Origin of the sequence: Thalassospira sp., from assembly GCF_002709775.1 — a bacterium.
In the GTDB taxonomy this organism is placed as follows: domain Bacteria; phylum Pseudomonadota; class Alphaproteobacteria; order Rhodospirillales; family Thalassospiraceae; genus Thalassospira.
The window spans coordinates 1-45,856 of record NZ_PAQR01000017.1 but is presented as its reverse complement, the minus strand read 5'-3'; the positions used below and the strand labels follow the sequence as shown (position 1 = coordinate 45,856).

Annotated in this window: 35 protein-coding genes; 18 read left to right on the top strand and 17 right to left on the bottom strand. The window is 54.7% G+C overall.

Going from position 1 to position 45,856, the window contains the following annotated elements:
* Nucleotides 1-210 precede the first annotated feature (210 nt).
* Nucleotides 211-894: a hypothetical protein gene (locus CMO10_RS08485; protein WP_297020705.1), complete on the top strand. Its 684-nt coding sequence runs from the start codon at nucleotides 211-213 to the stop codon at nucleotides 892-894.
* A gap of 213 nt (nucleotides 895-1,107) precedes the next feature.
* Nucleotides 1,108-1,560: a GNAT family acetyltransferase gene (locus CMO10_RS08480; RefSeq protein ID WP_297020702.1), complete on the top strand. Its 453-nt coding sequence runs from the start codon at nucleotides 1,108-1,110 to the stop codon at nucleotides 1,558-1,560.
* A 12-nt stretch (nucleotides 1,561-1,572) separates the two neighbouring features.
* Here the strand turns inward: CMO10_RS08480 and CMO10_RS08475 are convergent, their stop codons facing one another.
* Entirely contained in the window at nucleotides 1,573-3,360 is a 1,788-nt protein-coding gene (locus CMO10_RS08475; protein WP_297020700.1) for a Na/Pi cotransporter family protein, read from the bottom strand.
* Between the two features lie 123 nt (nucleotides 3,361-3,483).
* On the opposite strand from CMO10_RS08475, the gene CMO10_RS08470 reads away from it, so the two are divergent.
* Nucleotides 3,484-3,753, top strand: a complete 270-nt coding sequence (locus CMO10_RS08470) for a TfoX/Sxy family DNA transformation protein (protein ID WP_297020698.1) — start codon at nucleotides 3,484-3,486, stop codon at nucleotides 3,751-3,753.
* A gap of 22 nt (nucleotides 3,754-3,775) precedes the next feature.
* On the opposite strand, the gene glpD is transcribed toward CMO10_RS08470, so the two are convergent.
* From glpD to CMO10_RS08455, 3 genes are all read right to left on the bottom strand, one after another.
* On the bottom strand, nucleotides 3,776-5,320 hold the full coding sequence (gene glpD, locus CMO10_RS08465) for a glycerol-3-phosphate dehydrogenase (RefSeq protein WP_297020695.1): 1,545 nt from the start codon (nucleotides 5,318-5,320) through the stop codon (nucleotides 3,776-3,778).
* 263 nt (nucleotides 5,321-5,583) lie between these two features.
* Nucleotides 5,584-7,518: an asparagine synthase (glutamine-hydrolyzing) gene (asnB, locus tag CMO10_RS08460; protein ID WP_297020694.1), complete on the bottom strand. Its 1,935-nt coding sequence runs from the start codon at nucleotides 7,516-7,518 to the stop codon at nucleotides 5,584-5,586.
* A 93-nt stretch (nucleotides 7,519-7,611) separates the two neighbouring features.
* A complete protein-coding gene (locus CMO10_RS08455) occupies nucleotides 7,612-9,516 on the bottom strand; it encodes a sigma-54-dependent Fis family transcriptional regulator (protein ID WP_297020692.1) in 1,905 nt (634 codons plus the stop codon).
* Nucleotides 9,517-9,880: 364 nt separating this feature from the next.
* Between CMO10_RS08455 and adh the strand changes: the two genes are divergently transcribed.
* Both adh and CMO10_RS08445 read left to right on the top strand, forming a co-directional pair.
* Entirely contained in the window at nucleotides 9,881-11,401 is a 1,521-nt protein-coding gene (adh, locus tag CMO10_RS08450) for an aldehyde dehydrogenase (protein WP_297020690.1), read from the top strand.
* A gap of 73 nt (nucleotides 11,402-11,474) precedes the next feature.
* Entirely contained in the window at nucleotides 11,475-11,876 is a 402-nt protein-coding gene (locus tag CMO10_RS08445; RefSeq protein ID WP_297020689.1) for a DUF779 domain-containing protein, read from the top strand.
* A gap of 192 nt (nucleotides 11,877-12,068) precedes the next feature.
* On the opposite strand, the gene CMO10_RS08440 is transcribed toward CMO10_RS08445, so the two are convergent.
* Nucleotides 12,069-13,073: a YeiH family protein gene (locus tag CMO10_RS08440; RefSeq protein ID WP_297020687.1), complete on the bottom strand. Its 1,005-nt coding sequence runs from the start codon at nucleotides 13,071-13,073 to the stop codon at nucleotides 12,069-12,071.
* A gap of 235 nt (nucleotides 13,074-13,308) precedes the next feature.
* Between CMO10_RS08440 and CMO10_RS08435 the strand changes: the two genes are divergently transcribed.
* The 4 genes from CMO10_RS08435 (at nucleotide 13,309) to CMO10_RS08420 (ending at nucleotide 16,929) form a co-directional block, all read left to right on the top strand.
* Complete coding sequence (locus CMO10_RS08435; protein WP_363928336.1) at nucleotides 13,309-14,205, top strand: LysR family transcriptional regulator; 897 nt, start codon at nucleotides 13,309-13,311, stop codon at nucleotides 14,203-14,205.
* A gap of 206 nt (nucleotides 14,206-14,411) precedes the next feature.
* Nucleotides 14,412-15,800 carry a cytochrome ubiquinol oxidase subunit I gene (locus tag CMO10_RS08430; protein WP_297020685.1) on the top strand — a complete coding sequence of 463 codons (1,389 nt, stop codon included), beginning with the start codon at nucleotides 14,412-14,414 and terminating at the stop codon, nucleotides 15,798-15,800.
* A gap of 2 nt (nucleotides 15,801-15,802) precedes the next feature.
* Nucleotides 15,803-16,795, top strand: coding sequence for a cytochrome d ubiquinol oxidase subunit II (gene cydB / locus CMO10_RS08425; RefSeq protein ID WP_472910357.1), 993 nt, complete (start codon nucleotides 15,803-15,805; stop codon nucleotides 16,793-16,795).
* Nucleotides 16,795-16,929, top strand: a complete 135-nt coding sequence (locus tag CMO10_RS08420) for a hypothetical protein (protein WP_297020680.1) — start codon at nucleotides 16,795-16,797, stop codon at nucleotides 16,927-16,929. The genes cydB and CMO10_RS08420 overlap by 1 nt, the downstream gene beginning before the upstream one ends.
* 113 nt (nucleotides 16,930-17,042) lie before the next feature.
* Here the strand turns inward: CMO10_RS08420 and CMO10_RS08415 are convergent, their stop codons facing one another.
* The gene (locus CMO10_RS08415; RefSeq protein ID WP_297020679.1) at nucleotides 17,043-18,263 is read right to left on the bottom strand and encodes an aminotransferase-like domain-containing protein; all 1,221 of its coding nucleotides are present in this window, start codon (nucleotides 18,261-18,263) and stop codon (nucleotides 17,043-17,045) included.
* Nucleotides 18,264-18,516: 253 nt separating this feature from the next.
* Nucleotides 18,517-19,713, bottom strand: a complete 1,197-nt coding sequence (locus CMO10_RS08410; RefSeq protein ID WP_297020677.1) for an MFS transporter — start codon at nucleotides 19,711-19,713, stop codon at nucleotides 18,517-18,519.
* Between the two features lie 354 nt (nucleotides 19,714-20,067).
* Between CMO10_RS08410 and cysD the strand changes: the two genes are divergently transcribed.
* Together cysD and cysN are read left to right on the top strand one after the other, a co-directional pair.
* The gene (cysD, locus tag CMO10_RS08405) at nucleotides 20,068-20,961 is read left to right on the top strand and encodes a sulfate adenylyltransferase subunit CysD (protein WP_297020708.1); all 894 of its coding nucleotides are present in this window, start codon (nucleotides 20,068-20,070) and stop codon (nucleotides 20,959-20,961) included.
* Complete coding sequence (gene cysN, locus CMO10_RS08400; RefSeq protein WP_297020674.1) at nucleotides 20,961-22,880, top strand: sulfate adenylyltransferase subunit CysN; 1,920 nt, start codon at nucleotides 20,961-20,963, stop codon at nucleotides 22,878-22,880. Before cysD ends, cysN begins: the two co-directional genes overlap by 1 nt.
* Nucleotides 22,881-23,040: 160 nt before the next feature.
* On the opposite strand, the gene CMO10_RS08395 is transcribed toward cysN, so the two are convergent.
* From CMO10_RS08395 to CMO10_RS08380, 4 genes are all read right to left on the bottom strand, one after another.
* Entirely contained in the window at nucleotides 23,041-25,563 is a 2,523-nt protein-coding gene (locus tag CMO10_RS08395) for a tectonin domain-containing protein (RefSeq protein ID WP_297020671.1), read from the bottom strand.
* Nucleotides 25,564-25,592: 29 nt separating this feature from the next.
* A complete protein-coding gene (locus CMO10_RS08390; protein WP_297020669.1) occupies nucleotides 25,593-27,527 on the bottom strand; it encodes a hypothetical protein in 1,935 nt (644 codons plus the stop codon).
* Nucleotides 27,528-27,675: 148 nt separating this feature from the next.
* Entirely contained in the window at nucleotides 27,676-30,126 is a 2,451-nt protein-coding gene (locus tag CMO10_RS08385) for a tectonin domain-containing protein (protein ID WP_297020667.1), read from the bottom strand.
* Between the two features lie 196 nt (nucleotides 30,127-30,322).
* The gene (locus CMO10_RS08380) at nucleotides 30,323-31,300 is read right to left on the bottom strand and encodes an AraC family transcriptional regulator (RefSeq protein WP_297020665.1); all 978 of its coding nucleotides are present in this window, start codon (nucleotides 31,298-31,300) and stop codon (nucleotides 30,323-30,325) included.
* Between the two features lie 343 nt (nucleotides 31,301-31,643).
* Here CMO10_RS08380 and CMO10_RS08375 point away from each other — a divergent pair, with 343 nt between their 5' ends.
* The 3 genes from CMO10_RS08375 to CMO10_RS08365 all read left to right on the top strand — a co-directional run bounded on the left by CMO10_RS08375 (nucleotide 31,644) and on the right by CMO10_RS08365 (nucleotide 34,368).
* Nucleotides 31,644-32,354, top strand: a complete 711-nt coding sequence (locus CMO10_RS08375; protein WP_297020663.1) for a GNAT family N-acetyltransferase — start codon at nucleotides 31,644-31,646, stop codon at nucleotides 32,352-32,354.
* Between the two features lie 116 nt (nucleotides 32,355-32,470).
* The gene (locus CMO10_RS08370; RefSeq protein WP_297020661.1) at nucleotides 32,471-33,109 is read left to right on the top strand and encodes a CDP-alcohol phosphatidyltransferase family protein; all 639 of its coding nucleotides are present in this window, start codon (nucleotides 32,471-32,473) and stop codon (nucleotides 33,107-33,109) included.
* 155 nt (nucleotides 33,110-33,264) lie between these two features.
* A complete protein-coding gene (locus tag CMO10_RS08365; RefSeq protein WP_297020658.1) occupies nucleotides 33,265-34,368 on the top strand; it encodes an ABC transporter substrate-binding protein in 1,104 nt (367 codons plus the stop codon).
* Between the two features lie 98 nt (nucleotides 34,369-34,466).
* On the opposite strand, the gene CMO10_RS08360 is transcribed toward CMO10_RS08365, so the two are convergent.
* The 6 genes from CMO10_RS08360 to CMO10_RS08335 all read right to left on the bottom strand — a co-directional run bounded on the left by CMO10_RS08360 (nucleotide 34,467) and on the right by CMO10_RS08335 (nucleotide 38,973).
* On the bottom strand, nucleotides 34,467-34,814 hold the full coding sequence (locus tag CMO10_RS08360) for a hypothetical protein (protein WP_297020656.1): 348 nt from the start codon (nucleotides 34,812-34,814) through the stop codon (nucleotides 34,467-34,469).
* Nucleotides 34,815-34,911: 97 nt separating this feature from the next.
* Nucleotides 34,912-35,184, bottom strand: coding sequence for a GIY-YIG nuclease family protein (locus CMO10_RS08355; protein WP_297020655.1), 273 nt, complete (start codon nucleotides 35,182-35,184; stop codon nucleotides 34,912-34,914).
* Between the two features lie 151 nt (nucleotides 35,185-35,335).
* A complete protein-coding gene (locus CMO10_RS08350) occupies nucleotides 35,336-36,115 on the bottom strand; it encodes an SDR family oxidoreductase (protein ID WP_044827349.1) in 780 nt (259 codons plus the stop codon).
* Between the two features lie 122 nt (nucleotides 36,116-36,237).
* On the bottom strand, nucleotides 36,238-36,891 hold the full coding sequence (locus CMO10_RS08345) for a 2-dehydro-3-deoxy-6-phosphogalactonate aldolase (RefSeq protein ID WP_297020651.1): 654 nt from the start codon (nucleotides 36,889-36,891) through the stop codon (nucleotides 36,238-36,240).
* Between the two features lie 3 nt (nucleotides 36,892-36,894).
* Entirely contained in the window at nucleotides 36,895-37,857 is a 963-nt protein-coding gene (locus CMO10_RS08340) for a 2-dehydro-3-deoxygalactonokinase (RefSeq protein ID WP_297020648.1), read from the bottom strand.
* 93 nt (nucleotides 37,858-37,950) lie between these two features.
* Nucleotides 37,951-38,973 carry a cation diffusion facilitator family transporter gene (locus CMO10_RS08335; RefSeq protein ID WP_297020645.1) on the bottom strand — a complete coding sequence of 341 codons (1,023 nt, stop codon included), beginning with the start codon at nucleotides 38,971-38,973 and terminating at the stop codon, nucleotides 37,951-37,953.
* A gap of 510 nt (nucleotides 38,974-39,483) precedes the next feature.
* On the opposite strand from CMO10_RS08335, the gene katG reads away from it, so the two are divergent.
* The 4 genes from katG to CMO10_RS08315 all read left to right on the top strand — a co-directional run.
* Nucleotides 39,484-41,667: a catalase/peroxidase HPI gene (katG, locus tag CMO10_RS08330; protein WP_297020643.1), complete on the top strand. Its 2,184-nt coding sequence runs from the start codon at nucleotides 39,484-39,486 to the stop codon at nucleotides 41,665-41,667.
* Nucleotides 41,668-41,847: 180 nt separating this feature from the next.
* Complete coding sequence (locus tag CMO10_RS08325) at nucleotides 41,848-43,839, top strand: AAA family ATPase (RefSeq protein WP_297020642.1); 1,992 nt, start codon at nucleotides 41,848-41,850, stop codon at nucleotides 43,837-43,839.
* Complete coding sequence (locus CMO10_RS08320) at nucleotides 43,836-44,885, top strand: hypothetical protein (protein ID WP_297020639.1); 1,050 nt, start codon at nucleotides 43,836-43,838, stop codon at nucleotides 44,883-44,885. Before CMO10_RS08325 ends, CMO10_RS08320 begins: the two co-directional genes overlap by 4 nt.
* 155 nt (nucleotides 44,886-45,040) lie before the next feature.
* Nucleotides 45,041-45,856, top strand: an 816-nt coding sequence (locus tag CMO10_RS08315) for a COG3904 family protein (RefSeq protein ID WP_297020637.1), incomplete at its 3' end; no start/stop codon positions are given.

Below are 45,856 nucleotides of genomic sequence, written 5' to 3'. Positions count from 1 at the left end.
ATGCGGTCCTGAAATCAAAAGTCTTGGTTCAACGTAACTTAACGCGTTGGCCATCCCGGCTGAAATGGCAATTTGTATCAGATTGTCGCAAAGGGCCGGTTTGGCAAATCTTGCGACCAATTTGGCAGTTTGTCGGGATCATTTCGCGACAATCATAGGTGATAACGGACCTCAACGCATTGATCCCCCACAAACCTGATGAGGTTCACCATGAAACGCAAAAACACCCTGAAACTTGCTGCGGCCCTGATCGCAACCACCATCATCGCAACCCCGTTTGCAGCTTCCTATGCCTCGCCGGGCGAACGTGATCACGGCGGCGAATGGTCGATGTTTGGCGGCCATGGCGACGGCGAACATATGCGCGGTGAACGCGGTGAATATGGCGAACACGGCAAGCATGGCAAAGATGGCATGTTCCGTGGCGAAGGCCGCCCGCGCGCCGTTCCGTTGACCGTTGATGAGGCCCGCACGCTGGTTGATGCCATGCTTCTGAAAATGAACAAGTCAGACCTTAAAACCGGTGACGCCATGATGGCTGAAGAACCCGGCATGATTGATGTTCTTCTGACCAATGCCAATGGCGATGTGGTCGAGGTTTTGAAATTTGATGAAAAGACCGGCCGCATGGACCGTGGCGCCCGCCATGACCTGCGCAAGCTGATGGGTAAACCGAACAAGGGCCAGAATGCCCGCTTTGATCGCAAATTTACTGCCGATCAGATGACGCTTCTGGCCAATGCGATGGTGATCCGGTTTGGCAATGGCGAGCTCAAACTGGGTGAACTCACCGAAACCCCGCGCGGTACCTATAGCGCCACCATCACCAACCAGGCGGGCGATATTGTCCGCGAAATGGAACTGAGCAGCGTGACCGGCCGCCCGATCAGCTGATCATCTTGCACTTTTAACATCCCCACCCCGGTCCGGGGCTTCCCCATCCCAACCGATACCCCGGACCCGCACCGCGCCCCCAAGGCTCCCCTTGGGGGCGTTTTGCGTTTTGGCGTTTAACTTCATCAGTTTGTCACGCAATTGGGTTTGACGGCCCGATGCAATCGACGCATTGTTACGCGCTTCTGAATATTGCCCCATGAAAGAAGCACCATGACAACACCCGCCCCGAAATCCGCCCCCAGAACCGCCAGACTTTCTGATATCCCCGCCGTGACAACGCTTTGGCAGGAAACCGGGCTTTATCGCCCGTACAATCCGCCGGAATGGGATGTGCGCTTTGCGCTTGAAAGCGACGAGGCCACCCTTTTCGTCTGGGAAGATAACAGCGATAACATTGTTGGTTCGATCATGGCCGGCCATGACGGACATCGCGGCTGGATCTATTACATGGCTGTTGCACCTAACCTTCAGAAATCAGGACTTGGTCGCCGTTTGATGGAAGTCGGGGAAAACTGGCTGCGTGATCAGGGTGTCTGGCGCATGCAATTGATGGTGCGTGCCGATAACCACGCGACACAGGACTTCTATCGCCATCTGGGCTATCGCGCCTGCGATGTCACGGTCATGCAAAAGGACATCGCAACACCACCCGCCGAACGTTAATCCGCCGGAACGTTACATGGCATCGGCGATGGTCGATGCCGCGTTCTGCTCGTCAGGGGCGGGTTCTTCCTGATTTTTAATTGCGATGGTCGCATGAGCGATCCGGCGCGCGCGCTCATACAGGCGATTGACGCGTTCGACCATTGCGACCTCGATCCGATAGCGGCGAATATCGATATCACGCGGACCAATTTCGTCGCTGACCTTACGCAGTGTCGCTTCAAGCTTGGTGGCAAATTCCGCCTTGCGACCCAGCACATGGTTGGCGGCCTCGATATCCTCGGCCGTGAAGGCGGTCATGGACTGTTTCAGGCAATCCTCGGCGATCTCGTAAAGTTCCGCCATTTTCTGGCGGCTTTCGGCTGATGGCATGTGGCGAATATCAAGCCATTCGCCCACCAGTTTGACCATTTCCTCGCTGATCAGATCGCCGACCGCCTCAAGATGGTTACTCACCGCCAGCTCATTCTGCATGCGGTTCACGTCACTTGGCAGCAGTTCCGCACGCGGCAGCTTTGCGGCAAACAGCGCAATCGCGTCCTGCAGGCTATCGACCCCGTCATCGAGTTCGCCAAGTTTTTCAAGCTTGGCCCGCGTCGGATTGCGCAGGTTTTCACGCCCGCGACGAACAACATCAATCACCACATCGCCCATATGCACCACTTCATTACGCAGCAAGCTAAGGGCTGCTGCCGGGGCGACGGTCAGTTCGTGCATAACGTATTTCGGCTCCGGACTAAGGCGCGGTTCGGGTTCGACCTCGGCCGGAACAAGCTTTTCAATCAGGCGCGCGATCCACGGGATAAACCCGATCATCAGGATGACATTGGCAACGTTGAAAATGGTATGCGCATTGGCGATTTCGCGCGCGACATCTGTGCTTTCCGGCGTGCGGCCAGTCGTGATCACCTCAACCAAGCGTACCAGTTGATCAATAAACGGCAACCAGATCACAACCCCGACCACGTTAAACAGGATATGACCAAGGGCGGTGCGAAGCGCATCGCGGTTCTTGCCAATCGTCACCAGAAGGGCTGTGACACAGGTGCCGATATTGGCCCCGAAAATAAGCGCGATCCCGCTTTCAAGCGGAACCAGCCCCTGCCCGGCCAGAACAATGACAATCCCCATGGTCGCCGCACTTGATTGCACCAACGCGGTAAAGGCGGCTGCGACCAGCAGGGCCAAAAACGGATTGCTCATCTGGCTCATCAGATCGATGAACGGGGCGTAGGTCCGAAGCGGCTCCATCGCGTCGCTCATCATGCCCATGCCAAAGAACAGCATCCCCATACCCAGCACTGCCTTGCCGATCAGCGAAAAGCGTTTGCGATCAGCCAGCATCGTCATCGCAAAACCGACGGCGATGAAAAGCGGTGCGATGGCATCAACCCGAAAGGCAATGATCTGCGCCGTCAGGGTACTGCCCATATTGGCCCCCATGATCACCGCAATCGATTGGGCAAAGGGCATCAACCCGGCAGAGACAAAGCCAACCACCAGCACGGTCGTAACGCTTGAGGATTGTACCAACCCGGTAATGACCGCACCTGAAACCGCCGCCCAGACGCGATTGCGCGTCATGCCCGATAAAACGCGGCGCAACCTTGCCCCGGCAAGGGTTTTAAGCGCGCCGGCAAGATGATCCATCCCGTAAAGAAACAGGGCCAATCCACCGACCAGACCAACCAGCATCGACCAGGTTTCAAGGGGGGCAACGTCCTCTGCTGCCCTTGCGACCGGAATGGTCAGAAGAAGCAGAATGGCACTGGCAAGGATAGGTTTGACGAATGCGGGCATCAATGAACCGGTCGAGGTAATCAGTTGAAAACAGGCCGACCATAGCGCAGTTTATTCAGACTGTCAGTGGATAGAAGCAAGACCGGCACGGCGAATACTTATCGCGCGGAAGGAGGGAACGGCATGCGCAATATCGGCCCGACGTCTTCGCGGGAACTGAGTGAAATCGGGATTGAAAACCGCGACCAATTGCGCGAAATCGGTCTTGAAGAAACCACACGCCGGTTGCTGTTTCGCTTTGGCAGCGAAAAGAAGATTAGCCTGAATTACCTCTATGCGCTTGAAGGCGCGATCCATGATCGTGACTGGCGTGATATCACGCCAGCCCGCAAGCAGGAACTTCGCGCCCTGCTTGATGCGCTGCGCCGCGAACTATCTGGCGATCAAGCCTGACAGTTCGCAGGTATGAAGTCGCCTATTCAGCAGCGACCGATTTGGGATCGTGCTTTTCCTGTGCCAGACGTTCGCCAAGATCGGCAACCTGATCACCAGTCAGACGCAAGCCAAGCTTGGAGCGACGCCAGATCAGGTCATTGATGCCCTGCACCCATTCGTTGTCGATCAGATAGCGGACTTCGGCTTCATAGAGGTCATGGCCATAACATTTGCCAAGATCGCCAACGCCCTTGGCATCGCCAATGATCTGTTCGATCCGCGTGCCATAGGCGCGCAGCAGGCGTTTGAGCATTACCGCATCCATCCAGTCATAGCGCGCGGCATAATCGGCAAAGGCCGCCTCATAGGATGCATTTGGGAAGTCGCCTCCCGGTAGCACGGCGTTGGCTGTCCAGGGCGTGTCCTTGGCACCCAGTTGCTTTGAAATGATCTCAAGCGCGTGTTCGGCAAGCTTGCGATAGGTGGTGATTTTACCGCCAAACACATGCAATGCCGGGGCCTTATGCCCGTTGGCTTCGAGTTTCAGGGTGTAATCACGCGATACCTTCGATGCGTTTGCTTCGCCGCCTTCACCAGCATAAAGCGGCCGCACACCGGAATAGGTCCAGACGACATCATCGGATGCGATCGGCTTTTTGAAATAACCGCTGGCAAGCTTGCAAAGGTAATCGATCTCGTCCTGATCAATCTTGACCTTGGCCGGATCGCCTTTGAAATCAACATCCGTGGTCCCGATCAGGGTAAAGTCGCCCTGATAGGGAATGGCAAAGACAATACGCCCATCACCGTTCTGGAAAATATAGCAGAAATCGTGATCAAACAGCTTGGGCACGACGATGTGGCTACCCTTGACCAGGCGGATATTGGCCTTGGTATCGGATTTGACCACATCGTTTTCCGGATTGATCAGATCAGCACACCACGGCCCCGCCGCGTTAATCAGCATGCGGCCCGAAACCGAGCGATTTTCACCCGTTTCCTGATCGCGCAGCGTCACGTTCCAGACGTCGCCCGCGCGTTTTGCACCAACGCATTCGGTACGCGTCAAAATCTCCGCCCCTTTGGCCTTGGCATCCATGGCGTTCAAAACAACAAGGCGCGCATCATCCACCCAGCAATCGGAATAGACAAAGCCCTTGGTCATGTCATCGCGAAGCGGCGCACCGGCCACATGCTTGGCGAATGAAATGCCCTCCGACCCCGGAAGCTTTTTGCGGCCACCAAGATGGTCATACAGGAACAGGCCAAGGCGGATCATCCAAGCCGGGCGCAGGTCCTGGCGATGCGGCAGCACGAACCGCAGCGGCCAGATGATATGCGGCGCGTTATCAAGCAGCACTTCACGTTCGGTCAGGGCTTCGCGCACCAGGCGGAACTCGTAATGTTCGAGATAGCGCAAGCCACCATGGATCAGCTTGGTGCTGGCCGACGAGGTCGCACTGGCCAGATCATCCTTTTCACACAGCAGAACTTTCAGGCCCCGGCCCGCTGCATCGCGGGCGATCCCGGCACCGTTAATGCCGCCGCCGATAATGATCAGATCGTAATTCGAAGTGCCAGCCATAGGGGCCTCTCATCGCAGAAGGAAAACTCTTTGACGATGAAAATAGTTCATTTTCGAAAATTTTCAAGTTTCGAATTGTGACATTTATTCGACACAGCCATGCGGGAAACGCACCTACACAGCTAATATACCGCCGGAAGTTCCAGAGAAAATTCAGGATTGCAGCGATTCATTCATGAACGAAAATAAAAACCCCGCCTGAACATCAGACGGGGTTATCAAAGATCAAATGTGATGGAAGTCCGGGCGATATCGACGGGCGATCAGGCCAGCCAGCGCTTCTGCCAATCCGAGAGCATCGAAATGGTCCAGAGCTGATGACCCCAGTTGCGCTTGCCCGACATGTGCTCTTTGCGAAGCTTCTCGATCTGGCCGCGATCCAGACCGAAGTCAGTATAAAGTGCTTCATTGGCGAGATGGTCGCCCATCCATTCATTAAGCGGCCCGCGCAGCCATTGTGCGAGCGGCACGCCAAAGCCGGTCTTGGGCCGGTCGATCATTTCGCGCGGGACATATTTATAAAGGATCTGGCGCAGGGCATATTTGCCCACCGATCCATTCATCTTGAGCCGTGCGGGCAGACGCCAGCCAAACTCGATCACGCGGTGATCAATGAAAGGCACGCGGACTTCGAGCGAATTGGCCATGGATGCCCGGTCGACCTTGGTCAGGACGTCATCGACCATATACATCATCGTATCCATGGCCTGCATGGAGGACACATAATCAAGGTGACGGTTACGACAGAACTTCTCGCCCGGCACACGGAATTTCTTGGCCGCTTCGCGATTGTCGCGCAGCTTGTCCGGATCAAACAGCGAAATCAGCGCGTGATAACGGTCGATATCATCACCGATCGCCAGAAGCGGTGCCGCCTTGTGGATTTTATCGCCAATCGCACTGGTCGATTTCTTGCCCGGCACCAGTCTGATGAGCTTGTCCCAGCTCTCGGGCGAGATCATGGTCAGCGCGCGGGAGGCAAGACCACCGCCAAAGGGAATGCTACCCGCCGCACGACTAAGCTGCTTGGCCCACAAATAGCGGTTATAGCCGCCAAATGTCTCATCCCCGCCATCGCCTGACAGGGCGACCGTGACATGCTTGCGCGTGAGTGCAGAGATCAGATAGGTCGGAATGGCGGAGCTATCAAAGAAGGGCTCGTCATAGGTTTCCGAAAGCTTCGGCACCAGATCAAGCGCATCCTTGGGCGTCACATAAAGTTCGGTGTGATCGGTCTTGAGGTGCTTGGCAACTTCGCCGGCAAAGGCGGCCTCGTTAAAGGCCTCGTCCTCAAAGCCCACAGAGAATGTCTTCACCCGCCGGTCGGAAACCGACTGCATCAGGGCGACGACGGTTGAGGAATCAATCCCGCCTGACAGGAACGCGCCGAGCGGCACATCTGCCACCATCCGGCGTTGAACCGCATCGCGCAGCAAGTCTTCAAGCGCGTCAATCGCGCTTTGATCATCGCCGCTCCAGGCATGGGTCTGACCATTCAGAACAGCATCCTCGACCGACCAAAAAGCGGTCTCGGTCGCCTGATCGTGCGATGAAATTTCAAGGATATGACCGGGCTTGAGCATTTTGGCATGGGCATAGATAGAAAGCCCGGACGGCACGTAGCCAAAGCGGAGATAAGCGTCAAGGCCGGTCTGATTGACCTCGCGCGAGATGGCGTCACCGGCAAGCAAACCTTTGACCTCGGACGCGAAACCGATATGGCCGTCATAGCGCGACCAATAAAGCGGCTTGATGCCCAGACGATCACGGACAAGGAAAAGCTTTTTCTTCTGCCGGTCCCAAAGGGCGATGGCAAACATGCCAATCAGGCGTTTGATGGTATCGCGCAAGCCCCAATGGGCGATGCATTCAAGGATGACTTCGGTATCGGAATGGCCGCGCCAGGAAATATTGGCACCTGCCAGCTTTTCACGCAGTTCCGGCGCGTTATAGATCTCGCCGTTATAAACCATGACATAACGGCCATTGGCGGAATGCATCGGCTGCTTGCCGGCATCGGACAGATCAATGATGGCAAGGCGGCGCTGCCCAAGGCCAAGGCCATTTTCATCATCAACCCAGACGTCACCGCCATCCGGCCCGCGATGATACAGCGCATCATTCATGCGCGATACACGATCACCCAAGCCCGAAGCATCAGCCTGTTCAGACAGCCATAAACCGGCAATTCCACACATGAAAATATCCTGTAAAGCCCTGCCGTTACTTAAAACAATAACGGCGTGCCCTACAATGAAAACATTCGCAAAATCAGCGGAATTTGCTGATTTTCAACGCCGCTCGATCCCGAGCCGCGCCATGCGGCGATAAAGCGTGTTACGCCCGATACCAAGCGCCTTGGCGGTGTTGCTGATATGCCATTGCTGATCTTCAAGCAACTGACGCAGGGCATCGGCCTCGGCGCGCGCCATGGTTTGACGCGGTGTTGGCGCCTCTTCATCGGCTTGCATGGCATGAAAATCATCGGGCAGATGATGGCGTTCAATCACGCCGTCTTCGGCAAATACCGCGGCATATTGCAAGACATTGATCAGTTCGCGCACATTGCCCGGCCAGCCATGAGTGGTCAGAAGCGCAAGCACATCGTCTTCGCACTGAACATAGTCATCTGACAAAACCGCCAGAAGCCGCCCAATCAGATCGGCAAGATCGGATCGTTCGCGCAAAGGCGGCACCGCAAGGCGCGCACCCTTGATCCGATAAAGAAGGTCTTCGCGGAATTTCCCCTCGGCCACCGCGCGGTTCAGATCGACATTACTCGCACAGATCAGTCGGAAATCGACCGGTACGGACTTGGTACTGCCAAGCGGTTCGACGGTGCGACTTTCAAGGACACGCAGCAACCGCCCCTGGGCCGCCAGCGGCATGTCGCCAATTTCATCCAAAAACAGCGTGCCGCCATTGGCTTCGCGAATGCGGCCGCCAAAGCCATCGCGCGCCGCCCCGGTAAAGGCGCCACCGGCATGACCAAACAGTTCGTTTTCGATCAAACCTTCCGGCAGGGCGGCACAGTTGATCGCAACAAAGGGTTTTGATTTGCCAAGGGTGGCTACGTGAATGTGGCGTGCGAGATATTCCTTGCCGCTGCCGGTTTCGCCAGACATCAGGACATTGATATCCTTGGCATGCAGGCGCGTGCCAATTTCAAAAATCCGCCGCAAGGCCGCATCCTTGTCCGGGATGTCGGCAACCGGACGCGCGGGCAGTGACGGCGCCTTGCGTGCAGTGGGTGTTGATCGCCCGACATAGCGACGGCGCATGCGTTCGGGGATGGTGACACTGCCAAACAGAACCCCACCGCCCGCGATATTAAGTGGCGTTGCCGATGCCCCTTGCCCATCCGGATTGGCGAGCTTGGCGACAAGGTTTTCGACGTCCATTTCAAACATTTGCGAAATGTCGGTGGAATTATTGGCCGCAGCCAGAATGCGCCGCGCGGTCGAGGTCGCCCCGCTGATCGTGCCATCGGGTGCAATCGAAATCATCGCATCGCGGGTTGATCCGACATGGCGGGCATCGGGATGCAAATGCAAGATCACATCGCCGGCGCGCTCATCAAAGAACAGGATACGTTCAAGCGCATCGGCATAATCGGCCACCATGCCGCGCACGCGCAGGCAATCAGGGCGTTTGATATCTTCACGCACGGCTGACACATCCAAGACCGAGCACACCTTGCCATCGGGATCAAACACCGGCGCGGCAGTACAGGTCAGAACCGAATGCTGGGCGAGGAAATGTTCATCCTTGTGGATGGTGATCGCACGGCCCTCGACGATGCAGGTGCCAATGCCGTTGGTGCCTTCGCGCTCCTCGCTCCAGACCGCACCGGGCAAAAGGCCGTTGGTGCGAAACGACGGCAAAAGGGAATGGGCCGCAACACTATCAAGGATCACACCGCTATTATCGGTCAGAAAGACCGCATAGCCCGATGCATCGATCTTGCGATAAAGGGTGCGCACCAGATCATGGGCGTGGTGATAAAGCCGCCCGTTGCGATCACGCAATTGCCGGGTCTGGCTTTCGGATATGACTTCGGGACGGCGCAAGGTGTCATGAGCCAGGCCAAAGCGTTCTTCACACCGTTGCCAGCTTTCAAGCACCGCACGATTTTGCGCACCACCGCTGAGTTGCAGTGCCGCTTCTATCCGTCCGCCGGGAATGTTTCCTGACATAGACGCTATCTCCCTTGTGTCGGTGTTTTGGCCCGGATTTTTCCGGTGCGTGGCTTTTGCCACAGCCGATCACAGCATTAATCGTAACACACTTAAATGCGTTCATAGCAAACAGTTTCGCGCGCAAAATCGGGCAAAACCATGACTGTTCCATTTTTGGAACAATTTGTGCCACCCGCCCTGTTCCAATGGCACGAATGGCGCAAAACGGCGCTTTGAATTGGAAAGGTTCAACTATCTGGAAAACGGGTTCTTTTTGCGAAACTGGCATGAAAATTCGCAAGTGGCATGACCTTTGCGGGTAAGGCGGCGTCACAAACAAAAACGCGGACGGAAAATCGTCCGTTATCTCGGAGGAACCCAAATGATCTACAAGAATCCAAATGACGCAGGCAGCCCGGTCAGCTTCAAAGGCCGTTATGAGAACTTCATTGGCGGTGAATGGGTCGCCCCTGCCAAGGGTCAGTATTTTGAAAATGTCTCGCCGGTAAACGGCAAGCCGTTCTGCGAAGTTGCACGTTCCAGCAGCGATGATATCGAAAAGGCCCTTGATGCCGCCCATGCCGCTTTCCCGGCCTGGGGCAAAACATCGGTCACCGAGCGGGCCAATATGCTGAATAAGATTGCCGACCGCATGGAAGCCAATCTTGAAATGCTCGCTGTTGCCGAGACCTGGGATAACGGCAAGGCCGTGCGTGAAACGCTTGCCGCTGACATTCCACTCGCCATTGACCATTTCCGTTATTTCGCCGGTGCCATCCGCGCACAGGAAGGATCCCTTGGCGAGATTGATGACAACACTGTTGCCTATCACTTCCACGAGCCGCTTGGCGTGGTCGGCCAGATCATTCCGTGGAACTTCCCGATCCTGATGGCGGTCTGGAAACTGGCCCCGGCTTTGGCCGCAGGCAACTGCGTTGTCCTGAAACCGGCTGAGCAGACCCCGGCATCGATCTGTGTTCTTCTTGAACTAATTTCCGATCTGATCCCGGCCGGTGTGGTCAACGTTGTTCAGGGCTTTGGCGTTGAAGCCGGCAAGCCGCTGGCCCAAAGCAACCGTGTCGCCAAGGTCGCCTTTACCGGTGAAACCACCACCGGCCGTCTGATCATGCAGTATGCATCGGAAAACATCATTCCGGTCACGCTTGAGCTTGGTGGCAAATCGCCAAACATCTTCTTTGAAGACATCATGGCAGCCGATGACGACTTCCGTCAGAAAGCCGCAGAGGGCATGGCGATGTTTGCCCTTAACCAGGGTGAAGTTTGCACCTGCCCGTCGCGCGCTATCATTCAGGAAAGCATCTATGACAAGTTCATGGATGGTGTTCTGTCGCGTGTTGCCAACATCAAACAGGGCAACCCGCTTGATACCGACACCATGATGGGTGCGCAGGCCTCGACCGAGCAGATGGAAAAAATCATGTCCTATCTGGATATCGGCAAACAGGAAGGTGCTGAAGTCCTCTGTGGTGGTGACAAGGCCGATCTGGGTGGTGATCTTTCTGGTGGTTTCTATATCCAGCCGACCATCTTCAAGGGTCACAACCGCATGCGGATCTTCCAGGAAGAAATCTTTGGCCCGGTTGTTTCGGCAACCACGTTCAAGGACGAGGCCGAAGCGCTTCATATCGCCAATGACACGCTTTATGGCCTTGGTGCCGGTGTCTGGACCCGTGATGCGAACCGTTCGTACCGCTTTGGCCGTGACATCAAGGCCGGTCGTGTGTGGACCAACTGCTATCACCTCTATCCGGCGCATGCGGCCTTTGGCGGTTACAAGCAGTCGGGCATCGGCCGTGAAAACCACAAGATGATGCTGAACCACTATCAGCAGACCAAGAACCTTCTGGTTTCCTACGATCCGAAACCGATGGGCTTCTTCTGATCCGACCCACATCACATCCGGACGCGAGGCACAGCCTTGCGTCCGGTCGCCTTTTGCAAAGAAGGAGGTGACATTGACCGGATCAGAAACCGTTCCTGACAGGATAATTGCGACGGATGCCGCAATCGAACTGATCAGGAAGCTCAAGGATATCCACGGGCCGGTGATGTTTCATCAGTCCGGGGGCTGTTGCGATGGCAGCGCGCCGATGTGCTTTCCCGATGGGGAATTCAAAACCGGTGATCAGGATGTGCTGCTCGGTGAGATCGAAGGCAGCCCGTTCTATATCGGGCGCGCGCAGTTCGAATATTGGCGTCACACCCAGTTGATCATTGATGTGGTCGATGGGCGCGGCGGCATGTTTTCGCTTGAAGGGCCGGAGGGCAAACGCTTCCTGACCCGATCACGCATCTTTAGTGACGATGAATGGAAGGCCTTGAAATCGTTCGAGGAGACAAACCCGATAGAGGCCTGAAAGATAACAACAACCAAAGGTCGACAGGAATTTTCCCTTCCTGCGGCGTTTCGTTTACCTGCACCGCCTCCCACGGTGTTTATCCCCCCCAAACGAAACGCCAGAAGAGGCTGACACATCCCAAAAAATGCGAAGCTTCTTCCTCCTGGCCCGCTGTCACCCCCATTCTGGCAGCGGGCTTTTTTTTTATCCTCAAACCAGAACGACAAGCACAACACCCGAAAGCGCACACAGAAAGGTCAGCGACAAAAGGGCCGCAATCACCACCCGTCCGCCGACATGCAGGACATTACGGATATCAACACTCAACCCAAGGGCCGCCATGGCAAGGATGGTCAGGAAAGACGAAGTGGTCTTGATCGGTCCGCGGGCAATATCGGGGATCAGATCAAGCGAACAGGCACCCATCATGGCGATAAAGCCGATGATGAACCATGGCACGACCTGCGCAATCGGAAGCTTGGTTTCACGCGCCCGCCCGCCAATCACCGCCAGCGCAAAGATCACCGGCCCCAGCATCAAAACCCGGATCAGCTTGACCAGTGTGCCAACCTGAACCGCAAGGGTGCCGGCCGGCGCGGTTGCCGCCAGAACCTGCGGCACGGCATAGACGGTAAGGCCCGAAAAGATCCCGTACTGGGTTGCCGATAATCCAAGCCCTGCATGGAGCATCGGCAGGACAAAGACAAACAGCACACCCAGAACGGCGGTGAAGGAGATCGAGGCCGCGACATCATCCGATTGCGCCTCGATCACCGGTGCGGTTGCCGCAATCGCCGAATTGCCACAGATCGAATTACCACACGCGACCAGCATCGAAAGATGGTTCGAAAGGCCAAGTGCACGACCAATATGGTAGCTGACAAACAGGCTGATACAGACGACCACAATGATCGAGGCCACCAACCCGCCGCCAGCCGACCCGATGGCCTGCGCACTGATCGACGCGCCCAGCAACACAATGGCGATTTCAAGCACCGTCTTGGCACAAAACCGCACCCCGGCAAAATAACGCGGGGCCAATCCAAACACGGATCGCACCACCACCCCGATCAGAATGGCAAAGACCAGACTTTCCACCCAGCCACGCCCGAACAGAACACGCTCGGCATGTTCGGCCAGCTTGGCGGCGAGTGCGACCAGAAGGGTTACAGCTAGCCCGGGCAGGATCGGTTTGATGCGGGTGGTAAAAAACATGATTTTCCTGTGTTTCGATCACAATTGGAAAATCTCACGCCAAACCATTTACTTCCATCGAATAAAAATTCATGTTTTATTCGATTTAATTGAATGATTGATGTGTAGCTTATCAGGACACTCCTCCGTCATTCCGGACGGCGCATTGCGCCGAGCCGGAATCTGGAACCGCACATTCAAGAGTTTCCCGCCTGCGCGGGAAAGACGTCAAAGCAGATTGGAATATGCCGTCACCATGATGACACTTGAACAGCTTCAGATCTTTGTCGCGGTTGCCGAACGCGAACATCTGACGCGCGCGGCCGAGGCGATTGGGCTTACGCCCTCGGCCGTCAGCTCCGCGATCAAGAACCTTGAAGGTTTTTATGGCGTGGCACTGTTTAACCGGGTCGGCCGGCGGATTGAGCTGACCCAGACCGGACGGCTATTCCTCGACGAAGCCAAATCAACGCTGGCCCGCGCCCGCGCCGCTGAACTGACGCTCGCCGAACTCGGCGGCATGCAGCGCGGCGAACTTAATGTCTATGCCAGTCAGACGATTGCCAGCTACTGGCTGCCGCCATTCCTGATGAAATTCCATGACCAGTATCCCGGTATTGAAATCCGCCTGACGATTGGCAACACCAAAACCGTCTCGGACGCGGTGCGCGGCGGGGCGGCTGATATCGGTTTTATCGAAGGCGACATTGATGAACCGACATTGGCCAAACGCGAAGTCGCCGAAGACGCATTGGTGATTGTCGTTTCCCCCAAACACCCCTGGGCTAATGGTCGCGCCCTTACTCCGCAGGCGCTTGTCACCCAAACCAACTGGATCCTGCGCGAAGCCGGATCGGGCACCAGATCGGAATTTGAAACCGCGCTTCGCGATCAGGGCGTTGATCCCGCACGCCTGCGCACTGCCCTCATCCTGCCAAGTAACGAGGCGGTCATAACCGCAGTTGAAAACGGCATCGCCGCCACCGCGGTTTCACAGTTCGCGGTCAGCTCACTAATCGCCCAAGGCCGCCTCGCACGCGCAAACTTCCCGATCCCGCCACGCAAATTCATGGTGCTCCGCCACAAGGAACGCCAGCAAACGCAGAGTTCGCTCGCACTTGAGAAACTCTGTCTTTCCGGCGCACGGGATTAGATCGCTACAATCGAATTTAAAAATATTCCAAATGTAAATTGCGCATTCGCAATGCAGCATTTCTGGGTCGGTTCTAATGGTCGTTCTGACAGGGCAACCTGTGCATGCGCCACCCAAAACCGACACATGCATCCGTCAAAGGGCACTTCCGATCGCGGAAGATGCAGAGTTGTCCCGAGGCTTTGCCACCTTAGAGGACCCTGCCAATGCTTGATGCAGAATTATTGGCGCGCATACAGTTTGCCTTTACCGTCTCGTTCCACATTATCTTCCCGTCCTTCACCATCGGACTGGCCAGTTTCCTGTTTGTGCTGGAAGCCCTGTGGCTGCGCACCAAGGACGAGACCTATCTTTCGCTTTACAAATTCTGGATGAAAATCTTCGCCCTTGCCTTTGGCATGGGCGTGGTATCCGGGATTGTGATGTCCTATCAGTTCGGCACGAACTGGGGACCGTTTTCCGAATTTACCGGCGGCGTGATCGGCCCGCTACTGGCCTATGAGGTGCTGAGCGCCTTCTTCCTTGAGGCAGGTTTCCTTGGCATCATGCTGTTTGGCCTGAACCGTGTTGGGCCGAAGCTGCACTTTACCGCCACCACCATGGTTGCGATCGGGACGCTTTTCTCGGCCTTCTGGATTTTGTCAGCCAACAGCTGGATGCAGACACCGGACGGCTATGTCATTGAAAATGGCCGGGCGGTTGTTTCAAGCTGGATCGATGCGATCTTCAATCCGAGCTTCCCCTATCGTCTGGTGCATATGGTGCTCGCAGCCTACCTCACCACAGCCCTTGTGGTTGGTGCGGTTGGCGCATGGCATTTGATGCGTGATCGCGAAAACCGTGCCGCGAAAATCATGTTTTCCATGGCGATGTGGATGGCGGCCATCCTTGGCCCGATCCAGATTTTTGCCGGTGACTTGCATGGGCTTAATACCCTTGAACATCAGCCGGCCAAAGTAGCCGCGATGGAAGGGCATTTTGAAACCCGCGAAGGTGCGCCCCTGATCCTGTTTGGCATGCCCGACATGGAAGAAGAGGAAACCAAATACGCGGTCGAAATTCCCAAGCTTGGCTCCCTGATCCTCACTCATGAATGGGATGGCAAGATTACGGGGCTCAAGGACTTCGCCCCCGAAGACCGCCCGAATGCGCCGATTGTGTTCTGGACCTTCCGCATCATGGTCGGGCTGGGTGTTTTGATGGCGCTTCTGGGCATTGCCAGTGTCATCGCACGCCTGCGCAAGAAGCTTTATAGCTGTGGCTATTTGCATCGCTTTGCCCTTCTGATGGGACCAAGTGGCTTTATTGCCATTCTGGCCGGCTGGTTTACCACTGAAGTCGGACGTCAGCCCTGGGTGGTCTATGGCCTGATGCGGACGTCAGAAGCCGGATCGCCCGTCGTTCCGACCGCGATTGCCGGATCGCTGATTGCCTTTGTCGTGGTCTATGCCATCGTGTTCGGGGTCGGGACAGCCTATATCCTGCGCGCCATGATCAAGGATCCGCGCGCGGCCCATGTGCCGGAAGACAGTGAAATCATGCGTGCGGGTGGCCGTCAATCCACCGCTGCCCATCCCCCAGTCGCAGGAGAATGATCATGGACTATCAACTGATCTGGGTTCTCCTGATCGCGGTTGCCGTCTTTTCCTATGTCACGCTTGATGGCTTTGACCTTGGCGTTGGCATCCTGTTCCCGTTCATCAAGGACCCGGCAAAACGCGGGCGGATGATGAATACCGTGGCACCTGTGTGGGATGGCAATGAAACCTGGCTGATCCTTGGCGGGGGTGGGCTTTATGCCGCCTTCCCGCTGGCCTATTCGTTGCTGATGACGGCGTTTTATATTCCGGTCTTTACCATGTTACTCGCCCTTGTGTTCCGTGGCGTAGCATTCGAATTCCGGTTTAAAAGCAAGAACCATCAGAAACACTGGGACTTTGCCTTTTCGGCCGGATCGATCATTGCCGCTGCCATGCAAGGTGCGATGCTGGGTGGCTTTATCGAAGGCATTGCCGTTGAAAACGGACGTTTCGTTGGCGGTGCGTTTGATTGGCTAAGCCCGTTTTCGATCTTCTGTGCGACCGCGGTTGTTGTCGGCTATGGCCTGCTTGGCACCGGCTGGTTGATCATGAAGATGGAAGGCGATTTTCAGGGAAATCTGCGTCGTCTTGCCAAACCGGCTGTGATCTGGATGGCGGCCAATCTTGGCGTGGTGTCGCTTATGACGACCTACGTCAACCCGGCCTATGCCCAGCGCTGGTTTGAACTGCCAAACATGCTTTACCTTGCACCGATCCCGATTGTGACGGTTGGTCTACTCTATTGGCTGTGGCATGCGGTCAAGAAGCGTGAAAAGACCGTGTTTGGCATCACGCTTGGCATTTTCCTCCTCTGCTATCTCGGCTTCGGGATCACACTTTATCCCAATATCGTGCCGCCGATGATCACCTTCCGCGATGCAGCCGCACCGGAAAACAGCCTTGCCTTCATGCTGGTGGGTGCCGTGGTTCTGCTGCCGATCATTCTGACCTACACCGCCTATGCCTATTGGGTGTTTCGCGGCAAAACCGGGGATGAGGGGTATCACTGATGGCCAATATCAAGTCACCCCCTAAATCATCGGGGCCCCGCAAATGGCTGTGGTTTGTTGGCCTTTATGTCGGCGGCGTTGTCGTGCTTGGCGCAGCATCCTTGTTGCTGCGCGCCCTGATGGGGCAGGCATGACAACATACCCCACCTGACACACGCAAACTCCCGTGACCTGCTGCGCTAATCCCCAGAAGCAGCAGGCCCTCCGCCCGGCAGCAATCCCCACCCGCTGCCGGGTTCTTTTTTGCTTACTGATTGTCCTTGCGCTTGATCAGATCGGCTAGACCCGTGATGCCGTCCTTGATCCGGTCGACCTTCTCGGCCGAGAAGCTAAGCCGCGCAGTGTTCTTGCCACTGCCATCGGTAAAGAAAGCCTGACCGGGCACAAACGCGACATGTACGTCCTCAAGCGCCTCTTCAAGCAACTGACGGGCATTGATATGTTCCGGCAAGGTCAGCCAGACAAACATGCCGCCTTCGGGCTTCGTCCAGGACACATCATCCGGCATCGTATCTGCCAAGGTTTGCAACATGACGTCGCGCTTGGCGCGATAGGACGTCCGCAGTTTTTCAAGATGATCCGGGAACAGCTGCTTGGCTGCACGAAGTGCTGCTTCCTGATTGACCGTGGAAACATGCAGGTTTCCGGCCTGCATCATCAAAACCAGCTTGTCGATCACCGGACGCGGCGCACAGACCCAACCAATGCGAAGGGCTGGGGCCAGCGTTTTGGAAAACGTGCCAAGCTGAATGACATTGCCTGACGCCGGCTCACGGCCCTCCTCATCAAGGCTGAGCAATGATGGCAGGCTTTCGCCCGCCTCATAGGAAAGCTTGCTATAGGCTGCATCTTCGAGCAAAACCGCACCATAGCGGCGTGCCAGTTCCAGCACGGCCTTACGGCGCGCAACGGACCAGGACCGACCGGTCGGGTTCTGGAAATCCGGGGCGACATAGGCCACGCGCGCGCCCTTGGCAAAGGCATCTTCCAGCTGACTTAAGACCGGACCTTCGTCCTCGGCATCGACACCGACGTAATTCGGTAGCCTAGTCGAAAAGGCCTGCATCGCGCCAAGGTAGCTTGGCTTTTCAACGATCAGATCGCGCCCTTCTTCAAGCAACAGGCGCGCCAGGATATCAAGCCCCTGCTGCGCGCCATTGGTGATCAGGACGTTATCAATGGTGCGGGTTGCTCCCTGATCAGCCAAATCATCGATAATCCACTGGCGCAGGGCCGGCAGACCTTCGCTGACGGAATATTGCAGACTGCGACGCGCCTGTGCGCCGTCCCGCATCATCGCACCATAGATCTCGCTGAAAGTCTCGACCGGAAACAGATCGGGATCGGGCACACCACCGGCAAAGGAAATCACTTCCGGGCGCTCGGCCACTTTCAACAGATCACGAATTTCAGAGGCCACCAGCACCCGCGCATCGCGCGCAATCAGATCATTCCAGCATACAGACATTTCAAACTTCCAATTAGGTCAGCATTTATGTCCTTTAAATGGGGCTCTCCGCCCCCTAAAATCAAGTTCTTTTCAATACCAACATCAAATTTGAAATAAAATTACCCAAAATTCGCCAATCAAGCATAATTCCGGAATGCGAAATAAAGCCAAAAGTAGCAACCACTGATGTTTGCGCATGGCAGAACAGCGGCAGAAGAAAAGCTTCCACCGCTGTTGCGATACGCAATTTTTTTAAGATCTGGTGTTTATGCTACTCAGCGGCGCGCACATTGAAGCGCGGCAATGACAAAACAAGGCCCGAAACCAGCATGACAAGGCTGAGCACAAGAATAAGCCAGCTGGTTTGCGCCAGACTGCCAGTGAGCCCGACAAGAAGCCCCGCGATTGGCTGGGTCATATTGTTAAAGAGAATAATCACACCGGTTGTTTTGCCGTAATCCCGTGCCGGGATGATCTTTTGCCGGATGGTACGGATATAGATGTTAAACATCCCGTCAAATCCCAGCACCACGGCAAAGCCGACCATATAAAGCCAGTAATCGGGGCCGATTGCCGTCAAAACACCGCCAAGGAAAACCCCGGCAAATGATATGAGACCGATACGCCCCACCGAAAGGCGGCTCGCCCCGACCAGCATCAGAACCACAATGGTGAATGCCGCACCGACGGTCTGCAGCAAGGCGTAATGCTCCTCACTTTGGCCATGAAGCCCGGTGACCATCGCGGCCGACGTCGCAAGCGTGATGCCAAACACAAGGTTCACGCTGGCGGTCAGCGCGATCACACGTTTCAGTCCCGGCAGATGGATCAGATGCGAAAACGCTGTTTTAAACGGCGCAACCCAGGACGGGTTTTCATCCGTTGCCGTGATTGGTGTCTGATTGAAGTGACGCCATACCATCATGGAAAGCTCGGCAATGCCAAACAGGATCGCCGCAACAACCACAACCGTCTGCCAATTGCTGATCGCAAACAGGCTCGCGGCCAAAAGCGGGCCGAGAACGATACTCGCCTGATTGACGCTTTGTGAAACCGACTGGATTTTCTCAAACCGGGCATTGGCAAATATCTGCGGCAACAACACTTCGCGCGCCATGAAGCCCTGCGTGGTCAAAAGACCGCAAATCGCCGAAATACCGACAACCCAGCCAAGCCCGTCAAACAATGTAAAACCGATCAGGCCGAGCACGCAAACAACCGCACGCCCGATCTGACTAAGCTGCATTAACCGAAGCGGCGAATAACGATCTGAAAGAACTCCGCACACGGGATAAAACAGAACACGCGGCAGTGTTTCGGCCGCATAAGCCAAACCGGAAAGCGAGACACTTTGGGTGGTTTGATAAACCACCAGCGGCACGACGAACAAAAGAAACTGATCGGCAAGCCTTGCGGCAAACATGGACGTGAAGAACAGACTGGCAGGCTTTCGGATATCAAATCGCACCGCGAAGCATCCTTTTGAAATCAGTGCAAAAAGTCTGACGCCACCCTGCGTTGATTACACTGCCTCTAAAAGGCGCAATGTTGCATGGCTGCCGCGCAACTTTGGGTAGTGACTTTCATATACCCCCTGCGCGGACAGAGTCCTTGGGCGCAAATATGCTTGCCCTGTCGCACATTTCAAATTAAACACAGCAAAGAGTGTTGATAATTATTCGACTACAAAATTTTGTGTAAAAATTGAAATCACACTTGCGTTGCGGGACATTCCGTATTACCCATCAAAGCCAAGTGAAATACTTTTATAAACACAATATTTTGTGTTGATTTACCGTCAGGAAAGAGAATGCAGCCTAATCTGACCCATCTCCGCCAGCTTGAGGCAGAGAGTATCCACATCATCCGCGAGGTGGCGGCATCCTTTGAACGGCCGGTGATGCTTTATTCCATCGGCAAGGATTCATCGGTTCTGCTGCATCTGGCGCGCAAGGCCTTTTATCCGGCCCCGCCGCCCTTCCCGTTGATGCATGTCGATACCACCTGGAAATTCCGCGAAATGATCGAGTTTCGCGACCGGATGGCCGCTGAATACGGCTTTGACCTGATTGTTCATATCAATCAGGACGGCGTTGAGCAGGGCATTGGTCCGTTCACCCATGGCTCAAGCTTGCATACCGATGTCATGAAGACGGAATCGCTGAAACAGGCGCTGAACAAATACAAGTTCGATGCAGCCTTTGGCGGTGCGCGTCGTGACGAGGAAAAGGCGCGTGCCAAGGAACGTGTATTTTCCTTCCGGACCGAGACCCATCGCTGGGATCCGAAAAACCAGCGTCCGGAATTGTGGGATATCTATAACGCCCGGATCAACAAGGGTGAAAGCATCCGTGCTTTCCCGATCTCCAACTGGACCGAGCTTGATATCTGGCAATACATCTATCTTGAGCAGATCCCGATTGTGCCGCTTTATTATTCCGCCAAACGTCCGGTGGTCGAACGTGACGGCATGCTGATTATGGTCGATGATGACCGCATGCCGCTTAATCCGGGTGAAACACCTGAAATGAAATCGGTGCGGTTCAGAACCCTTGGCTGCTATCCGCTGACCGGGGCTGTTGAGTCCGAGGCGGCCACCCTTCCCGACATTATCCAGGAAATGCTTCTGACCCGTTCAAGCGAACGTCAGGGCCGCATGATTGACCACGACCAGGCCGGGTCGATGGAGAAGAAGAAGCAGGAAGGTTATTTCTGATGTCACATAAATCCGACCTGATTGCTGATGATATCTTGGGCTACCTCAAGGCCCAGGAAGAAAAAAGCCTTCTGCGTTTCATTACGTGTGGCAGCGTGGATGATGGTAAATCGACCCTGATCGGCCGTCTGCTTTGGGATTCCAAACTGATCTTTGAAGATCAGCTGGCTGCCCTTGAATCAGACAGCCGCAAAGTCGGCACCCAGGGCGGCGAGATTGATTTCGCCTTGCTGCTCGATGGTCTGCAGGCTGAACGCGAACAGGGCATCACCATTGATGTTGCCTATCGCTTCTTCTCGACCGACAAGCGCAAATTCATCGTCGCCGACACGCCAGGTCACGAACAATACACGCGCAACATGGCAACCGGCGCCTCGACCGCCGATGTAGCCGTCATCCTGATTGACGCACGTAAGGGCATTTTGACCCAGACCCGCCGTCACAGCTTCATCACGTCGCTTCTGGGGATCAAGCATGTGGTGCTGGCGGTCAACAAGATGGACCTGATCGACTATGACCAGTCAAAATTCGATCAGATCGTTGCCGAGTACAATGAATTCGCCAAGCAGCTGAACTATAGCTCGATCACCGCGATCCCGCTTTCGGCACTTCGTGGCGATAACATGATTGAGCCGAGTGCCAATACGCCCTGGTATTCCGGCCCGACGCTTCTGGCCCATCTTGAAGATGTGCAGGTCGAACAGGACGCGATTGAAAAGCCGTTCCGTCTTCCGGTGCAGTGGGTCAACCGCCCGAACCTTGATTTCCGTGGCTTTTCCGGCACGATTTCGTCTGGCCGCATCAAACCGGGTGACGAGATCGTCGTGACCGCATCGGGTCAGACCAGCAAGGTCAAGGAGATCGTCACCTTTGATGGTAATCTTGACGAAGCGATTGCCGGTCAGGCGATCACACTGACCCTTGAAGATGAAATCGACATTTCGCGTGGCGACGTTCTGGCCGAAGCAAAAGCAAAGCCGGACTTCGCCGATCAGTTCGAAGCCCGCATCATCTGGATGCATGAAGATCATCTTCTGCCCGGTCGCCCCTATCTGATCAAGATGGGCGCACAGATCGCCAACGCGCAGATCAGCGCGCTAAAATACAAGGTCAATGTCAACACGCTTGAACATGTGGCCGGCAAGACGCTTGAACTCAATGAAGTCGGCATTGCCAACATTTCGGCTGACAAGGCGCTTGCATTCGATCCTTATGACAAAAACCGTCATTCGGGCCGCTTCATCATCATTGACCGCTTTACCAACGCAACCGTTGGGGCGGGCATGGTCAACCATTCCCTGCGCCGTGCGACCAACATCAAATGGCAGGAAATGGACATCAACAAGGGGGCGCGTGCCTATCAGAAAGGCCAGAAATCGGCCATTCTGTGGTTCACCGGCCTGTCGGGTGCGGGCAAATCGACCGTTGCCAACCTGGTTGAGAAAAAGCTCCATGCCCTTGGCAAGCACACCTACACCCTTGATGGCGACAATGTGCGTCATGGCCTGAACAAGGATCTTGGCTTTACCGATGCCGACCGTGTGGAAAACATCCGCCGTGTGGGTGAAACGGCCAAGCTGTTTGTTGATGCCGGCGTAATCACGCTGGTCTCCTTCATCTCGCCGTTCAAAAGCGAACGTCAACTGGCGCGCAGCCTTGTCGAGGAAGGTGAATTCATCGAAGTCTTCATCGACACCCCGCTTGAGGTTTGCGAGCAGCGCGATGTGAAGGGGCTTTATAAAAAGGCCCGTGCCGGCGAGATCGCCAACTTCACCGGGATCGACAGCCCCTATGAGCGGCCGGAAAATGCCGAGATCGTGGTCAGCACCGCCGATCAGAGTGCCGAAGAAGCCGCCGAGATCATCGTCTCCAAGCTTGAAGAGTTCGGTGTTCTGGGGACCTGGTTCCCGGAAATCTGACCCGGCATCAAACTGACATTCAAGAAAACCCGGCAGGATCACCTGCCGGGTTTTCTGTTACCCGAAGACTGCGAAATCCCCGGGTAGGGGCATGGACGCGAGAAGCTTTGCCGATTGCATGTAATGGGGTACTCAATCGGTTTGGCTGAGGCTGCCCCTATTAGCGTGCGCGTTTGACCTCCGGCGTCGTATCATAGGTAATCCACGGTCGACCGGTGTGATCGACGGTCAGGTGGCTGATGTCGATATTGTTGACGGTGTCAAAACTCTGATTGGCGCTGTTCCATTTCGCCAGATCGTTATTGATGCGGATATAGACCGAACCATCGGCACCGACACTAATCGCCTGCGCTTCCTGACCGCTGCGCGGACGCAGGACAAAGTTCCGGCCATCCCACTGACGCACGTTATCGTTGCTATCAATGATCCAGATATCCTGTGCGCGACCAACGGCAACCTTGCTGATATTCACATCCGTCTGAATTTGGCGGAAGGTCAGGGAATTGGACGGCTTGCGATAAAGCCGGTTATTGCCGCTGGTAAAGCTGCACACGACATATAGCGTGTCATCTGGTGCAATGCCGAGATCCTCGATCGTGTTGCACGGATCATCATATTCGCGCAAAGATCCATCGAAATCGCGAAACAGCCCGACCACGGTCGTTTGCCCCGTCTCATTGACGTCAGCCCAGATGCCCCCTTCTGAGTCGACGACAAACCCGTCAATCTCATAGGAATTCGCCCCCAGTTGGGTCGACTTTGAGACAAAGGTCCGGCGACGCTCGTCATAGGTGGTGAATTTTCGATCCTGAAGACTATAGACATAGACAAGCTCGTCATTGCCTGCCTCGATCCAGGCTTCGCCGGTTGCAATATCGCCGTTATCAAGCGTGTCAAAGCGCATATTCTTGGAAAAGGTAATCGCAGACGGGCTGTCTGAAACCGGACTTTCGCTGGCGCCGCTACCGACCGTATCGCCGCTGCTGCGCGCAGCGATCATGCGATCTGCACTTTCATCCCGCTCGAAATAGGATGACGCATAAACGCTGCCGTTGATCGCAACAAACCACGGCAGACCATTCGGGCCACTGGCCACATCACGCGGTTCCTGCCCCAGAGTGGTTACCACCTCGAACGTTGCCCCGTCTTCTGCCAGACGCATCAAACGGCCCTGCTCGGACACAATCCAGACCCGGCCATCGGGACCGATGGAAATATCGCGCGCCTTTTGCGGCAAAAGCTTGCAGGGAAAGTCATCGCAACGCTGAACAAACCCGTCAGCATTGATCACCCAAACAACACCATCGGGCGATACGGCCACATCAATCCCCGAACCCTGTATCCGGTTAAACCGTTTGCTGCTTTCATCAAATTCAAACAGCGTCCCGGACGCATCAGAAATCACAACGGTCCCGTCTGATCCGATCGCGATGTTTGAGGCAGTTGCATCACGCACCTGTTCCCATTCGACACCGGTATTGAAAAACACCCGGCCCAGATTGGAAATCCCCCACGGCACACCTTCGGGACTCACTGCAATCCGCACAAGCGAGCCCGGGAAACTTTCGAAATCGCGGCGACTATTGGACCAACGCAGCACATTGCCATCTACATCAAGGGCAAAGATGCTGCCATCCTTGCCAATCGCAATGCGGTCAGCCGATTTGTTGGTGTCAAAGAACGTGACCGGATCATTGGCCGTGATGGATGCCTGATCGACCACACTCCCGCGGTCTTCGCTCGGCCTGCTGTCTTCAACCACCGCGGTTTGCGGCGCAACGGTCGGAGCAACAATTGATTGCGCGGACTGTACCGGGGCGGATGGGGTATCTACCGCAATCCCCTCGGCCGTGATCGAACGGGCATTCGCCGATCTGGCCTGCTGGTTTTGGGTTTGGGTTTGGTCGCCTGTCGATGAAACAGGCTTGTTGGTATAAAGATCGCCATCACCCTGAACGGCCCAGACGGCACTGTCCGGCGCGATCACAAGGCTGACCACGTCATTGATCCCGGCAAGTTTGCTCCAGACTTTCTGGCTGTCATTTAGCAGACGAATGTCACCTTCTGGGGTGGCGATCCCGACCTGCCCGGTGCCACCGGCGGCAATATCGCGCGCGCGGCCACTCCATGCCTGCCAGTTTTCACCATCAAAGGATTGTACCGTGCCATCAGGCGCAATGGCCCAAAGCATCCCGTCATAATCAAGGGAAAGGCGCACCGCCCTGCCCGAAACCGGTCGCCATTCACTACGCAGATCGTACCATTTGAAAATCGTGCCATCACTTTTGGCTATATAGACATTGCCAAGGGTATCGGCCGCGACATCGACAACGTCTTCTGCGCGGTTTTCCCACCACAGACCGTTATAGCGAAACACAGTCCCGCCGCCAGAAACCGCCCATGGCCGATTGCCTTCGGCCGCAGTGATGCGCTGCATTTTTCCCGACATCGGTCGCCAGCGAATTTCAACAAGATCCCACCGCCAGACCGTTCCATCACGACCGACCGCATAGGCCTGACCATCTGCATTCATGGCGAGATCAGCAACCGATCCCGAAAGGGCCGTCCACGGGGCGGCCGGGGCCGTTGATGTTTCCTGAGCCGCAAGCGGCAGCGTATCTGTCACGCCGAGATTGATCGCGAACGTGGCAAGCCCGATCAGGGCAAGCATCAGCTTTTTCAAACGCAATGTTCCTTCCAGCTAAGACCGTTTCACTGCATCAAGATGCGGGACTGAACCATGGCGATGTTGTCTTGAACGGTTTCATCTTCGTGCCAGGACACAAGATCGACGTCGCCAGAACGGAACTCTTCGAAGAATTCCTGACCCTGGATTTTATCGAGGATCTCGTTAAAGGCCGGACGCGGAGTAAACCAGTCCTTGTGACGGCGATGAAGGCGTTCAAGATCCTGTTCAAGCGGAGAAAGCTGCTCAAGCACAGCTTCCCGGCTTTCTTCGGATTGGCGGGCAAATTGCGGGCGACGCGGTGTTAGCAGGATCAGAACAGATCGCTCGAACTCACGTTCGGTCCGCTGCGAAAACAGCATGTTAAGCCCGGGAATATCCATCAGCAACGGCACACCATCGACGGACTTCGATGTTTCACGTTCGCTTAGGCCCCCCAGAATAAGCGTTTCGTCAAACCGCATGGTCACCGTCGAATTGACGTTGGTCTTGGTGGTGTCGAGACGGAATTCAAAGACAACCGAGTTTGACGGGTCGGTCAAAAAGGTACGCTCTGCCACGACATGCAAACGCAGCATATCGTCAGGCAAGATTTCGGGCGTGATCGCCAGTTTGACGCCGACTTCCTTTTGCACCGAGACACTGTCACCATTGCCACCGGAAACCGCCGCAGCCAGAATTTCCGTACCCGAAAAGAATTCGGATGTCTGACCGGTCTGCGCGACAAGGCTTGGCTTTGCCAGCACCTGATTGTCGGCATCCGCAGAGTTCGCGATATTCAGCGAATAGGTCACCGCCGGAATGGAAATCAAGCGCGTGATGGTTTGGGTGCTCTGCTCATAACCATTATCCAGATAGTCCTTGACCCGGTTCGACCCAATCGAATAGCCCGGCGTCCCCGAAAGCGGATCACCAAATTGCAGTTGCAATCCATTCAGCAAATTGACCCCGCGCGAATTACGCACGTCTTCCTGTGTCCCGATCAGGACTACATCGACCACCACCATGGATGTGTCGCTAAACGATCCGCCAGTCGCACCAACATCAACCGTCGGCAACTGTGATGTCGCCCCACCATAGGCTGATCCGCCGTAAGCCGACCCACCATAGGCCGAACCGGAACTTCCGTAAGACGGCTGGGAGGACTGGGACTGGATCGCATAAGGATCGGAGCTCTGAAACTGCGCCAGGAGAACCTGGGCGTCAGTATCATAAAAACTGTCCCAGCCAGAGACACGCCGCTCAAGCATTCTGACCTTGTAGGGGTCATCGACAGAAGCCCGATAACTATCAAGATAGTCACGCGCTGCCGCATCATTCATCGCCGCCAGACTGACCGTCATCGCCTTGACCACGTTGGGGTCCGTCGCCTTTTCCGGCGCAATGTCGATCAGGCGCTTAAGCGCCCCTTCGGCGGTTTCCGGATCATGGGCGTAATAGGATGCTGCCGCCAGATTATAAAGCACATGGGCGTCATCGCCGTAATGCTGGGCAACAGCGGCGAATTCAAGCTGTGCCAGCCCATAGCGGCGCTGATCCATATAAAGATGGCCGAGCTGATACTGGGCAACCAGATTACCCGGATCAAACTGAAGAGCCTGTTTGTAGCCCTGTTCCGCCAGCTCGAATTTGGATGCATCTCCGGACTTGCCCATCACGTGATAGACAAAGCCATTGAGGAACTGCAGATCCGAATTGGTGATATCCATCTTGAGCGCCACATTCACAAGCCGCGACGCTTCATCAAATTCGTTTGATTTCAATTTCCCGATGGTGGCGTTGACCAGTTCATGAATGACACTGGTGTTGCGCATTGCCGAAACTTCAAATGTTTCCCCTTGCGCATCCGATACCGGGTTCGAGGCAGAAAATCCCGTTTCCCCAAGCGTTTGGCAGCCTGTGAGCATCATCATGATCGGCAAGGCAGCACCAGAGAGACGAAGGTTTTTAATTGAAATCATGTCCGTAAAGCCTTTGGGGACCAATCATCGCCAAAACAAAGCGATGCATCCCGTCATTTCAAAACAGTGGTTTTCCGCGTGGGAAAAGAAAGGAAACAAGGAAGAAAGGGGGCAACGCCAAAACGTGCCCCCTTTTTCAGATCAGGGTTTAGCGCCAATGCGACGCTTTACCTGCTTTCGTGATACGCCAAAGCTGGTTTCCACCCGCAGCAACCCGGGCAGCATCGCCGTTATTGCCCTTCGCCGCCCAGTTTTTGGTGTCAGCCTGATAGGCATAGACTTTGCCATCCGTACCAACGACGTAGCTCAAACCGGACTGGAAGACGGCAACGTCCGTTGCGGCACCGCTCATGCGTTGCCATCTGTTGTCATCAAGCATCCAGATTTCCTTGTTGGCATTGACGGCCCAGACCTGATTGTCGCTTGCCACATCAAGGCTGGTCGCCTGTCCGGACTGGCGCATCCAGCGGTTGCTGATAAGGCGATAAATCGTCCCTTTATCATCAAGCATCCAGATGTTGCCATCGGCAGCAGCGATGTCGACTGCATTTGTGCTCTGGATGACGTTGATGCGATAGGGCGGACTGTTGCCATAGGCATAGAAGGTCTGCCCCTCATCATTGATGCCCCAAAGAACATTGCCGGCAACGGCAATACGTTTGGCCGCCAGACCAGAGATGTGCTCGAACTTTTCGGTCTGGTCGTTGAACATCATGACCCGGGAAGCTTCATCTGCCTCTGCAACATCACGGAATGTGATTAAGCCACCATCTACAGTCTGATGACGGTTAAGCAACAAGTCAGAAAGAATGAAAACCGAACCATCCGACGAAATTGCGATATCCCGCGCCGTCTGGTTGTAGTCGACCCATTTCGTCCCCATCACAGTCGGGGATGCCTTGGCAACATCCTTCATCAGGGACGCCCACTGCACCTGGTTCGGCTTGATCTGTTCCTGGGTCATCAGCGCCCAGTTCGTAACCAGCTCATTCTTGGTAGTTGGACGTTGCAACATCAAAGCCAGATTGACCGGGCGTTTGGCGATTTCCTGCGCATCATGAACAAGAGCTTCCTGCTTGATCATTTCACCGGTGTTTTCGGCAGCAATACTTGTCACAATCGCAGCGACCGTGACGGCAATGAAGGGAAGCGCAAAGCTTTTGGACATTATGCCAACATACCCGGTTACCTTTTTGAAGGCATAAGGCAATATCTGTTTGGCAAGACCTGCAGCTGCGCTCTTGAAGCCGGAAGAAACGGACTCCACACCTATCAAGGATGCATAGCCAAGAGTGATCACGGCGCTCGGTGCCAAATGCATTGATGAACTGACGAGTGTTTCAACCGATGGCGGCTTGTAGCCTACGTCATAAAGACGCGCCATGTTTGTGCGCATGTTGTTGGCACCTGCGCGCAGCTCCACACCACGCTTCCAGCTATCCCACGAACGGCTCATTTCCGTTGCGGTCAGTTGGCGGGTTTGCTGAATATAAACCGCAAAATATCCAAGGAAATCGCGTTCGTAGTTGGTTTTGGGCCCCTTGGTGATAATGTTTACAATCCGTTCATAGACCGCGACAAGAAGGGCTGGCGAGTCTTCGGGCGTTTCGCGGATGACCTGCATGGCTTCGGTGAAGTAGGATTCATCGGTGATTTTCTGCGCTTCCATATAGCGACGGATCACGCTTTCAACTGCATTCGGCGTGCTCAGAACATCTGCTGCGATCTCCATGCCGCCGGGGATTGCGAACAGACCATTGGTCGTACGTGGTGTACCTTCCCAGCGCATGGTCAAGAATTCGCAAGCATCGTTTGCTTTGACATGGCCTGCGGTACGCACGGAACCTTCCGGGCAGGTCCAGCAAGTCCCGCCATCAATGAAGTCGAAATGCTCGCCCGGGTTACAGGTCAGCGCGGCTTCCTTATTGGCAGCTGTCAGAAGTTCGTTACGAACACATGCTTTCGGATGGGTAACCGCTTCCCAGGTACGGATGGAGTTTTCCGGGCAGCTATAGCAACCGCCATTCGGATCGGCGAAGGTGCCGCTTGGGCAAACCGACCCCAAAAATTCTGCAGAACGCGCGGTTGCGAATACTTTGCCACACGCATCCCAGGCATCAACCGACGACATGGTACGGCTGTAGCCTGACGGGCATTTCCAGCATTCGCCGCCATTGCGCGGATCGTTAACACTGCCCGCAGGGCAGGTATTGTGGGATGAAACACGGCTTGCAGAAAGAAACTGCGGCGGGTTTACTGCCTTGGAGCAAGCGACATGGGAATCAACCGCATTGGCCGTACGGTTAAAGCCCGACGGACAAGTGAAGCAGGCCCAAAGTCCGACATCGAAAAATGAGCCGGGCGGACATTCACCTTTGGCCTGACCGATCTTTGTTGCCTTTTCAAACCCGCAAGGCTCCAGAAGCTTTCCGGTGAAAAGATCAGCCGCGCCACATTTCGCGTTACTGGTGATTGCACCGCGTTGCGTTTGATAGTTTTGGGCCTGGGCCGTATTGATATGCGAAAAGAATAGCAGTGCGAAGATACCGGCCAGGAAAAGACCTGTGTATCGCTTCGACTGCCAGACCAGATAAGCCATTGCTCGTTCCTTACCACTGCAGTTCGTCAATAGCAGCCGCTCGGGAACGGTTCATAAGAGACCGATTTAAAAGATTTTTCAGCGCCTGCCATGACGTGCTTTAGGTAATGACCGCCCGTCAGACAATCGCCGATTTACGTGACGTTTCTTTTTTGTCGTGAAGTGGATAGCGGTGTCCGAAGATGGATATTCCCACCTAACCCTGACGTGCAGTTTCCGTCGGGCGCTCGCCAAATTCTTGTGCATATTCCTGTGCGAAACGCCCCATATGCGCAAACCCCCATCGCCGGGCAATGGTCGCAATAGGCACCGTGCCATCACTCGACATCAGGTCATTACGGACAAGCTGCAGGCGAACCTTGCGGATATATTGTCGCGGCGTCAGGCCAAAGGCATCAACGAACCCACGCTGCAAGGTCCGGTAGCTACAGCCCGCAGTTTCCGACAGTGAAACCATATCAAGGGTCTCGGACGGGTTGGCATGGATGTATTCCTGCGCACGTTTGACATAACGCGGGACAACACGCGAAACCCCCTGCCCCGTCAGAAGGTCCTGCACGTTGCTTTTCAACTGGGTCAGGATCTGGGTCAGCAACAGGTCACGGGCTTGCGAGTTCACCAGCGTATTGTTTTGATCCATCAATCCGTGATTAAGCGAATTGGCCAGAAAGTCCATATATTGCGCGATCAGCTGACCGCCCGGGGTCGTAAAATCCGCGACCGGATCAAACTCGACCGGGAAAAGCCCCAGATGATCGCCGCCAAGGCTTTTGGCATGTTCGCGGATCCGCGTTTTGGAAAAAGGCAGGACATAGGAATAAAACTGTTCCTGATAGGCGGTTGCCTCGATCCCCAGATCGCGCATCATCCCCTGCCCGGTTGTCAGTTCCCACGTCCGGCCAAGATGGGTGATTTCACCCCAGCCTTCTGTCGGGACAAACAGCACCATCGTGTCATTGCTTTCCCCGGCGGACTGCCAATCAACACGGGCGGTCCCAAAGGTGCCATGCAAAAATGGCTGATCCCCGATCATGGCAAGCGCCATATCGGCATCAATCTCGTCACCCTTTCGATTGATCCTGAGTTGCACCGGGGAGGAAAAATCGGAAACAACGTCCTGTAATTCGGCCAGATCCTTCGACCGAATTACAGTAAACTTTGAATGCAATGCCATACGCTGTGCCATGCTCCTAGCAAGCGATCACAAACGATCTAAACCATTGATTTAGGCCATCTCTCCCTGTCTATACAATAAGATAGAACCGGCAAGCCCGCAACAAGAACAGCAGCCCACCCCACCAGAACGTCCGATCCGGGACGAATTGGTTCTTTTCCCGTGGCTTGACGATCCGGCAAAACGCCCTCAAAGCTCCTGTCTTTACCGCGAAAGACAGCAAACCTTACCTTTCTTCGGATTACTAAATTGGCCCGGTTATATTTGCAAAACTGGCTCTAGAATACAGAACCAATTCCGGTCACCCTGTCGACCAAACATCGTATTAACAGGAAGCCCGCCCATGACCACGCCCCACAAAGACCAATTTGGCAAACCCGTCGGCCACCCGGTTGAAAATTGGACCGGATGTGCCTTCCCACCGCGCAGCGACATGACCGGCTCCCACGTCATCGTACGCCCGCTTGATGTTGCACGCGATGCACAGCAGCTTTTTGACGCCAACAGCAAGGCATCCGACGGGTCACGCTTTACCTATCTTCCGACCGGGCCGTTCACGGATTTCGATGCTTACAAGGCATGGCTTGAAAGCATGACTGCCAGCGATGACCCGATGCTTCACGCTATCATCGACAAGGCCACCAACACAGCCGTTGGCGTTGCTGCCTTCATGCGGATTGATCAAAAAAATGGCGTGGTGGAAGTCGGCAATATCAACTATGCCCCGGCTCTATCGCAGACCATTGGCGGGACAGAGGCGACGTATCTGATGATGAAGCGGGCCTTTGATGAGCTGGGTTATCGCCGTTATGAATGGAAATGCGACGATCAGAATGCCCCGTCGCGCGCAGCTGCGGCCCGCTATGGCTTTACCTATGAAGGTACGTTTCGCAATCATTTGGTCTATAAGGGACGCAACCGCGACACCGCATGGTTTTCCATCACATCTGAAGAATGGCCCGCCATCCGTGCTGCGTTTGAAGCCTGGCTCGCCCCGGACAACTTTGATGATGCAGGCCAGCAGCGCAAACGCCTTGAAGACCTGCGCCCCTGATCATTCGTCATAACCGGCTGATCAAGGGCAGGTCGGCAACAAACAAAGTGGTGATTTTCATTTGATTGGGGTTCGGCTTATAGTCGCCATCTCAACATGTTAAATGGATCCGCCCAATGTTTGATGCCCGCCTGCGCCCGCTGATTGATGTGCCATTAAATGCGATTGCGCGAACACTTTCGGGCACGGGCATTACGCCCAACATGATCACGGGTGTCGGCTTTTTCCTTGGTCTCCTCGCCGCTGCCTGCCTTGTGCTCAAACTAGATTACGCGGCCCTTGCCCTGATCCTGGCGTCACGGTTGATGGATGGGCTTGATGGGGCGGTTGCGCGGCATGCCGTGCCCCGATCACGCCATCCGGGTGCGAAAAGTCAGGAGAGCGATCTGGGCGGTTATTACGATATCGTCTCGGACTTTCTGTTTTATTCGGGCATCATTCTGGCCTTTGCTATCGGGCGACCGGAACATGCGCTTATGGCGGCATTTCTGATTTTCTGTTTTGTCGGCACGGGGTCGAGTTTTCTGGCCTATGCCATTATTGCCGCCAAACTGGGCCGCAGTGACAATGACGCCCAAGGCAAGAAAAGCTTCTATTACCTGACCGGCATTACCGAAGGCAGCGAGACCATACTGGTCTTATGTCTCATTTGCATTTTCCCGGCCTTGTTTGACAATATCGCTGCGATTTTCGGAGCTTTATGCCTGCTGACCACCGCAGGCCGGGTGCTGCAGGCCAGACGCGACTTTGGTTAATCGTGCAAAGATCACGAAATCAACCGCTTGAAACGCGTACAAAAAACAGCCATATCGAAATCGTCGAAAAATCCTGTACATACGGACAGGTTAGAATAATACAAACGTCGATGGGCCATGATTTCTGGCCACACGAGAAAGCTGCAAGGAATATCATGCGGTCCATCAGGTTTTTATGTGCTGTCTTTGTCGGATGCTTTTTGCTGGCTGCCTGTGAAGAAACAGGCCCGATCAAGATAGGCTTTATCGCCGGATTGTCCGGCCCCGGATCGGATGCAGGGACCGATGCACTTGAGGCCCTGAAACTCGCCGCCCAGCAGGTCAATACCGAGGGCGGCATCAATGGCCGCATGGTCGAAATCATTCCCCGTGATGATCTGAAAACCCCAGAAACCGCCCAGAACCATGTCCGCGAACTCAAGCGCCTTGGCGTTGATGCCATCGTCGGGCCGATCATTAGCTCGATCGGTATGGCAATGCTGCCGGTGATTAACGAGCTTGGCGTTGTCACCATCTCGCCAACCATATCGGCGGCTGACTTTGCCGGCTTTCGTGACAACCTGTTTCGCATGAATACCACGACGCGTGAAAACGCACGCGCCTATGCAAGGCGCTATATCGATCTTGGACTTACCCGCGTTGCACTTGCCCTTGATGGTCAGAATCAGGCCTTTACCGACAGCTGGTATCGCGAGTTTCTTCTGGAATTTGATGCGCTGGACGGGTTGGTCATTTCCAAAATCTGGATCAATGTTAACAACGTTACCCATGCCGATGCAGCCGACCAGCTCCTTGCCGATGATCCTGACGCAATTGTCCTGATCACCAACAGCGGAGATGGTGCCTCCATGGCGCATGAAATCCGCAAATTGTCGCCTGATGTCCCGCTGGCAGCAGCCGAATGGGCAGGATCACAGGCCCTGATCGAACTGGGCGGTACGGCGGTCGAAGGCATGGAACTTGTGCAGGCCTATGATCGCTATGACACCAACCCGCGTTTCCAGCAATTCATCAAGGATTACAGTGCGATGTTTGCCCATCAGCCGGGCTATACCGCTGTTCTGACCTATGATGCGGCCACGGTTCTGTTTGCCGCCATGCGCGCCAAACATCCGGAACAATCCCTGGCCGACGCCCTGACAAACCTGCCCCCGCAACAGGGGCTGCATCAGGAACTGGTGTTTGATGCCTTTGGCGATGGCAACCGGGCGATCTATTTCGTGGCCATTCGGGACGGCAAGTTCATCCGGGTCAACTGATCCGACGGGTTCGCCATATCCCAAAAACAAAAGCCCTGCTTGTGCAGGGCTTTTTCATGTCTTGATTGATCGCGGGCATGCCCGGATCGAAATCGATCCTAGTGATCGCTTTCCTCAAGGAAAGGATCGCCAAGGCCGGTATCATATTCCATGCCTTCCTTGGTCAGGACGATAGCGGCCGGATAGCCTTCCTTGACCAGACCTTTGCGAGTCAGCGCAACCCAGACGGCCGGGTTTTCAAAACCGCTGGCATCACGAGCCGCCACGGTGAACTTGCCGACATGAACATGGTCGCCATGGGCATGCGGAACGCGCAGAAGCGTTGCTTCGCCGGTTGCCTCATCGATCTTCCCGGAATTGGGGTCCTTGGCAATCACCTGTGCCAGCACAAGGGTGCGCAGCTGCAGCTTGTTGAGTTTCAGCGGATTTTTGCGAACGAATGCCATGATCGATGAGCCCTTAGTTTGAAGGTGTGATTTGCAAGCACATATCTGTTACTTGGCGCGATGATGCAAGTGCTGATTTGGGCATAACCCATCCGGCCTAGCCGCCAGCCAGCATCTTGCGCAGCTTGCGATCGCGTTTCAGATGCCATTCCCGGCTCATTGCCTGCCCGAAGGTGCGGAAGCGTTCGACATAAACCAGCTCCCACTGCCGCCCGCGCGTCGTCTTGGCACCCTTGCCACTATTGTGCGTGGCAAGCCTCGCCTCAACATCGGTCGACCAACCAACATAGGTTCGGGGCAGTTTGACCTTGCCCTGCCCCGGCACAAAATCCAGCTCGCGCAGCACATAAACAAAGGTGAATGACGCCATCTGCGAATTACCCGGTCTTTGATTGCGCGACCGAATTCGTTTCATACTGTGGCGAAAACGGCTGACTTTGAGAACCGGCGCGCAACGTACTTAATGTACGTGAGCACCGGAAGCGCAGAAGCCAGCCGTTTGCAGACCAGCATGGGACGAATTAGAGGGTGGAGTTGAAGGCACCGCCATCAAGCAGAACATTCTGCCCGACCATGAATTTCGCATGCTCGCTGCACATGAAGGCACAGGTTGCCCCGAAATCAAGCGGATCGCCAAAACGTCCGGTCGGAAGACCTGCCTGGGTTTTAGTGCGTGCTTCCTCAAGCGAGATGCCTTCGGCCTTTGATTTGTTGGTCATCAGCGCATTGATACGGTCCGTATCATGCTGGCCCGGCAGAAGGTTGTTCATGATCACGCCATCCTTGGCCACCTGGCGCGAGGTTCCCGCAACAAAACCGGTCAGACCGGCACGTGCCCCGTTCGAAAGACCCAGATGCGGGATCGGCGATTTCACAGAACCCGACGTGATGTTCACAATCCGACCCCACTGGCGCGAAATCATGCCCGGCAGAACCGCCGTTGCTAGCAGGATCGGGGTCAGCATGTTCGACTGAACCGCTGCTTCCCATTCCTTCTGACCCCAGTCGGACCAAACACCCGGGGGCGGACCACCGGCATTATTGACCAGAATGTCCGGCGCATCGACAGCGGCCAGAACCTTGTTACGGCCTTCTTCGGTGGTGATATCGCACGCGACCGTTGTGACATTCACGCCATAGGTATCGCGGATATATTCCGCCGTTTCAGCTAGCGGCCCTTCGGAGCGGGCATTCAGCACAAGGTCAACACCGGCTTCGGCCAGTTTGATCGCACAGCCACGGCCAAGCCCCTTGGACGACGCACACACAATGGCCTTGCGGCCCTTAATTCCAAGATCCAATGGATCCTCCCATGTTCAGGAATTCAGACAATGGCAGGAATTTAGCCCGCACGCCCAAAAGGGTCAAACGCACTTCCACAATTTCGAATTATTTCAAAACAGAATATTCCGGAACGGGCCCTTCAGCCAAACACCGCATCATGCGCGCTGACATAGGCGATCGCGGCCTTTGATACGTCACCCGCCGTCATGCCGGGCTTATAGATGCCAGATCCAAGGCCAAAGCCATCACAGCCTGCCTTGGCGTAGATGGCGAAATCATCCGGGCCGACACCGCCGACGGCGTAGACCGGCGTGCTTGGAGGCAAAACGGCGCGCATGGCCTTGATGCCCGCGGCCCCGATGATGCTGGCCGGGAAAATCTTGAGCCCGTCGGCGCCGGCCTTGATCGCGGCAAAGCATTCGGTCGGGGTCAGAACCCCGGGCCAGGAGCCCATGCCGAGCTCCTTGGTCTTCGCGATCACATCGATATCGCAATTGGGCGAAACAACAAACTCGCCCTTGGCGGCCTTGACGTCAGCAACGTCCTTGGTGGTCAGAACCGTGCCCGCCCCGATCATGGCGGCATCACCGACCGCGTCTTTCATCGCGGCAATGCTTTTAAGCGGCTCTGGCGAGTTTAGCGGCACCTCGATCATGGTGATCCCGGCATCGACCAGTGCACGTGCCATATCGGCGGCCTCATGCGGCTTTACACCCCGCAGGATCGCGATCAGGCGACGGCGCCCTTTGCCCGTCACCGGATCCGTAATCTGTTCTACAACATAGGATGTCATGGCTCAGTTTTCCTTCGATGTCGAAACAAGGGTCGCGTGTGCCCGCGCCAACCCTGAAAGTGTGATTGTCGCCCCGTCCTGCGGCGTGGCCTTGTGACCATGCACAGCCAAGGCCGCCTGATAAAGCGATGCCAGCTTGCCCGCCCCAATCAGGGCAATGTTTTCGCCCGGCTGCAACAGCCCCAGCACATCGGCGATTTCCGTGCCGATGACAGTCCCCGAAAGCACCGACGCGCCGGGTGCGACAGAGGCCCCGGCTGGCGCGACAAGTGCCCCGGCCCGCACACCAAACAAGCTATGCAAAAAGGCCGTCGGCTGAGCGCACGCCCCGCGCACCGCATCCGCGAACGCCGCATCATCCCAACCATCATCAACCGAGTGACGCAGGATGGAGTGTTGTGACAGCAGCGCAAAAACCTCGCCACTCATATAAGTCCGAAAGGCCGTGATCTTTCCATCGGCAATCCGCGCCCATTTCGAATGGGTGCCCGGCAAACAGACCCAGCCGGCAAACTCCGGATGGGCGGCCATGAAGCCCACCAGCTGGGTTTCCTCGCCCCGCATGACATCAGAGTCGCCCCGCTGACAAAGGCCCGGCAGGATAAAGACGGAAATGCGAGGGTCCCTCACATCCGGCTTCACAGCCCCTTTTGCCAAATCCGTAGGCCGGGCCGGCACATCACAATAGGGCGCTTCAAGCCAGCCTTGCTTCGCCCCGGCCATGCCGCAAATCACGACTGGCAGCCCGACGATATCCTTGGTAAGCCAACCGTCAATCAGCCCGACCAGAACGACCTCAAATGAAAGCTTCGGGTCGCCTGCAATCGCATTCATGCCAAGCGGGCTTTCGACAGAACCAAGGATGTTAGCGTTATCATCCATCGCCCAGACCCGCAGATTGGAGGTCCCCCAATCAACCGCAATCCATGACAGAGACGTTCCGTAATCCTGATTTAGCGCGCTCACCCTGCCCTCGAATTTTGGTGTTGGTTTTATTCCTCATACTATTGCGCGGACCCGCGGTCAATGCGCGCGGGTGACGTTCGCAACAATGGGACCTTAGGCGGGATGTTCTGCGCCTTGTACTTCTTCTTGCGCTTCCTCGGCCGCGCGGGCTTGCTCAAGCAGATCCTGATGCCCGGTCCAGCTTTGCGCTTCGATAAACACCTTGGAGACTTCCGGGATCGCCGCACGGATTTCGCTTTCCAAGCGGCTGACAACCGCTTCCACCTGCGGGGAGGTCACCCTGTCCTCGAAATCGACACTGACACAGACCATAAGGCTTTGCGGCCCGTGATGCAGGGTAATGATCTCATTCACCTTAAGGATGCCCGGAATGGCCGCAACCATGTCGGCAATCATTTTGCGGCTTTGGGCGTTGGCACTTTCGCCAATCAGAAGCCCCTTGCACTCAACCGCAAGCATGAAGGCCGTCACCGCCAGAATAAGCCCGATCATCACCGATGCCAGCCCGTCAAGTACCGGCATCTCAAGCAAATAGGCCGCTGCAATCCCCACACACGCAACCACAAGGCCCAGCAACGCTGCTGAATCCTCAAACAGGATGACAAACACCGTCGGGTCCTTGCTGCTGCGCACCGCCTTGACCAACGGCATATCGGGGTGCTGGGCGCGAAACGTCAGGTAGGCCGTGCGAAACGCCGCGCCCTCGAGCACAATCGCAATCGCCAGGATCGAAAACACAACGTGATAGGTCCGGACATCAAACCCGCCAAGGGTGGCCACTACATGCACATCAAGCGCATGCGGATGCAGAATCTTGTCCACCCCTTCCCAGATCGAAACGCCGGCGCCGAGCCCGAAAATCATCACCGCCACCAGAAACGACCAGAAATAGGTCTCCTTGCCATAGCCGAGCGGATGGCGTTCATCCGGCTCCCGGGTCGAAAGCCTGATCCCCAAAAGCAAAAGCCCCTGATTGCCGGTATCGACCAGCGAATGAATACCTTCTGACATCATCGCGGCAGAGCCGGTAATCGCCGCCCCGCCAAACTTCGCCACAGCAATCAACAGATTGGCCGCTGCTGCCATGTAAATGGCACCTTTTGAAGAATGAGACATGTCGGGATTTCCGCTTTCTGTGGGGCTGCATCAAGGCAGTGTGGTGGGCGCGCAACATCCGGGATCAGGAACACCCGGCGTAATCAATGTGAACTCGAACACAGTCTAACCGACTGATACCAAATGTCACGGCCCCAACCAACAGCGCCCGCAAACCAAGGCGCATGGCCCCACTCACATATTAATCGATAAAAACTATCGAAAACACATGAAATAACTATTTCCCCTATTATGCCCGCTGTTGTTAGCCTTCATACAGCGATGAGGGAAACCCGTCGCATCGGATTGAATGACCTGTGTCGCATTGCCATCTTTGAGTTGAGCATTACCTACAACATGAAACCTTAACGCATAATCACTGGTTTCATCTCGCTGGTTTTGGTTAAATCAATTCAGGGAGAAACAATGAAACGGGCGCAACCAAGCAAAGCGCCCCATCTACCGCGCGATCAACGCGATACGGGTCCAGGAGCTGTTTAAAACATCTCAGCCACGACGGAGAGAGAAAAAATGGACGGAAAACATACCGCAGGGAAATGTCCGGTAATGCATGGCGGCATGACCGAGACCGGCAAATCAGTAAGCGATTGGTGGCCGAAAACGCTTAATCTCGACATCCTTCATCAGCATGACACCAAGGTGAACCCCTATGGTGCAGACTTCAACTATGCTGAAGAATTCAAAAAGCTCGACCTCGAAGCCGTCAAGACCGACATCAAAAACCTCATGACCGACAGCCAGGAATGGTGGCCGGCCGACTGGGGCCATTATGGTGGCCTGATGATCCGTATGGCTTGGCACTCTGCCGGCTCCTACCGTCTGGCCGATGGCCGTGGTGGTGGCGGCAAGGGCAACCTGCGTTTCGCCCCGCTGAACTCCTGGCCCGATAACGCCAACCTTGATAAGGCCCGTCGTCTTCTCTGGCCGATCAAAAAGAAATACGGCAACAAGCTTTCCTGGGCTGACCTGATCATTCTGGCCGGCACCATGGCTTATGAATCCATGGGTCTTAAGGTCTTTGGTTTCGGTGGTGGCCGCGAAGATATCTGGCACCCGGAAAAGGACACCTATTGGGGTGCTGAAAAAGAATGGCTGGCACCTTCTGACAACCGTTATGACGATGTCTCCAAGCCCGAAACCATGGAAAACCCGCTGGCCGCTGTCCAGATGGGCCTGATCTATGTGAACCCGGAAGGTGTCAACGGCGTTTCCGACCCGCTCAAGACCGCAGCCCAGGTCCGTGAAACCTTCGCCCGTATGGCGATGAATGACGAAGAAACCGCAGCCCTGACCGTTGGTGGCCACACCGTTGGTAAAACCCACGGCAATGGCGATGCCTCCCTTCTTGAAGCCGAACCCGAAGCTGCCGACGTTTATGAGCAGGGCCTTGGCTGGATGAACCACACCAAGCGTGGCATTGGCCGCGATACCGTGACGTCTGGCATCGAAGGTGCCTGGACCGCCCACCCGACCAAGTGGGATAACGGCTATTGCGAACTTCTGCTGGGTTATGAGTGGGAGCTCAAGAAAAGCCCTGCCGGCGCGACCCAGTGGGAACCGGTCAACATCAAGGAAGAACACATGCCGGTTGACGTTGAAGACCCGTCGATCCGTCGCATGCCGATCATGACCGATGCCGACATGGCCATGAAGATGGACCCGACCTATCGCGCCATCATCGAGAAATTCAATAACGACTTTGAATACTTCTCCGATTGCTTTGCGCGTGCCTGGTTCAAACTGACCCACCGTGATATGGGCCCGAAGGCCTGCTATCTCGGCCCGGATGTGCCGGCAGAAGACCTGATCTGGCAGGACCCGATCCCGGCTGTTGATTACACGCTGAGCGATTCCGAGATCGCCGATCTCAAATCCAAGCTGCTCGGTCTTGGCCTGTCCTCGACCGATCTGATCAACACCGCTTGGGATAGTGCCCGTACCTTCCGTGGCTCTGACCGCCGTGGGGGTGCAAATGGCGCACGCATCCGTCTTGCCCCGCAGAAGGATTGGGAAGGCAACGAACCCGCACGTCTTGCCAAGGCTCTCAAAACCCTTGAGGACTTCCAGGCAGGCCTTGCCAAGAAAGTCTCGATTGCCGATCTCATCGTTCTGGCAGGTTCGGCTGCGGTTGAAAAGGCCGCCAAGGATGCCGGCATCAACATCACCGTCCCGTTCGCACCGGGCCGCGGTGACGCGACCGACGAGATGACCGATGCCGACAGCTTCGACGTGCTTGAACCGCTTGCTGACGGCTTCCGCAACTGGTCGAAAAAGGACTATGTCGTCTCACCGGAAGAAATGCTGCTCGACCGGGCACAGCTGATGGGCCTGACCGCCCATGAAATGACCTGCCTGATCGGTGGCATGCGCGCGCTCGGCACCAACCATGGCGGCACCAAACACGGTGTCTTCACCGACCGCGTTGGCGTTCTCTCGAACGACTTCTTCGTCAACCTGACCGACATGGCCTATAGCTGGAAACCGGCGGGCGACAACCTCTATAACATCGTTGATCGCAAGTCCGGCGAAACCAAATTCACCGCCACCCGCGTGGATCTGGTCTTCGGTTCCAACTCGATCCTGCGCGCCTATGCCGAAGTCTACGCCCAGGACGACAACCACGAGAAGTTCGTCAAGGACTTCGTCGCCGCTTGGACCAAAGTCATGAACGCCGATCGCTTTGATCTGGCGTGAGGGTTGATGGATTGATGTGATTTGGAGCTTTAGGGCTTCAAAATGAGAACACCCCCGGTCGTTAGGCCGGGGGTGTTTTTTTGGCAGTTGACGCCTTATCTCAGTAAAATTCAATTGTTTTAGAAGTCTACACCCACTAAACTTTAAGATGTAGCTTCAGAATAGGATATAAGTAAGTTGTTGAAACGCTGGTCGGTCGAGGGCTTCAAGTCAATCGGAGATAGGATAAACATTGATCTCTCCCCTCTTACGGTATTTGTGGGAGCAAATAGTAGTGGGAAGAGCACCATTCTCCAGAGTATTTTACTATTAAAACAAACGGTTCAGTATGCACCGACGAATAGGCCACTCACACTTAATGGACCGATCCTGAAACTGGGCCGGTTTGACGACGTTTTACACACTACCCTAAACAACAACCAAATAACATTTGGTTATTGTTTAGATCTCTCTCCAAAACCTAAAACTAAGTCCAGCTACAGTCTCGCATACAATTTGCGAAACACAGGAATAGAACTAGAATCATTTGACAAACTTACATTTGAAGCCGGCTTCTCTGTGGACGATCCGCTATCCGAGCTATCCCAACTGCAACCAAAGCTAAACTTTTCCAGCGTATCTCTCCAACCTCAAGCAGAGCAATACGCAGATATCATTGAAGTCGAGGATGGTTTCTTTGAGGAAGTATTCAAAGAACATCAGGCTGCAAACACGAGTGTAACCATCCACTCTGCCAGCGGGAAAAGCTATGGATCAGACGAAGACAACATAAATTTTGCAGACATCCCGGCTACTTCACGACACCAATATTCAGTTGGAAACCTAAGCAACGAGCTGGAGCAAGATATTATTGAAGGCCTTGCATCTCCCAAAATTGTAAGCGCCGATACAGTTCACTTCATGCCAAGTAAATTCACCGTAGAGTTTAACGCATCAATCACCGAAGCTAATATTATTGTGGATGACATCTGCACACTATCAACGTCACATAGGTCAAGATCAAGAGCACAACAAGCACAAATACCCGGAAAAATTGTTGCCGACATATTAAATTACTTGTCTCAACAAATTTCATTCGACGATTTATTCAACAGCCCAAATGCACCGCTTCGCGTGCAAATAGATGATCAACGAAAATTTACCAGCAGAGAGGTGGTAAAACTCATACTTGATCAATTCCTACCGGACGCTCCGAGAGGATTTGCAAGGTTCCAGCCAGCGCCACAATTTGGCAGCGTACTAAACAACAATAACGTCCCATATAGAAAGCTCCGAAGCGCACTTCAAGACTTAGCGCCAGCACTATTAAACATGCTAACTGAGGACAACATCAACAGGCTAGAGCACATTAGCAAACGGCCTAGTGTTTTGAGAGAAGCGGCCGCCTACTCAAACCGCTTCTTTGCCAGATCAATTAAGTATCTTGGCCCCTTAAGAGATGACCCCAAACCCCTGTATCCCCTTGAAGCTCTCGTAAACCCACTTGATATTGGATACCGTGGAGAACACACAGCTGCTGTTCTAGAGCTGAATCGAGATAGATTGGTTGAATACATCCGCCCCGAAGCAATTGAAAACGGCAAAATCCCCGAATTTACAGATTCGGATACCTTACACGACGCAGCCCAACGATGGCTTTCTTATCTAGGAGTTGCAGAAGATGTCTCCACATCGGACAAGGGAAAATTCGGGCATGAAATGCAGGTCAAGACAAAAGGGGTCAATAAGACCCACGACCTAACAAATGTTGGCGTTGGAGTAAGCCAAGTCCTTCCGATTATTATAATGTCACTCTTATCGGAAGATGGCTCCATTCTAATTTTTGAACAACCTGAGCTGCACCTTCATCCATTGGTGCAAGCTAGGCTATCTGACTTTTTCATTGCGATCTCCCTGCAAGGAAAACAGTGCATCATTGAGTCACATAGCGAGTATCTAATTAAGCGGCTAAGAAGACGTACGGCAGAATTCTCCGATGAGACACTAACCGACATTAGCAAAATCTACTTTGTCGAACGCAACAACGGTGTATCGTCTTACAAACCAATATCTCTAAATGCCTTTGGAAATGTCTCTGAATGGCCAAAAGATTTCTTTGACCAATCAGACAAAGAAACCGAACAAATAATAAAAGCCGCAACAATCAAAAAACTTAAGAACCGCAAAAAATGACGATAAATATTTCTATTGGACCCTCATTTTTTACGGAAGCATTTGAAAGCGACAACCCTATCATTAAAAGGAAATTTCTGTCTTTATATTTACAATTGTCGAGATTTTCTAATTTTGGAAATCACTTACGCACCTTAATCAATCCAGAAACCATCGACTACCTGTCTTCAACAGATAATTTTCCGTTTGCTCACCGACTAGAGAACCTTCTTGCGTCCATCGATGAGAACGACATTGTCAATGCGAATGATCTTTCATCAAGATTAACTTCCATAATTGAAAGATCTATTGATTACGATGCTATCGGAATCACTGATCTATTATGCAGCAATATTAATATTGATGGAAGCCCTCTCCAAGACTTAGCACCCGCGGCACAAGAGGCAGAAGAACGTTGTGTTACGGTATCAGCGTTACATGCATGTTCGTTGTTGAGAACAAAACATGAGGTTCTGTCATGCTTGCCATCAAGTAATTACCAAGTGAATGCTCATGGGCAAATACACGATATCGAACCAATTGAATGCCTAGAGACAGATATTAACACACCTTTCTCATTTGCTGGCACAATCAAAAATGTAAATTTAGAATGCCGAATTGAAGACTATATAAACGCTTGGGAGGTTTGGAAAACCTCAGAAACCCCTGAAGACTTAGAACTAGCAATTTATGTTAAAGCTTATGAAATCCTGAAGGCAACTGGAGAACAGAACCCAGACCTTAAAGTTTCTTCGTTTAAAATAGGAGACTATTTTTTAAACTCTTTATTAGATAACCAAGCCGCTAGAAGCGCCCGATTTTCTCACACAACATTAAATTCTACGGCTCGGTTGGTGGCAGGCATCGCTCTTGAGAACTGTAATGCTTTCAGAAAAGCAAGCGCTTCCACGGCGGCGCAACTTACTCGTCAGTCAGATGGGGCAAAGGCTTGGAGATACCATTTGACCAAAGGGCACGAAGCCTTGCGATTAATGTACTGGAGCTTACCTAACGGTAAAATCGAGCTCGCAAATGTAGGACCCAAAGCTGAATTACTGATACGGTGATGTTACGTGCCGCGCTTACACAGCTTATCACACTCAGGTATGTGCTGGTTTATAGAGCAACCAACAAATTTTCACCCTTAAGCTAGGACATCAACCGTTTAGGGAAAAACCAATTGGTATATCTCCGGGACCATTGGCAGGGAAAACACGCGCTATTGTTCGCGCTGTGCGTCAACCTGATCCTGATCCGGGCTCTGATCCTGTTTGCCGATCGCTATACGCTCCCGCCCTATATCCCTGATCGCATCCCGGCGCTGATCGCGACGATCGCGTTTATCCTTGTTTTTCATGGCATTGTTTTTGTCTGGCAGGTGGCTGGTGTGCTGCGCGCCACCCGCCATCAGGTGAGCATTCTTGCCAACATCTGGACCGTTGTGACCTATGGGGTGATCGGGCTGTGTCTGGCCTTTACCGTACTTAGCATCGCGGCCTCTTTCCGGGCCCTCGCCCCGGAGCGGTTTATACCGGTCAACCTGACCGAGCTTGAAGATGCCCGCGCCAGCCAGTATGCGCTGACGCTTAGCCCCGACAACACCCGCATTCACGTCACCGGCATCTTTGCCCTTGGTATGGCGCAGCGGCTGGCCGCCCTGCTTGACGAAAATCCGGGTGTGACCAGCATCGTCCTTAGCAGTGATGGCGGGCATGTCTATGAAGGGCGCGGTGTCGGCTTCCTGATCCGCGACCGGGGCTTGGACACCTATGTGTTTGCCGATTGCAGTTCCGCCTGCACAACCGCCTTTATCGGTGGCGCCAACCGCTATCTTGGCCCCGATGGACGGCTGGGCTTCCATCAATACAAGATCGATCTCGACTACCCCGTGCCGCTTTACGACATCAAGGGCCAGCAGGAAAAGGAAATCACCTTCTATCGCAGCCAGGGCATTGCCGAGCGCTTCCTCGAGCAAGTCTTCCTCGCCCCGCATACCGGGATCTGGTTCCCGGAGGCAGCGGAGCTGATAGAGGCGGGT

Excerpts from the sequence above, each read along its gene's own strand:
- CMO10_RS08430 (WP_297020685.1), top strand. The coding sequence starts at position 14,412 with ATGCTTGATGCAGAATTATTGGCGCGCATACAGTTTGCCTTTACCGTC.
- CMO10_RS08470 (WP_297020698.1), top strand. The coding sequence starts at position 3,484 with ATGCGCAATATCGGCCCGACGTCTTCGCGGGAACTGAGTGAAATCGGG.
- glpD (WP_297020695.1), bottom strand. The coding sequence starts at position 5,320 with ATGGCTGGCACTTCGAATTACGATCTGATCATTATCGGCGGCGGCATT.
- katG (WP_297020643.1), top strand. The coding sequence starts at position 39,484 with ATGGACGGAAAACATACCGCAGGGAAATGTCCGGTAATGCATGGCGGC.
- CMO10_RS08485 (WP_297020705.1), top strand. The coding sequence starts at position 211 with ATGAAACGCAAAAACACCCTGAAACTTGCTGCGGCCCTGATCGCAACC.
- CMO10_RS08355 (WP_297020655.1), bottom strand. The coding sequence starts at position 35,184 with ATGGCGTCATTCACCTTTGTTTATGTGCTGCGCGAGCTGGATTTTGTG.
- CMO10_RS08480 (WP_297020702.1), top strand. The coding sequence starts at position 1,108 with ATGACAACACCCGCCCCGAAATCCGCCCCCAGAACCGCCAGACTTTCT.
- CMO10_RS08320 (WP_297020639.1), top strand. The coding sequence starts at position 43,836 with ATGACGATAAATATTTCTATTGGACCCTCATTTTTTACGGAAGCATTT.
- cydB (WP_472910357.1), top strand. The coding sequence starts at position 15,803 with ATGGACTATCAACTGATCTGGGTTCTCCTGATCGCGGTTGCCGTCTTT.
- CMO10_RS08435 (WP_363928336.1), top strand. The coding sequence starts at position 13,309 with ATGATGACACTTGAACAGCTTCAGATCTTTGTCGCGGTTGCCGAACGC.
- CMO10_RS08385 (WP_297020667.1), bottom strand. The coding sequence starts at position 30,126 with ATGGCTTATCTGGTCTGGCAGTCGAAGCGATACACAGGTCTTTTCCTG.
- CMO10_RS08335 (WP_297020645.1), bottom strand. The coding sequence starts at position 38,973 with ATGTCTCATTCTTCAAAAGGTGCCATTTACATGGCAGCAGCGGCCAAT.
- CMO10_RS08375 (WP_297020663.1), top strand. The coding sequence starts at position 31,644 with ATGACCACGCCCCACAAAGACCAATTTGGCAAACCCGTCGGCCACCCG.
- adh (WP_297020690.1), top strand. The coding sequence starts at position 9,881 with ATGATCTACAAGAATCCAAATGACGCAGGCAGCCCGGTCAGCTTCAAA.
- CMO10_RS08440 (WP_297020687.1), bottom strand. The coding sequence starts at position 13,073 with ATGTTTTTTACCACCCGCATCAAACCGATCCTGCCCGGGCTAGCTGTA.
- CMO10_RS08345 (WP_297020651.1), bottom strand. The coding sequence starts at position 36,891 with ATGACATCCTATGTTGTAGAACAGATTACGGATCCGGTGACGGGCAAA.
- CMO10_RS08360 (WP_297020656.1), bottom strand. The coding sequence starts at position 34,814 with ATGGCATTCGTTCGCAAAAATCCGCTGAAACTCAACAAGCTGCAGCTG.
- CMO10_RS08390 (WP_297020669.1), bottom strand. The coding sequence starts at position 27,527 with ATGATTTCAATTAAAAACCTTCGTCTCTCTGGTGCTGCCTTGCCGATC.
- CMO10_RS08455 (WP_297020692.1), bottom strand. The coding sequence starts at position 9,516 with ATGTCAGGAAACATTCCCGGCGGACGGATAGAAGCGGCACTGCAACTC.
- CMO10_RS08415 (WP_297020679.1), bottom strand. The coding sequence starts at position 18,263 with ATGTCTGTATGCTGGAATGATCTGATTGCGCGCGATGCGCGGGTGCTG.
- CMO10_RS08365 (WP_297020658.1), top strand. The coding sequence starts at position 33,265 with ATGCGGTCCATCAGGTTTTTATGTGCTGTCTTTGTCGGATGCTTTTTG.
- CMO10_RS08370 (WP_297020661.1), top strand. The coding sequence starts at position 32,471 with ATGTTTGATGCCCGCCTGCGCCCGCTGATTGATGTGCCATTAAATGCG.
- CMO10_RS08380 (WP_297020665.1), bottom strand. The coding sequence starts at position 31,300 with ATGGCATTGCATTCAAAGTTTACTGTAATTCGGTCGAAGGATCTGGCC.
- asnB (WP_297020694.1), bottom strand. The coding sequence starts at position 7,518 with ATGTGTGGAATTGCCGGTTTATGGCTGTCTGAACAGGCTGATGCTTCG.
- CMO10_RS08475 (WP_297020700.1), bottom strand. The coding sequence starts at position 3,360 with ATGCCCGCATTCGTCAAACCTATCCTTGCCAGTGCCATTCTGCTTCTT.
- CMO10_RS08420 (WP_297020680.1), top strand. The coding sequence starts at position 16,795 with ATGGCCAATATCAAGTCACCCCCTAAATCATCGGGGCCCCGCAAATGG.
- cysN (WP_297020674.1), top strand. The coding sequence starts at position 20,961 with ATGTCACATAAATCCGACCTGATTGCTGATGATATCTTGGGCTACCTC.